Annotated in this window: 48 protein-coding genes (1 of these 48 running past the window's edge); 27 read left to right on the forward strand and 21 right to left on the reverse strand. The window is 62.1% G+C overall.

Features of this window, described 5'->3' with window-relative positions; genetic code table 11:
- Nucleotides 1–2,026, reverse strand: a 2,026-nt coding sequence (locus ACFVHU_RS15635) for a choice-of-anchor G family protein (RefSeq protein WP_388025245.1), incomplete at its 3' end; no start/stop codon positions are given.
- 493 nt (nucleotides 2,027–2,519) lie between these two features.
- Between ACFVHU_RS15635 and ACFVHU_RS15640 the strand changes: the two genes are divergently transcribed.
- Nucleotides 2,520–3,185: a LuxR C-terminal-related transcriptional regulator gene (locus ACFVHU_RS15640; protein WP_388025247.1), complete on the forward strand. Its 666-nt coding sequence runs from the start codon at nucleotides 2,520–2,522 to the stop codon at nucleotides 3,183–3,185.
- A 17-nt stretch (nucleotides 3,186–3,202) separates the two neighbouring features.
- Here ACFVHU_RS15640 and ACFVHU_RS15645 read toward each other — a convergent pair whose 3' ends face one another.
- The 3 genes from ACFVHU_RS15645 to ACFVHU_RS15655 all read right to left on the reverse strand — a co-directional run bounded on the left by ACFVHU_RS15645 (nucleotide 3,203) and on the right by ACFVHU_RS15655 (nucleotide 7,107).
- Nucleotides 3,203–3,916 carry an SH3 domain-containing protein gene (locus ACFVHU_RS15645; protein WP_133834867.1) on the reverse strand — a complete coding sequence of 238 codons (714 nt, stop codon included), beginning with the start codon at nucleotides 3,914–3,916 and terminating at the stop codon, nucleotides 3,203–3,205.
- Between the two features lie 100 nt (nucleotides 3,917–4,016).
- The gene (locus ACFVHU_RS15650; protein ID WP_133834868.1) at nucleotides 4,017–4,517 is read right to left on the reverse strand and encodes a ferritin; all 501 of its coding nucleotides are present in this window, start codon (nucleotides 4,515–4,517) and stop codon (nucleotides 4,017–4,019) included.
- 145 nt (nucleotides 4,518–4,662) lie between these two features.
- Complete coding sequence (locus ACFVHU_RS15655) at nucleotides 4,663–7,107, reverse strand: Tex family protein (protein ID WP_388025304.1); 2,445 nt, start codon at nucleotides 7,105–7,107, stop codon at nucleotides 4,663–4,665.
- Nucleotides 7,108–7,236: 129 nt separating this feature from the next.
- Here ACFVHU_RS15655 and ACFVHU_RS15660 point away from each other — a divergent pair, with 129 nt between their 5' ends.
- Together ACFVHU_RS15660 and ACFVHU_RS15665 are read left to right on the forward strand one after the other, a co-directional pair.
- A complete protein-coding gene (locus ACFVHU_RS15660) occupies nucleotides 7,237–7,533 on the forward strand; it encodes a hypothetical protein (protein ID WP_388025248.1) in 297 nt (98 codons plus the stop codon).
- Nucleotides 7,534–7,576: 43 nt separating this feature from the next.
- Entirely contained in the window at nucleotides 7,577–7,987 is a 411-nt protein-coding gene (locus tag ACFVHU_RS15665; RefSeq protein WP_133834871.1) for an RNA-binding S4 domain-containing protein, read from the forward strand.
- Here ACFVHU_RS15665 and ACFVHU_RS15670 read toward each other — a convergent pair.
- A complete protein-coding gene (locus ACFVHU_RS15670; protein WP_388025250.1) occupies nucleotides 7,984–9,933 on the reverse strand; it encodes a prolyl oligopeptidase family serine peptidase in 1,950 nt (649 codons plus the stop codon). The two genes, ACFVHU_RS15665 and ACFVHU_RS15670, sit on opposite strands and share 4 nt — an antisense overlap.
- A 75-nt stretch (nucleotides 9,934–10,008) precedes the next feature.
- Between ACFVHU_RS15670 and ACFVHU_RS15675 the strand changes: the two genes are divergently transcribed.
- The gene (locus tag ACFVHU_RS15675; RefSeq protein WP_332487973.1) at nucleotides 10,009–10,548 is read left to right on the forward strand and encodes a DUF1697 domain-containing protein; all 540 of its coding nucleotides are present in this window, start codon (nucleotides 10,009–10,011) and stop codon (nucleotides 10,546–10,548) included.
- Nucleotides 10,549–10,607: 59 nt separating this feature from the next.
- Nucleotides 10,608–11,264 carry a trimeric intracellular cation channel family protein gene (locus ACFVHU_RS15680; RefSeq protein WP_105658855.1) on the forward strand — a complete coding sequence of 219 codons (657 nt, stop codon included), beginning with the start codon at nucleotides 10,608–10,610 and terminating at the stop codon, nucleotides 11,262–11,264.
- Here the strand turns inward: ACFVHU_RS15680 and ACFVHU_RS15685 are convergent.
- Both ACFVHU_RS15685 and ACFVHU_RS15690 read right to left on the reverse strand, forming a co-directional pair.
- Nucleotides 11,261–12,517 carry an MFS transporter gene (locus ACFVHU_RS15685; protein WP_332594915.1) on the reverse strand — a complete coding sequence of 419 codons (1,257 nt, stop codon included), beginning with the start codon at nucleotides 12,515–12,517 and terminating at the stop codon, nucleotides 11,261–11,263. The genes ACFVHU_RS15680 and ACFVHU_RS15685 overlap by 4 nt on opposite strands.
- Nucleotides 12,518–12,534: 17 nt before the next feature.
- Nucleotides 12,535–13,089, reverse strand: a complete 555-nt coding sequence (locus ACFVHU_RS15690; protein ID WP_105658857.1) for a TetR/AcrR family transcriptional regulator — start codon at nucleotides 13,087–13,089, stop codon at nucleotides 12,535–12,537.
- A gap of 134 nt (nucleotides 13,090–13,223) precedes the next feature.
- Here ACFVHU_RS15690 and ACFVHU_RS15695 point away from each other — a divergent pair, with 134 nt between their 5' ends.
- The 3 genes from ACFVHU_RS15695 (at nucleotide 13,224) to ACFVHU_RS15705 (ending at nucleotide 16,358) form a co-directional block, all read left to right on the forward strand.
- Nucleotides 13,224–14,741, forward strand: a complete 1,518-nt coding sequence (locus tag ACFVHU_RS15695) for an MFS transporter (protein ID WP_388025252.1) — start codon at nucleotides 13,224–13,226, stop codon at nucleotides 14,739–14,741.
- A gap of 294 nt (nucleotides 14,742–15,035) precedes the next feature.
- Nucleotides 15,036–15,239 carry a cold-shock protein gene (locus ACFVHU_RS15700; protein WP_013349999.1) on the forward strand — a complete coding sequence of 68 codons (204 nt, stop codon included), beginning with the start codon at nucleotides 15,036–15,038 and terminating at the stop codon, nucleotides 15,237–15,239.
- Nucleotides 15,240–15,365: 126 nt separating this feature from the next.
- Nucleotides 15,366–16,358 (forward strand): LLM class flavin-dependent oxidoreductase, encoded by a 993-nt coding sequence (locus tag ACFVHU_RS15705; protein ID WP_388025253.1) that lies wholly within the window; start codon nucleotides 15,366–15,368, stop codon nucleotides 16,356–16,358.
- Here the strand turns inward: ACFVHU_RS15705 and ACFVHU_RS15710 are convergent.
- Both ACFVHU_RS15710 and ACFVHU_RS15715 read right to left on the reverse strand, forming a co-directional pair.
- A complete protein-coding gene (locus ACFVHU_RS15710) occupies nucleotides 16,345–16,827 on the reverse strand; it encodes a hypothetical protein (RefSeq protein WP_388025255.1) in 483 nt (160 codons plus the stop codon). The genes ACFVHU_RS15705 and ACFVHU_RS15710 overlap by 14 nt on opposite strands.
- A gap of 21 nt (nucleotides 16,828–16,848) precedes the next feature.
- A complete protein-coding gene (locus ACFVHU_RS15715) occupies nucleotides 16,849–18,054 on the reverse strand; it encodes an MFS transporter (RefSeq protein WP_388025256.1) in 1,206 nt (401 codons plus the stop codon).
- Nucleotides 18,055–18,330: 276 nt separating this feature from the next.
- On the opposite strand from ACFVHU_RS15715, the gene ACFVHU_RS15720 reads away from it, so the two are divergent.
- From ACFVHU_RS15720 to ACFVHU_RS15735, 4 genes are all read left to right on the forward strand, one after another.
- On the forward strand, nucleotides 18,331–18,807 hold the full coding sequence (locus tag ACFVHU_RS15720) for an Lrp/AsnC family transcriptional regulator (protein ID WP_133834920.1): 477 nt from the start codon (nucleotides 18,331–18,333) through the stop codon (nucleotides 18,805–18,807).
- A 135-nt stretch (nucleotides 18,808–18,942) separates the two neighbouring features.
- On the forward strand, nucleotides 18,943–19,206 hold the full coding sequence (locus tag ACFVHU_RS15725) for a hypothetical protein (RefSeq protein WP_105658861.1): 264 nt from the start codon (nucleotides 18,943–18,945) through the stop codon (nucleotides 19,204–19,206).
- Between the two features lie 46 nt (nucleotides 19,207–19,252).
- Nucleotides 19,253–20,158, forward strand: coding sequence for a LysR family transcriptional regulator (locus tag ACFVHU_RS15730; RefSeq protein ID WP_105658862.1), 906 nt, complete (start codon nucleotides 19,253–19,255; stop codon nucleotides 20,156–20,158).
- A gap of 59 nt (nucleotides 20,159–20,217) precedes the next feature.
- A complete protein-coding gene (locus ACFVHU_RS15735) occupies nucleotides 20,218–21,282 on the forward strand; it encodes an enoyl-CoA hydratase/isomerase family protein (protein WP_133834880.1) in 1,065 nt (354 codons plus the stop codon).
- Here the strand turns inward: ACFVHU_RS15735 and ACFVHU_RS15740 are convergent.
- Genes ACFVHU_RS15740 through ACFVHU_RS15750 form a run of 3 tightly spaced genes read right to left on the reverse strand, consistent with a single transcriptional unit; the run spans nucleotide 21,279 to nucleotide 26,605 of the window.
- Nucleotides 21,279–23,045, reverse strand: coding sequence for an FMN-binding glutamate synthase family protein (locus ACFVHU_RS15740; protein ID WP_105658864.1), 1,767 nt, complete (start codon nucleotides 23,043–23,045; stop codon nucleotides 21,279–21,281). The genes ACFVHU_RS15735 and ACFVHU_RS15740 overlap by 4 nt on opposite strands.
- Before the next feature lie 60 nt (nucleotides 23,046–23,105).
- Nucleotides 23,106–24,866, reverse strand: coding sequence for an amino acid ABC transporter ATP-binding/permease protein (locus ACFVHU_RS15745; protein ID WP_133834881.1), 1,761 nt, complete (start codon nucleotides 24,864–24,866; stop codon nucleotides 23,106–23,108).
- On the reverse strand, nucleotides 24,866–26,605 hold the full coding sequence (locus tag ACFVHU_RS15750; protein WP_133834882.1) for an ABC transporter ATP-binding protein/permease: 1,740 nt from the start codon (nucleotides 26,603–26,605) through the stop codon (nucleotides 24,866–24,868). The genes ACFVHU_RS15745 and ACFVHU_RS15750 overlap by 1 nt, the downstream gene beginning before the upstream one ends.
- A 118-nt stretch (nucleotides 26,606–26,723) precedes the next feature.
- Between ACFVHU_RS15750 and ACFVHU_RS15755 the strand changes: the two genes are divergently transcribed.
- Complete coding sequence (locus ACFVHU_RS15755) at nucleotides 26,724–27,710, forward strand: acyl-CoA thioesterase (RefSeq protein ID WP_133834883.1); 987 nt, start codon at nucleotides 26,724–26,726, stop codon at nucleotides 27,708–27,710.
- Nucleotides 27,707–28,333, forward strand: coding sequence for a phosphoribosylanthranilate isomerase (locus ACFVHU_RS15760; RefSeq protein WP_133834884.1), 627 nt, complete (start codon nucleotides 27,707–27,709; stop codon nucleotides 28,331–28,333). The genes ACFVHU_RS15755 and ACFVHU_RS15760 overlap by 4 nt, the downstream gene beginning before the upstream one ends.
- Nucleotides 28,334–28,387: 54 nt before the next feature.
- Here the strand turns inward: ACFVHU_RS15760 and ACFVHU_RS15765 are convergent, their stop codons facing one another.
- Entirely contained in the window at nucleotides 28,388–28,939 is a 552-nt protein-coding gene (locus tag ACFVHU_RS15765; RefSeq protein WP_105658869.1) for a thioesterase family protein, read from the reverse strand.
- Nucleotides 28,940–29,088: 149 nt separating this feature from the next.
- Between ACFVHU_RS15765 and ACFVHU_RS15770 the strand changes: the two genes are divergently transcribed.
- The 5 genes from ACFVHU_RS15770 (at nucleotide 29,089) to ACFVHU_RS15790 (ending at nucleotide 33,910) form a co-directional block, all read left to right on the forward strand.
- Nucleotides 29,089–30,459 (forward strand): sensor histidine kinase, encoded by a 1,371-nt coding sequence (locus ACFVHU_RS15770; protein WP_388025259.1) that lies wholly within the window; start codon nucleotides 29,089–29,091, stop codon nucleotides 30,457–30,459.
- On the forward strand, nucleotides 30,456–31,121 hold the full coding sequence (locus ACFVHU_RS15775) for a response regulator (protein ID WP_388025260.1): 666 nt from the start codon (nucleotides 30,456–30,458) through the stop codon (nucleotides 31,119–31,121). Before ACFVHU_RS15770 ends, ACFVHU_RS15775 begins: the two co-directional genes overlap by 4 nt.
- Before the next feature lie 79 nt (nucleotides 31,122–31,200).
- Nucleotides 31,201–32,082, forward strand: coding sequence for an ATP-binding cassette domain-containing protein (locus tag ACFVHU_RS15780; protein WP_332728267.1), 882 nt, complete (start codon nucleotides 31,201–31,203; stop codon nucleotides 32,080–32,082).
- Complete coding sequence (locus tag ACFVHU_RS15785) at nucleotides 32,079–33,251, forward strand: ABC transporter permease (RefSeq protein WP_105658873.1); 1,173 nt, start codon at nucleotides 32,079–32,081, stop codon at nucleotides 33,249–33,251. Before ACFVHU_RS15780 ends, ACFVHU_RS15785 begins: the two co-directional genes overlap by 4 nt.
- 59 nt (nucleotides 33,252–33,310) lie before the next feature.
- A complete protein-coding gene (locus ACFVHU_RS15790; protein ID WP_332727621.1) occupies nucleotides 33,311–33,910 on the forward strand; it encodes a hypothetical protein in 600 nt (199 codons plus the stop codon).
- 73 nt (nucleotides 33,911–33,983) lie between these two features.
- Here ACFVHU_RS15790 and ACFVHU_RS15795 read toward each other — a convergent pair whose 3' ends face one another.
- Entirely contained in the window at nucleotides 33,984–37,502 is a 3,519-nt protein-coding gene (locus ACFVHU_RS15795; RefSeq protein WP_388025263.1) for a proline dehydrogenase family protein, read from the reverse strand.
- Between the two features lie 233 nt (nucleotides 37,503–37,735).
- Between ACFVHU_RS15795 and ACFVHU_RS15800 the strand changes: the two genes are divergently transcribed.
- From ACFVHU_RS15800 to ACFVHU_RS15820, 5 genes are all read left to right on the forward strand, one after another.
- Nucleotides 37,736–38,698 carry a LysR substrate-binding domain-containing protein gene (locus ACFVHU_RS15800; protein WP_359192602.1) on the forward strand — a complete coding sequence of 321 codons (963 nt, stop codon included), beginning with the start codon at nucleotides 37,736–37,738 and terminating at the stop codon, nucleotides 38,696–38,698.
- A gap of 136 nt (nucleotides 38,699–38,834) precedes the next feature.
- Entirely contained in the window at nucleotides 38,835–40,340 is a 1,506-nt protein-coding gene (gene putP / locus ACFVHU_RS15805; protein ID WP_133834892.1) for a sodium/proline symporter PutP, read from the forward strand.
- Between the two features lie 174 nt (nucleotides 40,341–40,514).
- On the forward strand, nucleotides 40,515–41,918 hold the full coding sequence (locus ACFVHU_RS15810) for an NAD-dependent epimerase/dehydratase family protein (protein WP_388025265.1): 1,404 nt from the start codon (nucleotides 40,515–40,517) through the stop codon (nucleotides 41,916–41,918).
- Between the two features lie 226 nt (nucleotides 41,919–42,144).
- On the forward strand, nucleotides 42,145–43,770 hold the full coding sequence (locus ACFVHU_RS15815) for a biotin carboxylase (protein WP_105658878.1): 1,626 nt from the start codon (nucleotides 42,145–42,147) through the stop codon (nucleotides 43,768–43,770).
- Nucleotides 43,760–45,001, forward strand: coding sequence for a serine hydrolase (locus ACFVHU_RS15820; protein WP_105658879.1), 1,242 nt, complete (start codon nucleotides 43,760–43,762; stop codon nucleotides 44,999–45,001). The genes ACFVHU_RS15815 and ACFVHU_RS15820 overlap by 11 nt, the downstream gene beginning before the upstream one ends.
- 169 nt (nucleotides 45,002–45,170) lie before the next feature.
- Here ACFVHU_RS15820 and ACFVHU_RS15825 read toward each other — a convergent pair whose 3' ends face one another.
- The 5 genes from ACFVHU_RS15825 to ACFVHU_RS15845 all read right to left on the reverse strand — a co-directional run bounded on the left by ACFVHU_RS15825 (nucleotide 45,171) and on the right by ACFVHU_RS15845 (nucleotide 53,360).
- The gene (locus ACFVHU_RS15825; protein WP_388025268.1) at nucleotides 45,171–47,906 is read right to left on the reverse strand and encodes an aminotransferase class I/II-fold pyridoxal phosphate-dependent enzyme; all 2,736 of its coding nucleotides are present in this window, start codon (nucleotides 47,904–47,906) and stop codon (nucleotides 45,171–45,173) included.
- Between the two features lie 260 nt (nucleotides 47,907–48,166).
- The gene (locus ACFVHU_RS15830; protein ID WP_286134385.1) at nucleotides 48,167–49,129 is read right to left on the reverse strand and encodes an Lrp/AsnC family transcriptional regulator; all 963 of its coding nucleotides are present in this window, start codon (nucleotides 49,127–49,129) and stop codon (nucleotides 48,167–48,169) included.
- Entirely contained in the window at nucleotides 49,126–50,721 is a 1,596-nt protein-coding gene (locus ACFVHU_RS15835; RefSeq protein WP_388025270.1) for a carboxyl transferase domain-containing protein, read from the reverse strand. The genes ACFVHU_RS15830 and ACFVHU_RS15835 overlap by 4 nt, the downstream gene beginning before the upstream one ends.
- Complete coding sequence (locus ACFVHU_RS15840) at nucleotides 50,685–51,881, reverse strand: CaiB/BaiF CoA-transferase family protein (protein WP_133834897.1); 1,197 nt, start codon at nucleotides 51,879–51,881, stop codon at nucleotides 50,685–50,687. Before ACFVHU_RS15840 ends, ACFVHU_RS15835 begins: the two co-directional genes overlap by 37 nt.
- 24 nt (nucleotides 51,882–51,905) lie before the next feature.
- Nucleotides 51,906–53,360 carry an amidase family protein gene (locus tag ACFVHU_RS15845; RefSeq protein ID WP_332488025.1) on the reverse strand — a complete coding sequence of 485 codons (1,455 nt, stop codon included), beginning with the start codon at nucleotides 53,358–53,360 and terminating at the stop codon, nucleotides 51,906–51,908.
- Nucleotides 53,361–53,583: 223 nt separating this feature from the next.
- On the opposite strand from ACFVHU_RS15845, the gene ACFVHU_RS15850 reads away from it, so the two are divergent.
- The 3 genes from ACFVHU_RS15850 (at nucleotide 53,584) to ACFVHU_RS15860 (ending at nucleotide 56,303) form a co-directional block, all read left to right on the forward strand.
- Entirely contained in the window at nucleotides 53,584–54,324 is a 741-nt protein-coding gene (locus ACFVHU_RS15850) for a DUF5058 family protein (RefSeq protein ID WP_105658905.1), read from the forward strand.
- Nucleotides 54,325–54,346: 22 nt separating this feature from the next.
- Entirely contained in the window at nucleotides 54,347–55,066 is a 720-nt protein-coding gene (locus tag ACFVHU_RS15855; RefSeq protein ID WP_105658885.1) for a hypothetical protein, read from the forward strand.
- 70 nt (nucleotides 55,067–55,136) lie between these two features.
- Nucleotides 55,137–56,303 (forward strand): amidohydrolase, encoded by a 1,167-nt coding sequence (locus ACFVHU_RS15860; protein ID WP_105658906.1) that lies wholly within the window; start codon nucleotides 55,137–55,139, stop codon nucleotides 56,301–56,303.
- 104 nt (nucleotides 56,304–56,407) lie between these two features.
- Here ACFVHU_RS15860 and ACFVHU_RS15865 read toward each other — a convergent pair whose 3' ends face one another.
- Both ACFVHU_RS15865 and ppgK read right to left on the reverse strand, forming a co-directional pair.
- Entirely contained in the window at nucleotides 56,408–57,223 is an 816-nt protein-coding gene (locus ACFVHU_RS15865) for a Cof-type HAD-IIB family hydrolase (protein WP_388025273.1), read from the reverse strand.
- Between the two features lie 6 nt (nucleotides 57,224–57,229).
- Nucleotides 57,230–57,671, reverse strand: the 3' portion of a protein-coding gene (ppgK, locus tag ACFVHU_RS15870; protein ID WP_105658887.1) for a polyphosphate--glucose phosphotransferase. 368 nt of this gene lie beyond the right edge of the window; 442 of the gene's 810 nt are visible here — the last part of the coding sequence; its start codon lies off the right edge, out of view; the stop codon is at nucleotides 57,230–57,232.

Raw genomic sequence — 57,671 nt, forward strand, 5'->3', positions numbered from 1 at the left:
TAACATCCGTGTTCTCCGCAGTGTTCACATCCGTGTTCTCCGCAGTGTTCACATCCGTGTTCTCCGCAGTGTTCACATCCGTGTTCTCCGCAGTGTTCACATCCGTGTTCTCCGCAGTGTTATCCGCAGTATTCACGTCAGTGTTCTCAACAACCACGAAGTTCACGACATCGGTTGACGCGTTTTCGTCCGTTGCGGTAGCTGTGTGGTCACCGCCTGGGACGTTAGGGAACGTAACACTCCAAGTACCGTCCTCGAGAACAGTGGTCAGTTGATCAGGCTGCCCCGGAATGGCTACGGTTACATCAGCACCAGGTTCACCGGTACCGGTCACGACCACGTCACCAGCAGGAACTTCCTGGCCCTCAGCCGGCGTCAGGATATCGACCGCCGCGGCAACAGGAGCCTCGTCCAGTGCCTTAATGGTCGAAGAACCGAGGTCAACGCCGAGGTTTGCAGTACCAGGCAACACATCGAGCGCCAGTGCGCGAACAGTGAAGCTGTCTGCGCCCAGATCGCCCTCGGTTGGCTGTTCATTGATGGTAATACCTACTAGCTGAGACAGCACCGGAGCCAGTGCATCATCCAACAGTGGGCTAATTACCGAGCCAAGCGTGGTGGTAAGCGTCGGACCGACCTGAGCGATCACTTCGTCAGTTACCGGCTCCAGTGCGCCACCAATGCTGGTAACCAAACCGTTAAGACCGTCAAGGATTGGCTGTAGAGCAGCACCCAAGTTAAGTCCTGCTACGGTGAGGTTCGAAGCGTCCACAACAGGCTGTGTGTGACCTTCCTGGCCTAGGAACCCACCGAGAGTGCCATTAATGGTCACCGGTGCATTCACCAGTGGCGGTACCAGTGGAAGGCCCGAATCAACGGCTACTTGAATGTCAACATTGAGCTCTAGGCTGTAGAGTCCCTCAGTTACCAAAGCAACCGTCTTGCTGACGAGCGAGTTTGGTCCGGCACCAATCAATGCATCAGAAACGCCATCCACGATTGAAGTGACGACATCGCCGGACAACACTGAGGTGTTGGCAGGCAACGAGTTCAGATCCGTAGCACCAGTCGAATCCATAATCAGCTGAGCAAGATCAACATGAATGGTTCCATCGGTCAGGTTGACCGATACGCTGCCGTCGGAATTTTCCAGCGGGGTAGCCAAGAGCTCAGTGCGAACGCTCGTGAGCAGAGGCTCGGTGTCAAGCGAAAGGTCGTTCAGAGTACCGTTAACCAGGGGAATTGCATCGAGGGTATCAACCAGTCCGGAAACCAAAGTCTCGACCGCGCCGCCAGTTGCAAGCAAACCAGAAACAGGTTCGATCAACGTCTCAAGAGCAGTATTAACTTCCGTAGCCAGTCCGCCTACGAGAGGGCTGCTGATATCGGCTTGAAGATCGGCAACTGCGTATTCGGAAGTGACGACGCCAGCGTCTTCGGAAGCCGACGAGCCAAGTGCACCGATAGTGATCGATGCTTCATCCAACACCGTATTCACGAGTTCTGGCGTCAGAACCTGCGACAGCAGATCAGTCAAGTTGATCTTGGACGGGTCAGTACCGTTACCTGGATCGGCGTCAACGTTCAGTGCGCCATTCTCACCGAGGATGCCGGCCGAAGCGGTGGAAGTAGTTTCGGACTCCGAAATTGCGTAACTGGACAACGCCCCGAGGTTACCCAAGTGAAGTAATCCGGCTTCAGCTTCGGATCCCTTAATAAGGGGGAGGCTCAACGAACCCAAGTTGAGGTTGAGCGCATCGAGCACCGCAACATCAAGGTCGTTGCCGTTTGAGCCGACATTATCTGGGAATTCGGAGTCCGCCTTGGCGCTTCCGACTACATCGAGGCCCAAGCCTTCAACGAAGATGCCATGACCGTGCGCGGCAGAGACTGCGTCCGTCTCCACCGTGTCTGCAATTGCTGGAGGAGCGCAGAGCAGTGAGCCGAACACAACTGCTGCAGTAGTGCCCAGGGCGACAGTGCCCGCCCCCTTCTTTCGACTTAGTGCGGGGGTTTTTTGATTCATCACAGTAATCTGTCCCGTTACCTTCCGATGATTGTGACCTTCTCAAGTGCTTCAGCTAACGGCCACCGGATACTAAGACTGGTGACCACCGTTATCCGGTGCCGAGCGCGAAGAACGCACGGGTGCACGATCTCCATGTTTGACTCTACGGTTGATGAACCTCGGCTCACAGGTTTCTTTCAGTCATTTCTTTGCATACTCAGGTCAAATTTCTTAGCCACGCGGTCAGAATCGATGGCCAGCAGGTAATACTGAGCAGTAATTTAACTTCTTGCCATTAGAGAAAATAACGCACTTACAACAGTTGACCTGAAAATTTACCCAAACAGTGATGTAACAATATGACAACAACCCCGCAATGCTATCTGTCAAGCCAAGGGATTTGACTAGTTGGCCATAGACTGTGAATCACCTGCTAGCTATCCCCAACTCAGGATGCATTGAGAAGGATTGGCCAGGACAACACCAGTTCGTAGTGATGGAGGATTCTTGTATGTCGCATATCCGTATTCATCTGGCTGATAGTGACCATTTCTCACGGGCCGGGATTGCTGGCGTCTTAGCCGAGGCCAGCGACATGGTGATCGAGCATGTTTCGGATTGCATGTCCGAGGCCGTTCAAGCTGCAACCGAGTTGGAACCGGACCTCGTCATCCTGGAATCGTCGCTGAACGGGACGGATCTGTTCTCCTCGATCCGGGAAATCTCCGAGAGTGCACCGAATACCAAGATCGTGGTGTTGGCTACCCGATACCAGCGGGACGATATCGCCAAGGCCTACGATGCTGGCAGCTCGGGACTGATCTCGAAAAGCTCCATCAGCTCGGAACTGCCCAGCGCATTGCGCATGCTCGCTGCAGGCTACCAACTTTTTGCCCAGCCGTCGGACGGTTGGGAATCGACCGCGAAAATCGTGCGCCGCTCAGGCCAGCAATCCGTCGTGCGCAAGCTCAGCGAACGCGATCGCAGCCTGGTGCGCCTGGTAGCGGCCGGGCTCACCAATTCGCAGATCGCCCGCATCGCGCACATCTCCGAGGGCTCGGTGAAGCTCCACTTGGCGCGCATCATGGAGGAACTGAGCGTCACCAATCGTGTGCAGCTGGCAGTAGTGGTTACAGAATCCGGATTGGTTTCGTCTGCGGATCTGCAGATCGCCTGAAACAGAATCGAATCTGGTCAGTACACCGTACGAAGCTGGCTGGCAGGGATCCACATTTCTTCGCCGTCGCGGTCAATCTGCCGCCACGCGCCCTGGCGCGCGACGATGACCACTGCCGTATCGGCCGGAAGAATGCGCACTAGCGAGTAATGGTCGCCAGGACCGCGTCTCGCGTTCAGTCCGATGGTGGTCAGTGCCCGCTGGTTGGGAACGGCGATCAGCCCGCCCTTGGCTGGACGGGAGGGAATCTCCTGCAAGTACATGCTGGGAACCCAGCCCAGCAATTTGCCGCACTGCACCTGGGACCACAACCCCTGCTGGAGCATCGAGCGGACCTTGGACCCCTGGTCAATGACCTTGAGCACCGGATACCCAGTGCCGCTGCCCTTGCGCAGATTCAACGTTGCCGTCGTCGCATGGGTGGCTTCGATCAATGAATAGCGTGAAAGAACTGGCTCGGCCAGCTCGTCATCGTCTTCGGCAACTACCGGCTCGTCAAAGACCGCCGGGATCGCTTCAAGATAGATATTCGGCAGCCAACCGTAGATCTGGTGCACGAGAACATGCGCCCACGAGCCGTTGACCTCAATCAGGACCAGCTCTGTGCCGTGCTCCAAATGGCTCTGCACTACGTAGTGGCGGCCGGCGCCCTTGCGCAGCTTGAGCGAGGCAGTCGTCCGGTGGGTATTGGCAATGGACGACGTCCGAGCCGACTGATGTGGATAGCCCACCTGGTTCACAACCACCTCAAATGAAAAAACTTAGGGAAGCAACCACCGGTTGCTTCCCTAAGTTTATTCCATTTTTAGAAGATGCGTGCTTCGCCGCCTCCTAGGATGCGGAAGAACGCGAGCCGAGCTCTGCATCCAGTCGCAGCAGGCCGCTTCCATCGTTGCCGATCATTCTGACCCGATCCAGGATTTCACCAACGGTGGCTTCCTCTTCAACCTGCTCATCGATGAACCAGTGCAGCAGCGGCAGGGAGTCGATGTCGCCCTCGGTCTGTGCCAAACGGTACAGCTCGCGAATCGCTCCGGAGACCTTCTGCTCGTGAGCCAAGGAAGCCGCGAAGGCATCTGCAACGCTGTTCACATTCACAGTCGGGGCAGGCTGCTCGCCAATCTTCGGGTGGGCCGAGCGGTCGGTCATGTGGGTCATGAACTTTTCCGCGTGCACGATTTCCTCGCCGGCCTGGGCACGGAACCAGCCAGCAATGCCGGGAAGGCTCAATACGTCCATTTCAACTGCCAGCTGACGGTAAACCGTTGCTGCGGTTAGTTCGAGAGTTACCTGGGTGCTGAAGGCTTCTGCCAGTTTTCCTGTAAGTTCCATGTCATCAGACTAAACCTGTTTTGCCATCTTGTCACCGAAGTTCGGACTCACTTAGTCAAACCTGAATTAGGGAATCATCCCAAGTTGGGATCGAGTTAATGTAGCCGATACTAACCTAACTTTGGCATGCCGGTACGATGCTAACCTACTTGCCCAGTCCTGCTCTGCGCAGCGCCTCGGCCATCGCGGTGTTGCCCGGTGCAGCCGGTTTGCCCTGCGCGGGCTCGGCTTTGCGGTTCTGCCCAGTGCGGCTCTGCCCAGTGCGGTTCTGGCCCGGGCGCGCCGAACGGCCAGCTCCCGGTCCCTTGCGTTCGCCTGGCCCGGAGTTCCTGGCCTCCGCGCCAGCAGCAGGCAGTTCGTCATCCAGTCGCAGAGTCAGCGAAATGCGCTTGCGCACGGTATCCACTTCCAGCACCTTGACCTTGACAATCTGGCCGGAGCTGACGACTTCGCGAGGGTCCGAAATGAACTTGCTGCTCATGGCCGAGACGTGGATCAGGCCGTCCTGGTGGACGCCCAGGTCCACGAACGCACCGAAGGCGGCAACATTGGAGACGGTGCCTTCCATGATCATCCCCGGCTTGACGTCCTTGATGGTCTCAACGCCTTCCTTGAGCGTGGCCGTCACGAACTCGCCACGGGGGTCGCGGGCAGGACGGCGCAACTCGGCAATCACGTCACGAATGGTTGGCTCGCCAAACTGGTCCGTGGCGAAGTCCTGCGGGTTCAGCTCTTCAAGCCGGCGGCCCTGCGCCTCGGCGCTGCTCTGCAGGGTCTTGGCCAGGACATAAGCTTCGGGGTGCACCGAGGAAGCATCGAGTTTCTCCTTGCCACCGGTAATGCGCAAGAAGCCCGCGCACTGTTCAAAGGCCTTGGGTCCCAGACGCGGTACCTTCAGCAGATCCTTGCGGGTAGCGAAAGGGCCGTTGGCGTTACGGTGATCCACGATATTGCGGCTCAGCAGCGGCCCCACGCCGGCTACCCGGGCCAGCAAGGCAGGGGATGCGGTATTCACATCGACGCCTACGGCATTCACGCAGTCCTCGACCACCGCATCCAGCGCGCGGTCCAGCTTCGAGGCAGTGACATCGTGCTGGTATTGGCCCACGCCGATGGACTTCGGATCGATCTTCACCAGCTCGGCCAGCGGGTCCTGCAAGCGGCGGGCGATCGATACCGCGCCGCGCAGCGACACATCCATATCCGGCAATTCCTGGCTTGCCAGCTCGGAGGCCGAGTAGACCGAAGCGCCGGCTTCCGAGACGATGACCTTGCTGACGCCCTCGCCGCCAAGCACCTTGATGACCTCGGCAGCTAGTCGGTCTGTTTCGCGCCCCGCTGTGCCATTGCCTACCGCAATCAGCGTGGTGCCGTGCTTCTGGGCTAGCTTGGCCAGTACCGCGATGGATTCATTCCATTTATTGGCTGGCGCATGGGGATAGATCGTTGCCGTTTCCACCGATTGGCCGGTCAGGTCCACCACTGCAACCTTCACACCGGTGCGCAGGCCCGGGTCCAAGCCCAGCACGGCCTTGTTGCCGGCCGGCGCCGCCAGCAGCACATCGCGCAAGTTCGCCGCGAAAATCTTCACCGATTCATCTTCAGCGGCTTCGAACAGGCGTGAGCGCAGGTCGGATTCAAAGCGGGTCAGCAGGCGGGCTTTCCACGCCAAACGCACGGTCTGCGCAATCCATTTGGCAGCAGGCGCACCGGTGGGAACGTTCAGCCCCAGGGAGGAGGCGATAGCGTTCTCGTAGGCGCTGCGCGCTTCGTCCAAGGCACGCTCGTCGCGTGGATCAGCTTCAGCGAGCTGCAGATTCAGCACGCCTTCGCGTTCACCGCGCAACAGTGCCAGGACCCGGTGCGATGGCAAGCGATCAAGTGGTGCCACATAGTCCAGATAATCGGAGTACTTTCCCTGGCCCTCTGCGGTGGCGCCCGAGGCGACGCTGGCACCGATCTTGCCGGTGTTCCACAGGCGTTCGCGCAGTTCACCGGCGAGAACGACATCCTGGGATACGCGCTCGGTCAGGATGGAACGCGCGCCGGAAAGCGCATCTGCGTCGGTGGCAAATCCTGCATCCGGGTTCAGGTAGTCGGCAGCTGCCTGCACCGGATCCGTCATTGGGTCCGCGAGCAGCAGATCGGCCAAGGGTTCCAGGCCAGCCTCGCGGGCAATCTGGGCCTTGGTGCGGCGCTTGGATTTGAATGGCAAGTACAGGTCTTCGAGTTCCGCCTTGGTGCTAGCGGCGCGAATCGCTTCGGCAAGCTGGTCGGTCAGCTTGCCGGCTTCGGCGATGGCTTCCAGTACAGCTGCGCGGCGGTCTTCCAATTCACGCAGGTAGCGCAACCGTTCTTCGAGCAGGCGCAGCTGGCTGTCGCTGAGCATGCCGGTAACCTCTTTGCGGTAACGGGCAATAAAGGGAACGGTGGATCCGGAGTCCAGGAGCTCGATCGCTGCCTTGATCTGCCAGGGGGCTACCGCGGATTCCTCGGAGAGTTCCCGGGCCAGTTGGGCAATGATTTGCTGCCCCGTTGCGCTGTCATTTGCGGTGTTCTTCTGCTCGCTAGTCACCGATCCATTGTGCATCATGCCATCCGATCTTCAGATGATCGACTCGGTTGGCATTCAGCAGAAACTCAATCTCCATGGCTATGATTTATTGTTATGGGGATTGAGAAAGTTCGAAAGGCAACAGCACTCGTTGCGATTTCGTGTATGGCGCTATTGAGCACCGGATGCGCATTTGTTGAAGACACCGCGGCCGACGCGGCTGACCAGCTGACCGATGCAGCGTCCAAGGAAATCGTGCGCCAGGCCTGCGCACCGGTCCAGGACGGCACCATTGACGCTAGCGAACTTCGTGTCCTCTCGTCCATTGTGAAGTCGGTCCAGGGCGGTGGCCTGCCGCAAGACTTGGTCGATGTGCTCCAGGAGCTCGCAAATTCAGGAGACCAAGCACCCGAAGCGCTGCAGCAGCGCCTGATCGGGATTTGCGACGAGGCTACGGTTTAGCAGCTTCAGCGGCACTAGCCACCTGCTGATCTAGAATTTTCCCATGGTCGAAATTCCAAGAAGCGGCAAAGTACGTCTCGATGCGTGGCTGTGGTCAGTACGCATCTACAAGACCCGTTCGTCCGCGACCACTGCTTGCCGTGCCGGACATGTTCGCTTGAACGGCGATCCGGTGAAGGCTTCGCAAACCGTTGTCTCCGGTGATCGCATCCGTGTGCGCAAAGACGGTTTCGACCGCGAGCTGGAAGTCAGCGGGCTGATCTCCAAGCGCGTCGGCGCGCCAGTTGCCGCAAAATGCTACATCGACCACACCCCGCCGCGCGAACGCCTGGTCATTCCCCAGGTACCGATCCGCGAACGCGGCGCCGGCCGGCCCACCAAGAAGGACCGCCGCGAAATGGATCGCTTGCGGGATTCCTGGCAGGCCCCGGATCCAGGTCCTGATCTGTCCTAGGACAGCACGATCGCCGGAACGTCCGACTGGAATTCGAAGATCTGCGCGTAGAAGGCCAATGAGCTTTCCAACGCCTTGATGATGTTCTCCGACTTCCTGAACCCGTGCTGTTCTCCTTCGAAGAGAATGTAGGCATGGGCAATGCCGCGTTCGGCCAGCGCGTCCGCCACGATCTGGGACTGCGCCGGCGGCACCACCTTGTCTTCATCCCCCTGCAACAGCAATACGGGGCAGGAAATCTTCGCCACGTGATTGATTGGCGCGCGCTTCTCGTACAGATCGGCAGCTTCCGGGTACGGTCCGACCAACGTGAACATGTACTGCGATTCGAAGTCGTGGGTGTCCTGCACCAGGCCCACCAGATCCGAAACACCGTAGCGGCTGATGCCCGCGGTGAAGGCATTGGAGAAGGTCAGCGCGCACAGCACGGTCCACCCGCCGGCGCTGCCGCCTTCGATGCCGATGCGTGCGGGGTCGGCAATGCCCTGCGCTACCAGCGCGTTGACCACCGCGACGGTATCGGCAACATCGACTACGCCCCAGGCCCCGCGCAGGCGGTTGCGGTACTCGCGGCCATAGCCGGTGGAGCCGCCGTAGTTCACGTCGACTACCCCGATCCCGCGCGAGGTGTAATAGGCAACCGTGGCACTGAGCGTCGGGGAAGCCTGGCTGGTCGGGCCTCCGTGCACGAAGGTGACGAGGGGCGGCAGTTCGCCCTCCATCCCTGCGTAGCCTTCCTGGGAAGGCCGGTAGAGCAACGCGTGGACGGACTGGCCGGCGAGGTTCTTGCACTCGAACTCTTCAACCTCCGGAAGCACCGCTGGATCCGGCAGCTGCGCAATCCCACGGGTCACCGGGTGGTGTTCCAAGGTGCCGAGGTTGATCAAGGTAATTTCTTCGCCCTGGGTCATCGAGGACGTGCCGGCGAGCAGCCACCCGTCACGCAGCGCGAACGGGCGGATGCCGGTGAATGGCAGCGCGAGTTCTTCCAATCCCCCGGTGTCCGCGTGCAGGCGTGCCAGCTTGGTGGTGCCGGTGCCGTAGGAGCACAGCAGGGTGCGGGCGCTTTCTGCCAGGTACCATCGTGTGCCCACCTGCCAGAGCGGGCCGGCGAATTCTGCGGCACGGTCAACCAGCCGGGTGGTGCGTGCCGAGCTGTCCTGGTAGAGGTAGGGGTTCCACCAGCCGCTGGCATCGGAGATGAAAGCCAACTGGTCATCATCGAGCCATTCCGGTTGCATGACCGAGACTTCTGCTCCACCGGCGATGACGGTGTCCTCCAGTACGCCGTCTTCGGTGAAGTCAGCCAGGTGCAGCTCGGTGGAGTCCCACGGCATATTCGGATGTTCCCAGCTGATCCAGGACAGCCGGGTTCCCGCGGGGTTCTGCCGTGGCGCTGCAACGAATCGCGCTGGGGCGCTGAGGATGCGGATCTTGCCCGGGTCCTCGGCTGCGCTGCCGTCCAGGGGAATTTGCACGATGTGGCGTACTGGTTCTGCCCGCAGGTCTTCCATGATGGCCAGGATGCTGCCTTCTGGACCAGGGGTGAATTCGGCGAAGCGCAGCTGCGGGTCTGCGTCGATTCCGCTGGCGGGGGTCAGGGCCGCGGCATCGTGCTCCCCTACGGTTTGCCGGTAAACCCGCTGGTCAGCGAAGTTCGCAAAAACAATTGCCGAGGTGCCGCCCTCGATGAGCATCCAGCTGGAGCCACCGTATTCGTGGACCCGGGAGCGCACGTTGAATGGTGCCTGGATGAGCTCTGCACCGGCAGTGCCGTCGGTGCCGTACTCCATCAGCGTGATGCGCCCGCCTTCGGCAGGACGGCCTTCCTGGACAATGAGCTTGTCCGAGAAGAAGCAGGCTCCGCCCAGCGGCTTGGTTCCGGCAGCGACGTCATGCGCGGAAATCGATGATGGCCATGATCCAAAGGGTAAGTGCGTAGGCATATTCTTGATCCTAGCGATCTTTATGACTCATAACGACCCTCGACAAGCATCAATCCGATGCGCTTGGATTGATCCATGACTAGATACGCCGTATTCCTGCGTGGGGTGAATGTCGGTGGGGTCAAGGTCCTGATGAAGGACCTGGCCCAGCTGCTTCTCGCTGCAGGTTTCACCGACGTGAAAACCCTTTTGGCCAGCGGCAATGCGGTGCTCAGCGCATCCAGTTCTGATCCGTTGGAAGTCCAGGAGCACTGCAATGCAGTTCTGGCCGGGCACTACCAGCGGCCGATTCCCACGCTTGTCTGCACCGTCGCGGAAATCCAGCAGCTGTCCCAGCCCTTCCCGCTGCCCTTGCCTGATCCGGCCAGCGAACACCATCGCTACTTCACGCTCTGCGAATCGGCTGAGGATGCCCAAGCGGTGGGCGCCGCTATCCAGGGACTCGCTGAGCCAGGAGCCTACCTGGTCCAGGGCCGTGCCGTAGCGTGGATTGTCCGCAAGGGCGAAAGCACCGCGAATCCCATCGGGAAGCTCATGGCCGCACAGGCAAAGCAACGCATTGTGACGACCCGTAACCACAACACCTTGGTCAAGCTCGCCAAGATTCTTGGCTGAGATCGCCGGTGAGCAATAATTGAGCCTTGACCCACTGATTGACCTGCAAAAGGCCCGGAATGTACATCCTGATCGAGCTCATTGGCATTTTCTTCTTCGCCGTCGCGGGTTCATTGATGGCCGCGCGCCGTGGCTTCGATCTGCTCGGTTCGGCCTTCCTCGGCGGGGTCTGCGGTCTGGGCGGCGGAGTGGTGCGGGATTTGATTCTCAATCAGTCCCCGGCGACTTTCGCGCATCCGGTCTACTTTGTGCCTCCGGTGCTCGCGGCGCTGTGCGTCTACGCGTTTACCCCCGCGGTGCAGAAGCTGCACCGCCTGGTCCAGCTATTCGACGCGGCAGGCCTGGGCCTGTTCTGCGTCACCGGTACGCTCAAGGCCCTGGAACACGACTTCAATCCGGTCACCGCGGTCCTGCTTGGTGTCATCACCAGCGTAGGCGGCGGCTTGATGCGCGATGTCATTTCCAACGTCACCCCTGATTTGTTCAACCCGCGCGATATCTACGCGTTGGCCGCCATGGTGGGTGCCGCGCTCACCGCCGTGGCCTGGCATCTGGGGCTGATGAACGTTCCGGTGGGCGCCGGCATTGCCGCCTTGGCTTTTGCCATCCGCGTGGCTTCCATCCGCTTCGGCTGGTCGGTCCCGTTGGCCGCGGGCCATTGGCATCGCTCCCGCCCCACGCCACCGTCCAGCGAGGGTCCGCAGCGCCACTTCTAGTCGATGCGCTCGAGCTTGCCCAGGTCCTCGGTGCCTGGAGAATCATCTTCGATGGTGCGCGGCGGGTTGATGATGATCGCGCCGACCAGCATCACGATGACGCAGCCGCCGAGCATCGAAAAGGCCGCACCCCATGAATCGGTGGCTTTCTGCACCACGCCGAAGAGCATGGGAACCACCGCGGCACCGGCATAGCCAAGGCCCTGGGCGAAGCCCGAGAGCACGCCTGAACCGTAGGTTGTGCGCGAGCGCAGGTTCATCATCAGCAGCGCAATGGCGAAGGTGCCCTGCCCGAGTCCGGCCAGGCAGATCCACAACGCAGTGTTCTGCGTTGGCGACAGGTAGATGCCGAGGTGCCCGGCAATCCAGCACGAGGTGAAGACCAGGACTGCAATGATCGGGTGCTTCAGCCGAGGCACCCAGAGCGGAACCAGCAGGCTGACCGGCAGGCCGAGGATCGCGAAGAGCGCCAGCATGTTGCCAGCTGCCATTTCGTCGAGGCCGCGGTTCTGCAGGTAGGGCGGAAGCCAGGTGAAGTAGACGTAGGTCTGCGCCGAGTTGCCGGCCAGGAAAATTGCCAGGCCCCAAGCCACCTTGGACTTCCAGGGGTTGATCTTGGCGATAGGCTGCGGATGCCCACTGGCGTGGACGGGATTATCCGGGCGCTGTGTCCCGCGGTCGGCAACCAGCTGCACCAGCCATGGCACCAGCACGATGCCCGACAGGGCGGCCCAGGAACCAATGGAGATCTTCCAGTCGCTGAGATTGGCCAGTGGAACAGAGAACTGAGGGGCCATCCAGGTGCCGATGGCCAGCATCGTGACGTAGCCGCTGGTGACCATGCCGATACGGTCCGGGAAGTACTTCTTGACCAACGGCGGCAGCACCACATTGCCCATGCCGTAGCCAGCCAAGGTGATGATGGACAGGGCGAGGAAGGAATAGACCTCGGGCATGAAGATCCGCGCGACCTGGCCGATGACAGCTAGGCCCAGCGAGATCATCAGGGTTTTTTCCAGGCCGAAAGCCTTGATCAACCGCGGAGTGAGCAGGCCGAAGACTGCGAAAGCAATGGGCGCGAGCATCGCCAGCAGGCCGGTGGTGAACTCGGTGAACGCGATATCCGCTTCAATGCGGGAGAGCAACGGGGAAACTGACACCACTGCGGCGCGCAGGGACAGTGCCAGCAGCAGGATGCCAAGCAGCGCTCCAACTCGTCCTCTGATTGGAGAAGCAACGCTCTTGTTCTTCATTGATTTCTACCTGCTCGCTATTCGTTGAGGTTTCCCAACTTTTTTATTCTCGAGACCAACTCTAGTAAGCGATTGAGCTCGCCATCAAAATTGCGTTCGTACCAAGTCCCGGGCAGGGCCAGGTTCGCGTAGAGCCCCTCGCCGGCGAGCATCACCAGATGCGCGATGTCCTTGCTGCCGACTTCATCCAGAATGCACCGGTACCAGCGCTCATTGGTGCTCTCGATTTTTTCCGTCGCGGCTTTGACCCCGGCCTGGGCCAGGCGTTGCAGGGCCACCAGGTGCCGATCCAATTCGGTATCGACTTCCGCGCTGGTGCGCACGTAATAAACGGACGCCCCTTCCGCCGAGGTGCGCATCCCCTCGACATCACGGGCAACATGTTCCTCCGCGGCCTCGATGACCGCGTCCGCCAGCGCATCCTTGGAGGCGAAGTGGTAGAGCAGCCCGCCCTTGGAGACCCCGGCGCGTGCGGCCGTGGCATCCAGCGTGGCTGCCCGCTCCCCCTCTTCGCACAAGAGCGCGATATAGGCGTCAAGCACTTTGCCGCGGGCAGCAGGTGGGCGAGCCATAGTTCTCCGTTCCAAGGTGTAGTTCGTGATCGATCTGACTTTACCAACAATTGTAACTATACCGTCTAGACGGTACAGTTAACAATTGCGGGCAAATCTCCGCGCATTCCACTACCTATCCAAGGGCGAACGTCATGACCTCGAATATCTCCGAACGCGTTACAGTGCTCAGCAAGCCGCGCCGTTGGGCGGCACTGGTGGTCCTGCTGTTCCCTGTCCTGCTCATTTCCGTCGACAACACCGTGCTCTCCTTCGCGGTCCCGGCAATCACCGGAGCCCTGTCTCCCTCGGGGAACCAGCTGCTGTGGATTATCGATATCTACCCGCTGATCCTGGCCGGCCTGCTGGTCCCCATGGGATCACTGGGCGACCGCGTCGGCCGGCGCAAGCTGCTGCTGATCGGCGCGACCGGCTTCGCACTGGTTTCCGCCCTCGCCGCCTTCGCCACGGATGCCACCCAGCTGGTGGCAGCCCGTGCCCTGCTTGGCGTCTTCGGCGCAATGCTCATGCCGGCCACGTTGTCCTTGATCCGCAACATCTTCCCGGATGATACCGAACGCCGAACCGCCATTGCGGTGTGGGCGGCGGCCTTCTCCGGCGGTGCTGTGCTTGGCCCCGTTGTCGGCGGCGTGCTGCTCGAGCACTTCTGGTGGGGCTCGGTCTTCCTGATGGCCGTGCCAATGCTCCTGCCCCTGCTGATCGGCGGCATGATCCTTGTCCCCGAATCCAAGGACCCGAACCCGGGCCGCGTGGATCCGTTCTCGATCCTGCTGGTGGTCTTCACCCTCCTGCCTTTTGTCTACGCCATCAAGACTGCGGTAACTGCCCCGTGGTACTTCTCGGCCGCGGCCATCGTCCTGGCCATTGTCTGCGGTGCAGCTTTCGTACGCCGGCAGCTCAAGGCCGAACAGCCGATGCTCGATGTCCGCTTGTTCAGCAACGCACTGTTCTCTGGCGCGTTGATGGTCAACCTGATTGGCATCTTCTCGCTGGTGGGCTTCATCTACTTCGTCTCCCAGCATCTGCAGCTCATTGCAGGATTCTCCCCGCTGGTGGCGGGACTGTGGATGACCCCGGGCCTGGTGCTGACCATGGGCTTCGGATTGCTCTCGGTGGCGCTCTCGCGCCGTTTCGGCACGCCGAACATCATGGCCATCGGCCTGATCCTCTCCGCGGTCGCCTACCTGCTGGTGATCTTGGCCGGGGAGGGATCCAATTCCTTCCTGCTCATGACCGCGTTTGCTGTCTTGGGTACGGGAATCGGCATGACCGAGACCTTGTCCAATGACATGGTGCTCTCCGCAGTACCCGCTTCCAAGGCCGGCGCGGCATCGGCGATCTCGGAAACCGCCTACGAAGTGGGCTCGGTACTGGGCATTGCAGTGCTGGGTACCATCCTGAATACGGTCTACACCTCGCGGTTGCTCGCGCCCGGCTCGCTGACCGATGCCCAGCTGCAAACTGCCGGCGAGACTTTGGGCGGAGCGCACCAGGTCGCCGCCGATTTGAGCGCCGCCGATGCGCAAGCTCTGCTGGGCTCCGCAGCCATGGCCTTCGACCACGGAGTCCTGCTGACATCCGGCATCGCCGCGGGGTTGTCCCTGATCGCTGCCGTGGTCGTATTCCGCGTCATCAAACCGGCATTTCGGTGAACTCGGCTCACCGCTTAACCAAATTTCTGATTAATTGGTTCAAAGTTATTCATTTGTCGTCACCAAACACGTAGGCTAGGCAATGTAGTTCCAAAGTAATTCGCGAAGTACCCGTTAGAAGTTTGTGAATGTCGTACCACCTCGGTTGACGCGAGCCCCCTTCTAGACGTGAAGTGAATGACTTGGCTGCTTCGCATTATCCGTTCTCCATCCTGGAATTCGGAGGATGCGCAGATTACAACCAAGCTCGCCAACTAAACCGGCGAGAAACGTCTGAAAGGACCAAATAAGAAAATGGCAACCGGAATCGTCAAGTGGTTCAACGCTGAAAAGGGCTTCGGCTTCATCGCTCCAGACAGCGGCGATCCAGACGTCTTTGCACACTTCTCTGCAATCCAGACCCAGGGTTTCCGCACCCTGGACGAGGGCCAGAAGGTGGAGTTCGAAGTTGTTGAGGGTCCAAAGGGTCTGCAGGCTGCAGACATTCGCGCTCTCTAAAGAAGGTCTTTGGCGCTAACGCCAGACTTAGCCAAGGAACGGCTATCCGCACTGCGGATAGCCGTTCCTTGCGTTTGAGGCCGAAATTACTGGAATACTTCCCGTACGCCACCGGTTGTACCCAGTGTGAAGCTATCTATTCTGGATCTTGCTCCGGTTGAACCCGGAACAACTATTTCCGACTCTTTCAAGTCCTCCGTCCGCTTGGCGCAAACTGCAGAACGCCATGGGTATGAACGCGTCTGGTACGCGGAACACCACAATATGCCCACCATTGCTTCCAGCGCGACCTCGTTGCTGATCAGCCACATAGCCCACCACACCGAGAAGATTCGCCTCGGCTCAGGCGGCATCATGCTGCCGAACCACTCCCCCCTGGTGATCGCCGAGCAGTTCGGCACGCTGGCCGAAATCTACGGCGACCGCATCGATTTGGGCTTGGGCCGTGCACCGGGTACCGACATGACCACCCTGCGTGCCTTGCGCCGCGACCCGTCGGCCGCCGATTCCTTCCCGCACGATGTGCTGGAGCTGCAGGCCTATCTCGCCGGCGAATCCAGGGTTCCTACCGTTCAGGCGACCCCGGGAGCAGGAACCAACGTTCCGCTGTACATCCTGGGCTCATCGCTCTTCGGTGCCAAGCTCGCCGCCCAGCTGGGACTGCCGTATTCCTTCGCCTCGCATTTCGCACCGGCTGCGCTGCATGAAGCGATCCGCATCTACCGCGAGGAGTTCACCCCCTCAGAGCAACTGGCTGAGCCGTATGTCATTGCCGGCGTAGGCGTGCTGGCTGCGGAAACGACTGAACGAGCGCATGAACTGCTGGACGTTGCCAAGCGCCATCGCGTGGCAAGCTTCATCGGCCGTTCCGCGAAGAAGGAATTCACCGAAGCCGAGATCGATATGCTCATGGATACTCCGCAGGCGCAGCAGATTCTGGACATGATGCGCTACACCGCGGTGGGCACCGGAGAACAGGTTGCCGAATACCTGCGCCACTTCGCTTCGGCAGCGCAGGCAGATGAACTGATCACCATCCATTACCCCACCGAGGAGCACGCTCGACTCGAATCGGTGATGATTACCGCCGAGGCCTGCCAGCTGGCTAGCGCCCGGTAATTCTGATCCAGCGCGCGGTTGCCATCAGCAGCAGCGCAACCAGAGCGAGGGTCAAGCAGAATTCCACGCCAATATAGGCGTAATGCCATAGCGATCCGCCATCGGAGACTCCTGCAAGCACCGCATCGGTACGCGCAGAGAGGCCCGGGCGGATCGCTGCGGTTTTAATCAGCAGCAATAGGCCGACCAGCCCTACGCCCCAGCCCCAGGCCTTGCCGGCAGCGCGCTTGGCCGACCCGGCCACCAGGGCAATGAAGAAGATGATCTCGACCATGTTCATTGCGAAGAAGACGCGGCGTCCAATGCCCAGACCCAAGGGAATGGTGATTCCGGGTGCGGTGAATTTCAGTGGTGCCTCGATGAATGAAATGCCGATGATCAGGCCGAGCCACAGTGCAGGAATGTAGATGCGTGCAGCCACGGCCCACTGAGCGCCGCGGCTAGCAGGCGCTGGAAGGGGACTAGTCATGCCTCCACAGTTCGCCCGGTTCTAGCGTTCTTTGCGCAGTCCTGCCAGTGCCCAGACGGCTAGCACTGCCGCCACCACGGCGCAGCCGATGGAGAAGACCAGGATGCTTTGCTGCTGCCCGAAGACCCCGACGGCCCAGCCCAGCGCGATGACTGGAACAGCACTGCCCAGGTAGGTCACCAGGTATATGGTGGACACGGTTTGGGCGTGCTGCTTGTCGTTGACCGCGTCCACCGCTTGAGCGAAGGCAGTGCGGAAGGCCATGCCCTGGCCCAGGCCCACGAATACCAATGCCGCGATGGCCCATGGCAGCTGGCGATGCTCGGCAGCTACGGCCAGCACTACGGTGGAGGCCGCCATCAATCCCAGACCGATAGGCAGCAAGGCCTTGCCGCCGCGCACGACCAGCTGCGACAGGGCGGATATGCCCAATGGCAGGCCGGCAATCAGGCCAATGACCAGCACCGAATCCAGGCCAAAGGCCTGGGCGAAGTAGCCAGGTGCCAAGGACAGCACGAAGCCGAAGATGGCGAAGCTCAAGAAGCCAACGAGGGCAGCGAGCCAGAACGGTGCCCGGGCCGAGCTGGGGACGCCTAAGCGGCGTGGGGCCAGGGCCTTGCTTCGCTGTCCGCGCTCAGCCAGCGCAATGGCCGGACGGGCCTGCAGGGTGCTCAATGGGACCAGGACCAGCAGCAGCAAGAACGCCTGCACCATGAACACGGTAGTGCGCCCGCCGGGCAGATGAGCCAGCAGCCCGCCCAAGACCGGTCCGAAGGCGACACCGCCCGATGAGGCCAAGAGGGTGAAGCGCGAAGCCCACTCAGGCCGCGCAGGAAGAAGTTCACGCAGGGCCGCGGCGCTAGCACCGGTAGCCAGCGCGACACCGGCGCCCTGCAAACCACGGCCAAGGCACAGTTCCAGAAGGTTGCCGGCCGATCCGAAGACCAGGGTTCCAGCGAAGGAAACAACGACCGCGATCACCAGCGCCGCACGGCGTCCGATATGATCCGACCAATGCCCCACGGTGGAAAGGAAGAGCATCAGCGAACAGACGTAGCTGGCAAAGGCCACGGTGGTTCCCATGGCGCCAAGGTGCAATTCGGATTGGAGTGCCGGATACAGCGGGGTGGCCAGGTTGGCTCCGACCAGCAGCAGGAAGCTGACGGACACGGTGATCACCAGTCGAGCGGTCAGCCCGGGGTTCCAGGAGAGTACGCGATGGTTCATTGGCTGCATGCGCAGCTCGCTGATAACCGACAAATTCACTCCCGGGATCAAAGTGGTCCAGACCAGCTGGGCACGAAGAATGCCCAGAAAGAGTTTTTACCGGTGGGGCCACTCGCTGCCCCACCGGTTAGTTGAGCGTTCTGCTTGCGTTTGTCTACTACAACAGAGCATTCACTCACTAATATCCGCCTGCTGAAAGCAACGAGAGAGATTTCTTGCTAGCATTTGAGCAGATTGTTCAAAATTTTGTCCCCGCAGATAACCCGGAGTGAGCATATAGTGCGATTAGACGATGTAGACCTGAAAGTGCTGCTCGCACTGATCAAGGATCCCCGCATCCAAATCTCTGAACTCGCAGATGAGGTCGGTGTTGCGCGCAACACAGCGCAGTCGCGATTGCGCCGTTTGCAGCGCGCCGAAATCCTCCGCGACGGCGGCCGCGACATCGATCTGAGCAAGCTCGGCTACGACGTCCTGGCCTTCGTGACGTTGGAAGTGAACCACCGCGATCTGGATACCGTGGTCACCGCGCTGCGCCAGATCCCCAGCGTGCTGGAAATCCACGAGACCTCCGGACGTGGAGATCTCTGGGTGCGGCTCATCGCCACCGACACCCACCAGCTGCAATCAGCACTGCGCCAGATCCTGCGCGTCAAGGGCGTCACCCGTTCGGAAACAACCTTCGCGCTCCATACGCACCTGGCCTACCGTGCCGCTCCCCTGCTGGAGCACTATGCCGAACATGACCACTGAGAAGTCATTCACTGTCAGCTGCAGAAAACAAGTCTTTCGTTTCCCGAAGCAGCGTCCTACTCTGGTGATACGAGAAGTCACGAGGTAAATCCCCGGCTTCCGGCGGATCCCTCGTATTCGACGAAGGAGTACGCAATGACGAAGGATTTCGACACCACAGAATTTGCGCCGGAGTTCGGCAACGACATCTACGAACCGGATGACGGACGCGATTCCCAGGCTTATGAGGGCTCAAGCGACATGCCGGAAACCATGCGCAACCTCGACCCGCTGGCACAGCGCAATTACCTCTACGACGATGACCTGGAAACCGAAGACCAGCTCGACAACGAATTCGCCGCAGACGATGACGACGACGAGGAAAGCACAGAGCTTGTTGACCTTGAGGACGAACTCTAGGCCGTGGGCTAAGCAAATCTTTGGCTAAAGGCCATAGACTTTAGAAGTGATTAATCCAGTTCATCTGCGCACATTGCTCGAAGTGGTGGCGCATCGTTCCTTTGCCACGGCCGCAACCCGCTTGGGCTACACGGCCAGCGCTGTCTCCCAGCAGATGACAGCGTTGGAGCGAAGCACCGGTACCACGCTGTTCCTGCGCGGCGCACGCTCCATCACCCCGACGCCAGGCGCCCTGCGCATGGTGCGCCATGCCAAACGGGTGCTCACCGACCTCGACGCCCTCATGGCAGACGTCGCCACCATCTCCACCGAAGCTACCGACCTTGAGGAAATCAAGCTTGGCATCTTCCCCTCGCTGGCGACCTACGCGCTGCCGCAAATCCTCAAGGCACCGGATTGGTCCTCCTTGGGCATCAACCTGCGCCTGTGGATCGGCGAACCCCAGCAAACTGTCGCAGGCCTTGGCACCGGCGGCGACCTCGACCTCGCACTGATCTTCCAGGTGGGACCCGGCGGACTGTCGTGGCCAGCGTCCCTGGAGCGCACCTGGTTGGGCGATGACCAGTTCCGGGTAGTGATCCCGGCGTCCTGGCCCATCGCTGAAGACGCCCAGCTGACCGTGGACCAGTTGGCCGAATGGCCATGGATCTTCCACCACCCGGGCACCTCGGATGCCACCTTGATTTCGCGCTTGTTCTCGTCCTACAACATCCACCCGCAGGTGGCTGCCTACTGCGACGACTTCAATGCGTCGCTGAGCCTGGTTTCCTCGGGACTGGGCGCCGCCCTGGTTCCCGATCTGGCCATGGCCAACGCTCCGGAAGGCATCCGCATAGTTGATGCCCCCGAGATTCGCCTGGCCCGCTCCATCTTCGCGTTGAAACCGGAGAATTCCAAGAAGCCGAAGGCCGCGCTGGTATTGGACCGGCTCGCCCAGGTGCTCTCCCGCTGATTCGTTGCGCCGCGGCGCCACTGGTGCCTGCATCCGTCCCAAGAAAGAGGAATGTCCCGGTGGAGAACCAGACCCCTGCATCTTCCAGCGATGGCGTAGTCATCTCGGCCGTGCATGGACCAATCGGCCACATCGAGCTGAACCGTGCCAGCAAGCTCAATGCGTTGACCCTGGAAATGCTCATTGAGCTGGGCCGGGTGCTGCGTGCGTGGGCCGTGGACCCGTCGATTTCGCTGGTGCTGCTCACCGGCCGCGGCGAACGCGCCTTCTGTGCCGGAGGAGATATCGCCGATTTCCACGCAGCAGTCACCACCGGACGCCATCAGGATTTCATCGATCTGCTCGCGAGAGAATTCGAACTGGATTACCTGATCTCCACCTATCCCAAGCCCCTGATCAGCTTGGCCCATGGCATCACCATGGGTGGGGGCATCGGCCTGGCCTCGCACGCACCGGTGCGCCTGGTGACCCCGAACGCCACCATGGGAATGCCCGAAGCGAAGATCGGCTACACCCCGGATGTGGGAGGCAGCCACCTGCTGGCCAGCGCGCCGGGCCACTTCGGCGAGTTCTTTGCAATGAGTGCGCAGTCCTTCACCGGTGCCGATGCCGTACTTCTCGGTTTTGCCGATGCCGTTGTCACCGAGGACTTCGCCCAGAACATCCTCGATGAGCTCGATGAGTTCGCGGGGCTGAATGCCGGAGAGATCGCGGCTGCTATCGAGGTCATGCACGGTGCGCCCGAGTCCTTCGCCTTGGAACTGGACCGCGGCTGGATCGATCATGCTTTCAGTGCCGCCACCCCGCAGGAAGTCTTGGCACGCTTGGAGCAGATGGTCCATCCTTCGGCGCAGCGTGCCGCGCAGATGCTGGCAGCGAATTCCCCGACCAGCGTGGCCAGCGCGTTCTACAACGTGCGGGCTGCACGTGAGGAGCAGGACCTGCGTTCGGCCTTGGACCGCGAACTGCGCCTGGCTCGCTACCTGATGCACCGTGCCGATCTTGCCGAGGGCATCCGTGCCCAGGTCATCGACAAAGACCGCAACCCCACGTGGATTCCGGCTTCGCTGGAGGAAGTGGACCACGAGGCGTTGCGGTCTCTGGCTGCTGATTCGGAAGGCTAGCTGTCAGCTCCCGGCTTGCCTTCTGGCCGGGTGACATCTGCATGCACCGGGCGCACCTTGGCTGAATCCCTGGGCTCGATGCGCGGTGCGTTCACTGCATCGGCTGGTTCGCGAACCACCGATGGGGTGATATCCACGCTCTTGGGCGCGGTGTAGGCCAGCGGTGCATGCTCGCCGAAGTGGTCCGCGTCTGCTTCATCCCAGTCTTCCATCCAGGAACCTGGAATATCCTCGAGCAGTTCGCCGGGACGCAACCACTGGAACAGCGAAGCGTAGGAGCGAGTGGACTGCAGGTTCACCCGGCGGCGCAGCATCCGGGTGTTCAGCTGCTCCGGGCTGGTCAGTCCCATCGATGCCATGATCTGCGCGCATTCGGTGACGGTCAAGCGATGGTAGTTGTAGACGCGGTGGCCCTTGTCCTCCACATCCAGGGCACGCATCAGGCGCTTGTTCTGCGTGGCTACGCCTACGGGGCAGTGGTTGGTGTGGCACTGCTGGGCCTGGATGCAGCCGGTGGCCATCATCATGGAACGCGCCGAGAAGGTGAAATCCGCTCCCTGGATCAGCCGCTTGATGATGTCGGAGCCGTTGGCGACCTTGCCTGCCGCGGCGAGGCGGATTTCGTCGCGCAGTCCCGCACCCACCAAGGTGTTGTGCACCAGCATCAAGCCTTCGGTCAGCGGGGCGCCAACATGGTCCTCGTATTCCAGCGGCGCAGCTCCGGTGCCGCCTTCAGCGCCATCAATGGTGATGAAGTCCACCAGGATGCCGGTTTCCAGCATGCCCTTGCACAGGGCCATGACGTCGGTGCGGGAACCAACGCAGAACTTGATGCCCACTGGCTTGCCACCGGAGAGGTCGCGAAGCTTCGCTACGAAGTGCATCAATTCGCGCGGGGTGGAGAATTCTGCGTGGCTGGCCGGTGAAATGCAGTCCACGCCCATCGGGACATCGCGGGCCTCGGAGATTTCCGCGGTGACCTTGGCAGCCGGCAGCACGCCGCCGAGCCCGGGCTTGGCGCCCTGGGAGAGCTTGATGGTGATGCCCTTGACTCTTTCATGGTTCGCCTTGGCAGCGAAGGTTTCGGGGTTGAAGCGGCCCTGCTCGGTACGGCAGCCGAAGTAGCCTGAACCGATTTCCCAGAACAAGTCGGCCCCGTATTCCAGGTGGTACTTGGTCAGCCCGCCCTCACCGGTTTCATGGACGAATTCTCCCATCGCGGCGCCCTTGTTCATCGCCAGCACGGCGTTGGCAGAAAGCGAGCCGAAGCTCATCGAGGAGATATTCATCAGCGAAATCTCATAGGGCTGCGAGCACTGGCTGGACCCCACCCGTACGCGGTGCTGCGATGCTACCGGGGCCACCGGAGCTGCCGAATGCAGCAGGTATTCGTGGCCGACTTCATTGACATTCAGCTCCGTGCCGAAAGCCTTATGGCTATCGGCGCCCTTGGCCCGCGCGTAGATCAGCGAGCGGGTGTCGCGGTTGAAAGGACGGCCATCGGTATTGCGCTCAATGAAATACTGCTGGATCTCGGGGCGGATGAATTCGAAGAGGTAGCGGGCGTGCCCGACAATCGGGAAATTGCGCAGGATCGCATGCTTCTTTTGCAGCAGGTCCCTGATGCCCAGAAGCACCAGCAAACCGGTGAGCACGACGAGGATCCACCACACCCATTCCCCGGAGGTGCCGGCAAGGATTGCGGTCACCACGAAGCCAGTGAATAGGACAGCCAGGAACAGGAGAACCACTATTCGCATCATGATGCGAGCCTAGTACCTCCCCGCTGCCTTGTCAGTTCCATCCATTGAGCGGGGCGTGGATCAGCTTGGCAAAATCCGGTCCGCTTCGCGCACGGCCATGCGGGAGAACAAGGATTGCCCATCGGCCAATAGCGCTGGCGCCGCACCGCGTTCCAGCACCACTCCTTCATGGAGCACCAGCACGTTCTGCGCCCGGGCCAGGATCGATAGCCGGTGGCTGATCATCAGCACCGCCATCCCTTCACCGCGGCGGCGTTCCACTGCTTCCAGGACCAGCTGTTCGCTGCGTGCATCCAGGGCGCTAGTGGATTCATCGAGGATCAATACCGCGGGGTTGCGCAGCAGCGCCCGGGCCAGGGCCACGCGCTGGCGCTGGCCACCGGAAAGCCGGGCAAAGCGATCCCCCAACCGGGTCTGCAATCCGGCCTTCTGCTGGCGCAGCCAGGGGCCCATGCCCAGCTCGTCGAGGACCTGCTCCATCTCGGCGTCGCTGATCCCGTCTGCACCCAGCAAGAGATTCTCACGCAGCGTTCCACGGATCATCACCGCCTCTTGGGAGACCAGGATGATCCGGGTGCGCAGCTGCGCCAAGCTGGCGGCCTCCAGCGGCACATCGCCGAAGCTGGCGGTGCCGGCAGCTTCCACCGAGCGCACCAGGGCTGCTGCGACCGACGATTTGCCGGAGCCGCTTTCGCCCACCAATGCGAGCAGGGAGCCTGGTTCCAGCTCGAAATCCACGCCGCGAACTACCCGATGGCGCTCGAAGGCAACCGACAGATCCGCCACGCGCAAGGTGCCGGAAGCAGGAAGGGGAACCGGGTTGGCGGGTTCGGAAACCGGATGGCTGGTTATCGCCGTGGCGTACAGCCGGCGAGCGCTGGCCAGCGAATCCTGCAGGCCCAGGATGAACCCGTCTACCGCGCGCACCGCTTCATAGGAAGGGACCAGGGCACAGCACAGCACGATCAGCATGCCGAACTGCCCGGCGGTTCCCAGCAGGACAAAGAGCGCGAGCAGGCTGCCCCAGACCACCAGCTGGGTCAGCGTGGCCCGTACCGCGCCCAGGGTTCCGGCCGATCGCGCCGCTTGCCGGCTTTCGTGCAGGCTTTCGCGCATCCGCGCCATGACGGGTTTGCCGGCATTGAATCCGTGAATCACGTCGATGCCGGCAAGCGTGTCGGCCAGCAGCTGGTTCTGGGTGCCGCGAGCACTGGCGGTGGCCCGCGCGGTACGGCGCAGGGCGCCGACCCCAATGGCCGGGATGGCCAGCCCGATCAGCACATAGCCGGCGAGCAGCACGAGGGCCGGTTGCATGCCGAATACCGCCCAGGTTCCCCAGGTTGCCAGGCCGCTGACTGCCACTGCCGCCACGGCCGGGGGCAGGGTGTGGGCGAAGAACACTTCGACCTTGTCGATGTCGCTGGTGGCCTTGGCGAGCATGCCGCCGGAATTCTTGCTGTCCGCGGCGAAGGGCGCTTGGCGTTCAAATGCCTGGTACATGCGGTTGCGCAGCCGCGCCAGGGACAGGAAGGCCACCCGGTGCCCTACATACTGCTCCAGGTAGCGCACCGCGCCCTTGACCAGCCCCAGCAGGATGACCACAGCGATCAGCGGTCCCCAGCCAAGGTCCATAGGCAGCTGCGCACCGCCCAGGTGCAGGGCCTTGGCCAGGCCGAACCCGGCCACGGCGTAGATCCCCAGCGAAGCCAGGCGAGTGGCGCAGGCCAGCACGCAGGCCAGCAGCAGCGGCGGGAGCAGGTCCTTGGTGCTGCCAATCAGCCAGGCGACGGTTTTGATAGTGGAGATTTTCTGCGTGCGCATTAGTTCCCCTCCCCCAGCTGGCTCCGGCCACTGGCATGCAGCGCATCAGCGCGTTGGCGGAATCCGTCCATGGCTTCCTTGAGATAGCCGTCGGCGGCCAGCAGCTCGTCACGGCGTCCGGCCTGGATGAGCTGTCCGTGGTCCATGACCAGAACATAGTCGTAGTCGGCCAGCAACCCCAGCCGGTGGGTGACGGTGATGACCGTGGTGCTGCGGTCCAAGGAGCGCAGGGTCCCCAGCACGTCCGCTTCGGTCTGGACGTCCAAGGCGCTGGTGGGCTCATCGAGCAGCAGCACGGGACGCTGCGCCAGCAGGGCGCGGGCCAGCGACAGGCGCTGGGCCTGGCCGCCAGAAAGCCGTGCCCCGCCCTCGCCCAGGCGTTGGGCCAATCCCCCGGGTTGCGCCTCGAACCACGCTCCCATGCCGACCTGGCGCAGCGCCACGAGCAGTTCGCCGTCGGCAGCCCGGGGCGCACCGAGCAGGAGGTTCTCGCGCAGGCTCATGCCGAAGAGCGTGGCGTGCTGTTCCACTACGGCGGTATTGGCCTTCAAGGTTGCCGGGCCCATGGCTTGGCGGGCATCGCGGATGGTGCCGGAGGACGCTTCGAGCTGGCCCTGGAGCACGCGCAGCAGCGTCGTCTTGCCGCTGCCCGAGGGGCCGATGATGGCAGTACGCGAACCGGCCGGGAAATGCCAGGAAATTTTGTCCAGCGCGTGGTGCCCGCTGTCGTAGCTGGCGCTGACTTCTTCCAGGATCAGATCGCGGTGGCGCAGGTCCACGTGCAGCGGATTGGCCATGGAGCGGTGCATGGGGATGTCGGCGACTTCGGCCAGTTTCTTCTCGGCAGCCTTGCCGGTCATCCCGATGTAGAAGAAGCTGCCGACGTAGTTGACCGGGGCGAGCATCAGGAAGCTCAGGATCACCAGGGACAGGGCAGAACCCGGGGTGATGGCCCCGGAGCTGGCGCGCCACCAGGCCAGCAGGGCGGCACTGGCGAGCAGCAGCACGGCGAAGCTGGAATCGATGACCAGCAAGATCAACTGGTTGCGGGCCAGCAGTTTCATCACTTGCTGGCGTACGCGTTCGGTGGCCTGCTCGATGCGCGATCCCATCCACCGGCTGCCGCCGTTGAGCTTGAGCATGCCCAGCGAGCGCAGTGCGTCCAGGAAGGTCGCCGAGAGGATGCCCTGGGCTCGGCGGTACTCGCCGTTCGAGGAGCCGAAGCGCCGCTGGAAGCCCAGGACGATGACCGGGACCAGCGCGGTGGGAACCAGCAGTACCAGTGCGCTGAGCGGGTCGATGGCAAAGGCGATGAAGCACAGGATCAATACCGGGGTGGCTACCGCGGAGATGGCCGGGCCGATGAAGCTGGAACGGTATTTCACGGACCGTTCCACCGAGTCCATCGCCGCATGCAGCAGCTCCCCATCGCCGGAGGCGCGCACCGCCAGCGGGCCGATGGACAGATAGTGCTTGAGCAGCTTCATGCGGTGGTACTCGGTCAGGTCGAGGCTGTTGCGCGAGATCACGACCGGGATCAAGAAGGTGGCAACCGCCATGATCAGCAGTTCGCCGAAGGCGCTGGCATACCATTGGGTGCCCAGCGGCCGATGGGCCATGAGTTCATCCAGGCCTTGGCCCACGACGATCACCAAGCCGGCGGTTCCGGCCGCGGCACTGAGGCTCAGTGCCACCACGATGGCTGTTGCAGCCGAAAATATTCCAAAGACCCTACGCACCCTCCTATCCTAGGGCAGAGCACACCGGCAGTTCCGCGCCGTGGGGCTTGCCGTCAAGGCTGGGCCGTGAAGCGTCATACATTGCCCGTGATGCGCGTTGTGCGCGAAACTGGAGTGCATGAGCACCCCGGAGCTGAAACAACGTCCGCATTCTGTCACCTTGCGATTCCTCGCGGCACCGACCGACGTCGATGTCACCGGGATTGTTCCTGCGGGCACCGTTCTGGAGTGGGTCGACAAGGCCGCCTACGCTGCGGCGGTGGGATGGTCCTCCAGCTATTGCGTTACCGCCTATGTAGGCAATATCCACTTCGCCGACCCGATCCACTCCGGGGATCTGGTGGAAGTGACCGCTTCGGTGGTGTACACGGGAACCAGCTCCATGCACATCCATACCGAGGTGTCTTTCAGCGATCCGCGCGAATTGCGTCCGGTGAAGTCCAGCAGCTGCCTGGTGATCTTCGTAGCCGTCGGCGAGAATGGCAAGCCGACCCCGGTTCCGGCGTTCACCCCGGGTACGGCCAGGGAAATCGCCATGCGCGAGAATGCGTTGGCGCGCATTGAGATCCGCGAGCAGATCGTCGCGTCCATGAACGAACAGGTATACACCGATGAGGGAACCGCCGAACGCGTGACGCTGCGCTTCCTGGCGGCGCCCACCGATGTGAACTGGGGCGGCAAGGTCCACGGCGGCATCGTGATGAAGTGGATTGATGATGCCGCTGAGCTGTGCGCGGCCCGCTACTGCCAGCAGGAAACCGTTGCAGTGTTCTCCGGCGGCGTGCGTTTCTACCGCCCGCTGCTGATCGGCCACCTGGTGGAGGTCGAGGCGCGCCTGGTCTACACCGGGAACAAGGGAATGCACATTGCGGTGCATGTGCGCTCTGGCGACCCGAAGACCCGGGAAATGCAGCTGACGACCTACTGCCTGACCGTGATGGTGACCCGCGATGAAACCGGCACCGCTGTTCCGGTCAAGCCCTGGGTGCCCGTCACCGGGGAGGACAAGCGGCTGTGGAATCACGCCCGCGACTTGCTGGCCATCCGCGCCAACGCGCCTGGCGGTTACACCCCAATCCATATGGCCAAGGAGAACGCCAAGTGAGTGCAGCAAAGCCCTTCGTCAAAGTGTGCGGCTTGTCCACTGCCCAGGACGTGCAAGCCGCAGCGGCCCATGGCGCTGACGCCATCGGGTTCGTGCTCACGCCCAGTGCCCGGGAAATCTCTGCGCAGCGCGCCGCCGCATTGGTGAAGGCTGTTCCTGCAGGCATTGCCACCGTGGCGGTATTCCGCGGCGAAGAGATCCAGACGGTGCTTCAGCTTGCGGCGGACGCCGGCGTGAGTTGGGTGCAGCTGCACGGGCAGCGCACGGCAAAGGATGTGAGCTCCGCCCATGAGGCCGGGTTCAAGGTCATCCGCGCGGTGCGGCGCGATGACCCGGAGGAGCAGTTTGCCGATTGGGGCGAAGATCTGCTGCTCATTGACGCTTCGGTCCCCGGCAGCGGCGAAAGCTGGGATTATGCGGCAGTGAAGGATCTGGCCGCTGGTCGGCGCTGGCTGGTGGCCGGCGGACTGTCCCCGCAGAATGTTGCTGATGCCCTAGCTGCGTCCAGCGCTTTCGGCGCCGATGTCTCCTCGGGCGTCGAATCATCGCGCGGAGTCAAGGATCCCGAGCTGATCGCCATGTTCATTGATGCGGCCAAGGCTTCGCCGAATCCCGCACGTTGAGTCCCCCGGCACGGCATTCGCGCCGTTCAGCAGGAATTGCGCGAGTGAATTGATTCAGCGGATCCAATTGTGCGGGGCCGGCTTGCGGGTGCTGGGCAGCGCTCCGTCCTGGCGCCACTGGTGCAGCCACTCGGGCAGCACCATGTCTGCTGGCAGTTCCAAGCCGACTGCTGCCAGGATTTCCTCGTTGGAAACCGCACCCTTTTTCGAGGTCATCCGGGTGGCGACATAGGCGCGAGCGTAGATTTCGCCCTTCACGACGATGCGCTGCTCGAAGAAGATGCATTTGTCGTCCATGCCGATCAGCCGGGTTTCCTGGGAGAACTTGGTTCCCAGGCGCACCGACTTGCGGAAGGTGATGGTCTCGGTCTGCACGACCGGAACCCATTTATTCCTGGACATGATGTCCCAGACACCGGAACGGAACATCAAGTCGAAGCGTCCGAGATCGAAGATCGAGAAGTACATGCCGTTGTTGATGTGGCCGGCAAAGTCGATATCGGTCAGCGTGGCACGCATGCCCACTGAGCTGGTGTCGAACATCGACAGCTTGGAAGCCTTCTTGCTGTTCAGGTAAACCATGAGGATTCGGAAAATCATGTGCATACCATCACATTACTGCCTAGTAACCTTTCTGCCTAGCGCATTTCCTCCCGGGTCAACGCCAGGGGTAAGCCTCCAGGCTCATGCCCGGAGAACCGCAGACCGGTAAAGTCGTTTCCAATGCCTGGCCAACGAGATGATCAAGGAACACCATGTACCGACTCCCCGAGCTAGTACACCGGAGGCTCCCGACGCTGCCTCCGGTGGATTGGGAACGTCCGTCTCCGGATAAGAAGAGCTTGCGCCGCGATATTATCGTCGCTTCGGGCTTCCTCCTGCTGGCGCTGGCCATGCACGAACTGCTGCTCTCCCTGACCGAGCAAGAGAACGCGCCCGATCCTCTTCTCGCCTATCTCGTGCTTGTGTCCCTGATCGTGCCGCTGATGTTCCGCCGGCGCTGGCCCATAACCATGATGCTCATCGGTTCGGCTGCGTTCGTGGGCGCCGGAAGCGAAAATACCTACCAAGTCGGCATGGAGCTCTGCGCGCAGCTGGCCTATTTCATCGGCATCTACACCGCGGTCACGTGGTCGAAGAACCGCCGGGGACTGTGGATAGCGATGAGCGTGGTGCTGCTGTTCATGGCTACCTGGGTGATCGTCACCTTCTTCACCTCCGATTTGCTCACGGCCACCGGAACTTCCATGGTCGAGGATCCAGCAGGCGTGCTGCCGACGTCAACGGCCTTCATCTTCTACAACCTGCTGATGAACCTGCTGTACTTCGGCGGCGCGATCTTCCTGGGCATGGTCAGCTGGACCAATGCCTACGCCAGCCAAATAGTGGAAACCCAGGCCCAGCGCATTGCCGACCAGTCCCAGCAGCTGGCAGACCGTGCGGTCAACGAGGAACGGCTGCGCATCGCCCGCGAGCTGCACGATGTCATTGCCCACCACATTGCCTCGGTGGGAATCCAGGCGTCGGCCGCCCGCATGGTGCATGAGCGCGATCCCCAGCAGTCCATCGAACTGATGCGCGGCATCGAGTCCTCGGCACGCAGTGCAGTCAGCGAAACGCGGGCACTGCTGGGCGTATTGCGCGAACATGGCGGACCGGAGGATTCGCCGAACTGCGCTGAGGGGGCACGGAACCCCGAACCATCCATGGCGCAGCTCGATGAGCTGATCGCAGCCAATGAACGCCAGGGACTGAGCATCCAGATCTCCCGCGATGAACACCAGCCCGGCTTCATTTCCACCCTGCCGGCAGGCCTGTCGCTCGCGCTCTACCGCATCAGCGGAGAAGCCTTGGCCAATGTCCGTGCGCATTCCACGGCCCGCACAGCTACCTTGTCGCTGCGTTCGGGAACCGATGCCGATGGCGCATGGATAGAAGTCGAGGTCACCGACAGCGGCCGTCCCCGGCCGGATTCCGCCGGTGGCGGCTACGGCCTGCGTGGCATTCGCGAACGCGCCAAGCTGCATCACGGGCTAGTGGAAATCGGCCCGCGCATTCCGCACGGCTGGCGTACCCGGGCCCGGTTGCGCGTGGTTTCCGACGCGGCAACTAGACTGGCAACATGAGCAAAATTACCGTGGTGATCTGCGATGACCAGTCGCTGATCCTCTCGTCGCTGAAACTGATCTTGCAAACCGATCCGCAGATCCAGGTCATCGGCACGGCAGGCAACGGCCAAGCGGGCCTGGAAATGGTTCGCGAGCTGAACCCCACGGTGGCGCTGATGGATATCCAAATGCCGCAGATGGACGGCATCGAAGCCACGAAGCTCATCGCCAGCACCACCCAGACCAAGGTCATTGTGCTGACCACCTTCAACCGCGACGACTACCTCTTCGAGGCCATGGATGCCGGGGCCAGCGGGTTCCTGCTGAAGAATGCAGAGCCTGAAATGCTGGTGGCCGCCGTGCACCAGGTGGCCGCCGGCCACGGGCTGCTCTCCCCGGAAGTCACGCTCAAGCTCATCCAGCGTGGCACCGGCGCCGCCCCTGCCGCGGATTCGGCAACGGCAACTACCGAGGCCCAGCAGCTGGAAAAACTCACCGAACGCGAACGCCAGGTACTCTGCGAACTGGCCCAGGGCAAGAACAACCAGGAAATCGCCGCAGTGCTCTCCCTGTCGGAAGCCACGGTGAAAACCCACCTGTCGAACCTGTTGGCGAAGCTGCACCTGCGCGACCGGGTGCAGGGCGTGCTATTCGCCCACCGCGCCGGACTCATCCAATAGTTTCATTCTCCAGACGGAGCGCAAATGCTGCTTCGTTTCCTAAGCTGATGAGTAGAAACAATACTTGGCAGAGGAAAACATGCTTGAGCTAAACCATGTGTCACGGTCATTTGCACAGAATTTGGTGCTCGATGACATCAGCTTCACCGTACCTGGCGGCGCGCTCACCGGATTCGTCGGTGCCAACGGTGCCGGCAAAACCACCACCATGCGCATCATCATGGGATTGCTCAGCGCCGATTCCGGTTCTGTTTCGCTCAACGGCCAACCGCTCAATGGAGCCACCCGCCCCAACTTCGGCTACATGCCCGAGGAACGCGGTCTGTATCCCAAGCAGCCGGTCATTGACCAGCTGGTCTACCTCGGACAGCTCCATGGCCTGTCCCGCTCCGGAGCACGCAAACGGGCCATGGAACTGCTGGCCCGTTTCGGATTGGCTGACCGCGCCAAGTCGAAACTCGAATCCCTGTCCCTGGGCAACCAGCAACGCGTTCAAGTCACCGCAGCACTGCTGCACGAACCCGACGTGCTCATCCTCGACGAACCTTTCAGCGGACTTGACCCGATCGCGGTAGATGCAATGAGCTCCATCCTGCGCGACTATGCAGCGCGCGGCGTACCGGTGCTCTTCTCTTCGCATCAGCTGGATCTGCTCGATGTGCTGGTGGACCATCTGGTGATCATCCAGGACGGCAGGATCCTGGCCAATTCATCGGCAGCCGGGCTCCGTGCGACGCAGGCATCCCGGCACCGGTTGTCCCTGGGCTCCGACACGGGCTGGCTGCGCAATGAACCGGGGGTCACCGTTATCGATATTTCAGGCCATGACGCATTGGTGAATTTCGATTCCGAAGCCGATGCCCAACGCGTGCTCGCCACCGCCATGAGCCGCGGGCCCGTCGCAGAGTTCGCAATCCATCGCCCTTCGCTGGCCGACATCTACCGGGAGATCATCAAGTGAACACCACCACGGCTCCATGGCTCATTGTCGCCTTGCGCGAAGTCGAAACCAAGCTGCGCGACAAAGCTTTCATCATCAGCACCATCGTGACCTTGCTATTCATCATCGGATCGGTCGCCCTTACCGGTTTCCTCGCCAATCGCACGTCGAATTTCGCCGTGGCTGCCACCGACGATGCCAGTTTCCGGGTGCTGGAGCAAGTGATCCAGGATCGCCCCGAAGACGTGGAATTGAGCATTTCCAGGCTCGCTCCTGAACAGGCGGAGCAGCAGCTATCCGCTGAGCGGCTGAACGCAACCTTGTCCGGTTCGGCCGATGCGCAGGAATTCACGCTGACCGGTTTCAACGCGGTCGACCAAGAGCTCAGTTCCCTGGTCCGCGAGGCAATGAAAACCGTGAAGACCGATCAGCTGCTGGCCGAGGCCGGACTGGAATCAGCTGGCCTGCCCGATAACGAGGACCTCATTCTCGATCAGCTCCATGGCGATTCCGAACGGGCCGCGATGGCCAGTGCCATGGCGCTGGTCTTCTCATTCCTCTTCTACATGGCCGCATTCCTCTTCGGCATGCCCATCGCCAACTCGGTCATCGAGGAGAAGCAGAACCGCGTGGTCGAGATCCTGGCCAGCACCATCCGGCTGCGCCAGCTGCTGGCAGGAAAAATCATCGGGAATGTCGTTCTCGCAATGATCCAGCTCCTGGCCTTCCTCAGCATTGGCTTGCTGGCTGCCTACATTTCCCCGATCCAGATCCCGTTCCTCGGAGTTGTCACCCAGGTGGCCGGGTGGTTCGTGGTGTTCTTCTTCGGCGGTTTCCTGCTTCTGGCCGGGATCTGGGCAGCGTTGGGCTCCTTGGCTACCCGTACCGAGGATCTGCAGCAATCCAGCGGGCCCGTGGTGGGCCTCCTGATGGCGGTGCTGTTCATCGGGTTGTATGCCAAGGGCAGCTTCCTGGTGGTCGCTTCGTACATTCCCATCGTCTCCTCGGCGGCGATGCCTAGCCGCCTGCTCTCCGGCGAGGTAGCTTTCTGGGAGCCGATTCTTTCGCTGGCCATTCTCCTGGCTGCCTGCTGGCTTGTGCTGCTGTTTGCCGAGAAGATCTACGGCAGGGCAGTGATGCACACCGGTGGCGCGCTGACCTTGCGCAAGGCACTGAAACTCGAGGTCTGAGCCCGCCTGCCAAGAACAGGAAAAGGGATTGCACAGCCAGTTTCATTAGACTTGGCTAAGTGAGCGAAGAAAAACCACTGTTGCATCTGCCGGCCCGCCTGATCATTGTTTGGCTGGTGCTGATCGCCGGCATCACCGGATCCACGCTGCTGTCCACCGCCGACTATGTCACCGGCGGCAGCCTGCTCTCCCTGATCGCGTTATGGGTGATCAGGCTCGTGGCCATCGGCAGCTTCTGGCTGCTCGAAGCACGCAAGGACACCAAGGTCTTCGCGATGCTGCTGGTCCTGCTGTCGCTGGTCCTGGACATCTTGCTGAAGCTGCCGGTACTGGACACCGTGGAATATGGCGATTGGTTCCTGGTCTCCGCGCTGGATCTGCAAGGAATGTACACCGGGTACTTCACCGTCTGGGGCCTGCTCCTGCCGGTGCTTTCGCTGGTTGGCTGGTTCGTCCTGCGTCCCCGCAAGCTCGCTGGCTGGATCGTCGGCCTGCTCTCCGCGGTGGGCCTGGGATTTGCGGCCCTGTCCGTGGCTGGTTCGGCCAGCGGATCCGTACTCGCCTTTACCCTGGTGACCTTGGCGCGCTACATTCTTCCGGCGATCCTCTCCGCCACCGCGGATCTTCTGGTCGCCAAGTACAAGGTACGCAAGAAGTAAAGAGCATCCGGCATAAAGCAGTGGCCAGCATCCAAATAAATGGATGCTGGCCACTGCTTTATGCGCTTGCCTGCTAGATCAGCGAATCACTGAGGTGATTCGGGGTGCCGAAGCGGTGAGCGGTGATGGATACGGCCTGCTCATGCAGGAACGGAAGCATCTCCACCCGTCCGGCAGCGGTCACCGGCGATGCGTAGATGGCCACATCCGGCTTGCCGTTGGCTGCCTCGGCGACAGCCTTCATCGAGCCGCCGATCAGGCGGATGCGGGCAGCGGACTCCGGACCGGTCTTCGCAGCCAGCTTCGCAGCACGGGCGGCGAATGCCGCAGCGTCTTCGCGCACCACGGTGACCGAGTTCTCGGCCAACAGGTTGCGCACGCCCAAGGGCAGCTGCACGTCAGCGGAGAAGATCACGCGGGAACCTGCGGTGACACCGGCGGCAATGACGCGCAGCGCCTCGGCCAGTCCGTGGCCGCTGGTGGCTTCTTCGAAGCGCACGGTCACGTCAACCGCGCGGTAGCGGAAGATGTTGCGCTCGGCGACCAGCCCCGAGCGGTCCTTGGCCTGGTTGAACTCGTTGTTCCACCACAGCTTGTCGCTGGCCAGTGCCGAGCCCAGCCACTGCGCCTGCTCCGAATCCAGTTCTGCGGTGTTCAGCAGGCGCTGGTCGAATGCCGAGAGCGCTGCGCCCTGCGTGGCGGGGGCGTCCACCCAGGAGCCCATGCCGACCAGGTAGTTCGGGCCGCCGGCCTTGGTGCCTGCGCCGATGGCCGACTTCTTCCAGCCGCCAAACGGCTGGCGCTGCACGATGGCACCGGTGATGCCGCGGTTGGCGTAGATGTTGCCCGCCTGGATGTTCTCCAGCCAGTAGCCCATCTCCGCCGAATCCAGCGAATGCAGGCCCGAGGTCAGGCCGTAGTCCACCTCGTTGACGATCTCCACCGCTTCTTCCAGGGTCTTGGCGGTCATCACGCCGAGAATCGGGCCGAAGTATTCGGTCTTGTGGTACTCGCTGCCGCGGGCCACATCGTAGCGCACGCCCGGCGAGTAGAGCTTGCCCGAGTCATCGAGCTGCTTCGGCTCAATGGCCCAACGCTCGCCGGCGCCCAGGGTGGTCAGGCCCCGCTTGAGCTTTTCGCCCGGCTCGCCGATCAATGGACCCATCTGGGATTCGGGGTTCCACGGGTAGCCGACCTTCAGCGACTTCACCGCATCGATCAGCTGGTTGTTGAAACGGCGGGATTCAGCCACCGAGCCCACCAGCACCACCAGCGAGGCTGCCGAGCACTTCTGTCCGGCGTGGCCGAAGGCCGACTGCACGACGTCGCGCGCAGCCAGATCCAGGTCGGCGTTCGGGGTGACGATGATGGCATTCTTGCCGGAGGTCTCAGCCAGCAGCGGCAGGTCCTTGCGGAAGGAGCGGAACAGTTCCGCGGTTTCGTAGCCGCCGGTGAGGATCAGGCGGTCCACGCGCTCATCGGAGACCAGCTGCTGGCCCAGGGAGCGATCGCCCACGAAGACCAGCTGCAGCACGTCCTTGGGCACGCCGGCATCCCACAGGCACTGCACCATGACGGCGCCCACGCGGGCGGCCTGGCTGGCAGGCTTGATGATCACCGAGGAACCGGCGGCCAGCGCCGAGAGGGTGGAACCGGCTGGGATCGCCATCGGGAAGTTCCATGGCGGGGTGACCACGGTCAGCTTCGACGGGACGAACTTCGCGCCATCCACGGCATCCAGTTCGCGGCCCAGTTCCGCGTAGTAGTGCGCGAAGTCGATGGCCTCGGAAATTTCCACATCGCCCTGGTCAATGGTCTTGCCGCATTCGGAGCCCAGGACCTCGAGCAAGGTGGCGCGGCGCTCCTCGAAGAGCAGGCCGGCACGGTGCAGGATCTGCGCGCGCTGGGCCGAGCCCAGCTGCTGCCAGCCGGCGGCGGCATCCACGCCCATGGCGATGGACTCGTCGAGTTCGCCGGCGCTGTTCAGGGTGTTGTTCTTGACCAGTTCCTTGCCCAGCGGCGATTCCTGCATCTTGGCCAGGATCTCGCGTCCCCAGGCACGGTTCTGGTTCAGGTCCGGGTCGGTATCGGGGGTGTTGAAGAATTCGGTGGAGCCGTCGGCGAAACCCGCCACGCGGGTGCTCAGCGACGGATCCTGGACCTGGCGGTTCTGCACGCGATGCGGGGCAGGGACCACATTGGACATGGCTTCCAGGGATGCGAGGAAGCGGTTCTTCTCGCGTTCGAACAAGGCCTCGTTCTTGGCCAGCTCGAAGACTGCGGACATGAAGTTTTCCTGGCTGGCGCCCTCTTCGAGGCGGCGGATCAGGTAGGCGATGGCCACGTCGAATTCCTGCGGGTGCACCACCGGGGTGTAGAGCAGCAGCGAGCCGACGTCCTTTCGCACCGCTTCGGCCTGGCCGGTGGCCATGCCCAGCAGCATTTCGAATTCGATGCCGTCGGTGGCGTTGCGCGACTTGGCCAGCAGCCAAGCCAGCGCGACATCAAAGAGGTTATGCCCGGCGATGCCGATGCGGATGTTCTTCACGTGTTCCGGACGCAGCGCGTATTCCAGCACGGACTTGTAGCTGGTGTCGGAGTCCTGCTTGGTGTGCCAGGTGGCCAGCGGCCAGCCGTGGATGTCAGCTTCCATGGTTTCCATTGGCAAGTTGGCGCCCTTGACCACGCGGACCTTGATCGGTGCGCCGCATTCGGCCACGCGGGCCGCGGAGAATTCCTGGAGCTGGATCATCGCGCCCAGGGCATCTGGCAGGTAGGCCTGCAGCACGATGCCGGCGGGCAGGTCCTTGAATTCGGGCTTGGACAGGATCTTGGTGAAGACCGCGATGGTCAGCTCCAGGTCCTTGTACTCTTCCATGTCCAGGTTGATGAATTTCTTATTCGGGCTGTTGGCAGCCAGCTCATACAGCGGCTGCAGCTTGTCCACGATGTGCTCCACGGCTTCATCGAACGCCCAGTGGTTGTGCGGGGCGACGGTGGAGGAGACCTTGATCGACACGTAGTCCACGTCATCGCGTTCCAGCAGCTTGGTGGTGCCATCCAGGCGGCGGGCCGCTTCGCCTTCGCCGAGGATCGCTTCGCCGAGCAGGTTGACGTTCAGATCCACGCCCTCGCGCTTGATCTTGGAGATCGCGCCGCCCAGCTTGGCATCCGAGGCGTCAATGATCAGGTGGCCGACCATCTCGCGCAAGACCTTGCGGGCGATGGGGACAACTACCTGCGGCACGATTGGGGCCATGGCGCCGCCAACTGCGACGGCCTTGCGCATGTACCAGGGAAGGAAGCCTGGAACCATTGGGGCCAGCGCCTTGAGGTTGGCTGCCGCGACGTTCAGGTCTTCGGGGCGGATCACGCCATCGACGAAGCCTACGGTGAAGTCCAGGCCCTTGGGGTCCTTGAGCACTCCGGCCAGGCGGGCGGCGGCGGCATCTACGGGATATTCGGAAGCTTCGGTGAGCCAGCGGCGCACCAGCTTGATGACGTCGTCAGCGAGTTCGGCCGGCGAGGTGAGCGGGTTGCCGTCGGCATCTAGTGCGGCTGGCACTACGTGCTGGGTGGAGGTGAAAGACACTGGTGGTCCCTTCGATGCAATTCGTACTTGTGGTTCGGCACCGAACGCTGATGTCGTTATGGCTAATCCGGCGGCCTGCTGCTGCCAGTGGGCCGATAAGAAAAGCTGTGTGCAAGATCGAGTATGAACCTATATTGTCTTAAGCAAAAGTGAACAAAACCGAAGATGTTCGTTCGGTTTTGCCGAAGTGTCTGGACTCCGTGAGTCCCCATTAACTGAATGGCGGGAAATCCGTGCTTGAACTGAGAAGATTGCGCTTGCTTCGCGAATTGCATATCCGCGGAACCATTGCCGAGGTGGCCGATGCGCTGAGCTACTCCCCCTCCTCCGTGTCGCAGCAGCTGAGCCAGCTGGAAACCGAAACCGGAGTGGAGCTGCTGCGGCGCACCGGACGCACCCTCAAGCTCACCCCGCAGGCCCAGATCCTGGTGGCCCACACCGAAGAGCTGCTCGATTCCATGGAACGCGCCGAAGCGGATCTGTCCGCGGCCATGTCCACGGTGTCCGGAACCGTCCGGCTAGCGGTTTTCCAGACGGCCATGCTCCGGCTCATGCCGCCGGTACTGCGCGAACTGCGCACCAGGCACCCCAATCTGCGGGTGGAAATGAGCCAGCAGGAGCCAGCCGACGCGCTGAATGAAACCAGCAGCCGAAGTTTCGATTTGGTGGTCGCGGAGCAGTACTCGGGGCATTCCGCACCGCACTATGACAACCTCGATCGGCGTGTTCTGACTCACGATCCGATCCGACTGGCCTTGCCGGCACGGGGCGCGGCCGGAAACGCGGAATTCGACCGGGTGCACACCTTGGAGCATGCCAATTCCCTGCCCTGGGTGGTGGAGCCAGCGGGCGCCGCCAGCCGGCACTGGGCCCTGCAGGCTTGCCGGCTTGCGGGGTTCGAGCCGGACCTGCGCTACGAAACCGCTGATTTGCAGGCTCACGTGCAGTTAGTCGCTTCAGGCAACGCCGTGGCGATGCTCCCGGAGCTGGTTTTGCGCGACCAGCGCAGCAGCCTGCGCACGGTGGATCTGCCCGGCTCTCCGGAGCGCACCATCTTCACCGCCATGCGGCATTCCTCCACCCAGTCCCCGGCCATCCGCGCGGTGCGCAAATCGCTGCACGCGCAGCCCGGAATGAGTGATGCAAGCAACTCCGCGATTTTGGCTACCCCTGCAGACTTCGATACGGTCGAGTAGATAACAGAATGATCACAGACCTGATGGCACCCGGCGACAAACCGGAGAATTAGTGCCATAGTGGTGACTCGCACCACAGAAATCCGCGCCTATGGCGGCTGAGAAAAGCCCCAGGCACAAACGGTAATGAGGAAAAATGTCCGACCAGACTTTCCAGATGATTGCGATCGCAATTTACATGGCCGCCATGCTTGGCATCGGCTATATTGCATATCGCCGCACCAACAACATTGACGATTACATGCTGGCCGACCGCGGCCTGAAGCCGTGGGTCGCAGCCCTTTCCGCAGGCGCATCCGACATGTCCGGCTGGCTGCTCATGGGCCTGCCCGGCGCCATCTACCTCGGTGGCTTGCACGAAGCATGGATCGGCATCGGCCTGCTCATCGGCGCGTGGCTGAACTGGAAGTTCGTCGCCCCGCGGCTGCGTTCCTACACCGCGATCTCGCAGAACGCCATCACCATCCCGAGCTTCTTCGAAAAGCGCCTGAAGGACAACAGCCACCTGCTGCGCATCGGCGCATCGGTGATCATCCTGGTGTTCTTCACCTTCTACGTATCCTCGGGAATGGTGGCTGCAGGCAAGTTCTTCGAGGCTTCCTTCGGCTGGCAGTACCTTGCGGGCATGTTCTTCGTGGCCGGAATCACCTTGCTCTACACCCTGTTCGGCGGCTTCCTCGGAGCATCCTTGACCGATATGGTCCAGGGCGTGCTGATGTTCGCCGCGCTGATTGCCGTGCCAATTGTGGCAGTCATCCAGATCGGCAGCATCGGGGACATCACCTCGAAGGTCACCGAAGTCAATCCCGAAGCGTTCAACCTGTTTTCCTCCTTCAGCGACAACAGCGCGATCCTGGCCGCCGTGGCCATCTTCTCCACCGCAGCGTGGGGCCTGGGCTACTTCGGCCAGCCGCACATCATCGTGCGCTTCATGGCGCTGCGTACCCCGGGCGAAGCGAAGACCGCACGGCGCATCGGCATTGGCTGGATGTTCCTGACCACCCTGGGCGCCATCGCCACCGCGTTCATCGGCGTCGCGTACTTCGCCGATCAGCCGCTGGACAAGGCCAGCAGCGAAACTGTCTTCCTGCTGCTGAGCCAGATCTTCTTCCACCCGCTGATCGCCGGCCTGGTGCTCGCCGCTGTGCTGGCGGCCATCATGTCCACCATGTCCTCGCAGCTGATCGTCTGCTCCTCGGCATTGGTGGAGGACCTGTACAACATCACCGGCCGCAAGGCTTCGCCCAAGGCCCTGGTCATGCTGGGCCGCTCGGGCGTGCTGCTGGTGGCCGTCATCGCCGCCCTGCTGGCGCTGAACCCGAACTCCTCCATCCTTGAGCTGGTTTCCTTCGCGTGGGCGGGCTTCGGCGCCGCCTTCGGCCCGGTTGTCCTGCTGGCCCTGTACTGGCGCAAGCTGACCGCCGTGGGCGGTTTCGCCGGCATGGTCACCGGCGCCGTCGTGGTGTTCATCTGGGGCAACGTGGACGTGCTGGCCTCGGCCATGTACGAGATCGTCCCGGGCTTCCTCGCCGCACTGGTTGTCGCATGGCTGGTTTCCCGGGCAACCTACCGCCCGAACCCGACCATCGATGCCGAGTTCACCGAAATGGAACAGGAAGTCGGCGCGAAGGTTACCGCCTAGCCAACGCCCCGATGCAAAGCTCCCTTGGTCCGCATGGACCAAGGGAGCTTTTCCTGTTCTGGGACCCTGGTGTAACAGTTCAGGCAGGCTTCGATGTCTATCCTGCCGAAGTGCACCGGGCACAGTAGCCTAGAGCTATGCCCGATAAACCGAGCTGGAAGGAACTATTCCAAGATGAGCACCACGAGTAAATTCACGCACTGGCAGCGCACCGAGTCACAGTTCCTGGCCGCTGACCCGCAGGCCGTCTACTCGATCGTGGGCAACCTGTCGCAGACCGGCCAGTGGATGAAGAGCTTCGACGGCTTCGTCGTGCATGACGACCAGCGCGGCGTGGGCACCAAGGTGGACCTGCTGCCGCCGGGCAAATTCTTCGGCCCGCTGCACCGCAGCACCGCGCCTTCGGGTTCCATCACCCGGCGCAACCAGGACACCCTCATGGTGGAGTTCACCCAGCCGCAGCCGGCCGGTGAAATGGTCTTGCGCTGGCAGGTAGAGCCCCATGAGCACGGATCCGTGCTGCACTTCACCGCTGAGCTCAACGGCCCGGGCACCACCGCTTTCAAATTCACCGTGGCCAACGCCCTGTGCAAGGACTTCGCCATCGCGGCGGCCCGCCTGTACCGGATCATCGCCCCGGGTGCGCACCGCAAGCGCGATGCCCATGTGGTGATCTCCGGCGGTCGCGGATTCCTTGGCCGCAACCTCGTCGCCGATCTGGTCTGCCGCGGCATTTCCGTATCGGTGCTGACCCGCAACCCGGAAAATGATTTCCCTGCCGAGCAGTACAGCTGGGATGGCGTGCACCAGGGGCCCTGGGCCCGCGCGCTGTCCAGCAAGAATACGGTGCACCTGGTCAATCTGGCTGGCGAGCGCGTCGATAAGCGCAACACCCCGGAGAACATCGCAGCGCTCACCGACTCGCGCGTGGGCTCCACCAAGACCTTGGCCGAAGCCGCAGCCTCGGTGCCCCAGCTGGCCACCTGGATCCAGGCCAGCACCACCGCCATCTTCGGTGACGCCGGCGAGGAAGAGCTGACCGAGTCCAGCCCCGTGCCCAGCGACCAGCGCGCCCTGCCGGAAATGACCGGGGTCGCTTCGGCATGGGAGCAGGCCTTCGCCGAAGCTGCGGTCAACGCCGAGCAGCGCTATCTCTTGCGCACCTCGCTGGTGATGCACCCCGATGCTCCCCTGCTTGGCCCGCTGAACCTGCTGGTGAATACCGGCATGGGCGGTCCGCTGGGGGACGGCAAGCAGTGGTTCAGCTGGATTGGGCTGGAAGACTGGCTGCGCTTGATCCGTTGCCTGCTCGGCTTCGAAGAGCCCTCCATCCCTGCCGGCCTGGTTCATGCCGCCAGCCCGAAGCCGCTGCGCAATGCCGAGGTCATGGACGCCTTGCGATCCATCGCGGGGTTGCCTGGCCTGCCCACCGGCTCGGTGCTGCCCAAGATCGGCGCCGCGGTCATGGGATCCAATGCCCGGGTCGCGTTGACCGGCCGCAAGGTCACCAGCGAAGTCTTGCAGCAGGCCGGATTCGAATTCCAGCAGCTGGATTTCGCATCGACGGTGTCTGGCTAGCAGCCGCCAGTTACCGCAATAAGGAGTAACCTTTACCTAGCTTTGAGCCCGAACCTGCCGTTGCATGCCAAGTCACAGGCCGGAGCGGCGGGGGCGGGCTCAATGTTCACCACGCGTTAAGCAGAACGTGTGCCGGTGCTTACGATGAGCGCTGAGCATGAAACTGTCACGCATTGTGCCGTGCAACCGCCCTTCTTCGGACAGTTTCAAAGGACATCTCCACATCATGGCCAACATTCTTGAAGCCCACGCCCCGGCTTCTCGCCACCGCATGCCCAAACCCAGCGATCTGGACAAGCTGCGCCACAAGGCGCGCGTTGTTACCGATCAGCTCAGCGCAAACGTCGCCGTCGACGCGGCCTACAACGAGTCCGAACCCGCGAATCTCCCGGCCAAGGTCCTGCGCATGGACCGCAAGCTGAAGAACATGAGCGAAGTTCGCCATTTCTTCCGCACCAATACCACTCCGATCTTCTTCCTCGGCGCCACCCCGGTCAATCTGCTGGGCCTTGACCGATGGGTCCGCAAATTCAGCTACATCACCTACTACGACGGCTGGGACGGCCACCACCCGCGGGTCTTCACCCCCGCCGAGAAGCCCTATGTCGATTTCCAGAGCGCCGAAGAGATCAACAACTGGCTGCTGGAGAACTCCGAGGTCCGCGAATACATCGATTCCCAGTGCACCCCGGGCGGTCCCCGGCCGAAGATCGCGATGGTCTTCTTCGACGAGGAAACCGAATCAATCTGCGAGGAACTGGGCTACGACCTGATCCTGCCCTCGGCCGCCTTGCGCACCGAACTGGACTCGAAGATCGTTACCACCAAGCTGGGCAATGCCGCCGGCGCACCATCGGTGCCCAACGTGCTGGGCACCGCCGATAACTACGACGAGCTCATGGAACTGGCCGGGGAAGCCGGCCTGGGCAAGGACCTGGTGGTCCAGACCCCCTACGGGGATTCGGGCAAGACGACCTTCTTCATCGACTCGAAGGCGCAGTTCAAGGCGCATGCCAAGAACATCATCGGCGAACAGCTCAAGATCATGAAGCGCATCAACAACCAGCCGGTGGCCGTTGAGGCAGTGCTGACCGAATGCGGCACGGTGGTGGGGCCGATCCTGACCGAACTGGCCGGCTACAAGGAACTGACTCCGTACAAGGGCGGCTGGTGCGGCAATGAGATGCACCCGGATGTGGTCACCGACTCGCAGCGTTCGCGCGCCATCGATCTGGTCCGCAAGGTGGGCAACGGTCTGAAGGACACCGGCTACCGCGGCTTCTTCGAGGTGGACGTGCTGGTGGACACCGACACCGACGAGGTGTACCTGGGCGAACTGAACCCGCGCATCTCCGGGGCCAGCGCCATCACCAACGTCACCGCCGGAGCCTATGCCGACGTGCCGCTGTTCCTCTTCCACCTGCTTGAATTCCTTGATGTGGAATTCGAGCTGGACGTTGACGAGATCAATGCTCGCTGGGAAGAGATGAGCGGGGCTGATGTCTGGAGCCACATGATCATCAAGGAAACCGATGACATCCTGCAGTACATCACCCATGCCCCACGCACCGGAAACTATTACCTCGACTCGCGCGGCAAGCTGCAATTTTCCCGTTCCGCATTGGACTGGCACCAGCTGCAGACCCACAAGGAAGCATTCTTCCTGCGCATCTACGGCGTAGAGGATTACCGATGGAAGGGAGCCGATCTTGGGGTCCTGGTCACCAAGGCCAAGCTGCAGTACGAAGGCAAGAAGAAAACCAAGCTCAGCATCGATGCCAAGCACTTCATCTCCTGCATCCGATCCCAATACAAGGGAATTGACGTTCCGCCATCAGAGCATGGCAACTGAAGCGACTGATGCCGCCGGGCACATGGCGGCCAACTTGGCAGGTCCTCCCAGCAAGGCGCTGAACATCGCCACCTGGCAGTACCCGCAGAATATCAAGCGCTCATTCCAGAACATCGCCAGGATCCATCCCACCGTGAAGGTTTCGCGCGGCGATGGCCCGATCGTCAGGCTGCACCTGGCCGAGGAGAAGCTGGGCAAACTGGAAGTGGCCAAGGCGAGCATTACCGACCCGGCGCTGACCGTGCGTGGGGTAATGCACGCGACCAATACCGACGCCGTGCTGGTTATGCACAATGGACGGATCCTCTGGGAGAAGTACTACAACACCATGACGTCGCTGACCGATCATCTGCTGATGTCGGTCAGCAAGACCCTGGTGGGTTCCCTGGCCGGGGCGCTGGTGGACGCCGGAATGCTTGATACCGAGCAGGCGGTAGCCACCTACGTGCCGGCATTGGAACGCAGCGGCTATGCCGGCGCCCGGGTGCGCGACCTGCTGGATATGCGCTCCGGGATCAAATTCTCCGAAGAGTATCTGGATCCCAATGCCGAGGTGCGCCAGCTGGAGGAGGCCATCGGCTGGGCCCCGTCGCGTGGCGGCATCGGGCCTATCGGGATGTACGAGTTCTTGCTGACCCTGCAGGCCAAGGGACCGCACGGCGGGGTCTTCGAATACCGTTCCTGCGAGACCGACGCCCTGGGCTGGGTGCTGGAAGCCGCCGGCGGCGCCCCGCTGCAGGAACTACTTTCGGATTATGTCTGGTCCAAGCTCGGTGCCCAGCAGGATCTGGTGATGGGCGTTGACCAATTCGGCACCGGAATGTTCGACGGCGGATTCAACGCCTGCCTGCGCGATTTGGCGCGTTTCGGCCATCTCTATGTCAATGGCGGGCGTGCGCTGACCGGCAAACAGGTTCTCTCCGAGGCATGGATCGCCGACACCTTCGCCACCGATCCCGCCCTGGTCCAGGCGTTCGCCCAGTCCCCGGGCGACAACATGATGCCCGGCGGGCACTACCGGAACCAGATCTGGTTCCCGAACCCTGCCACCGGGGCCGCGGTGGCCCTGGGCATCCATGGCCAGATGATCTATATGGATCCGGCGACCAAGCTGGTCGCGGTCAAGCTTTCCAGCTGGCCGCTGCCGCAGGATGCTTCCAAGCTGTTCCCGACCATTCGTGCGTTCGAGGCGATCTCGGCGCATCTGGCCGGACGGAAAATACAGCCTTAGGGCTGCTTACGATTCAGGCCCTGATTTGCGCATTCGGTGCGCGAATCAGGGCCTTTGCCGTGCTGGCAGCTATTCTTGCGTGCAGCGTTCTTCGCCGCGGAAGCCGGAACCCACCCGGGGATGCCGGGTGGGTCCGCAAGCTGCGTTCAAGGCAAGCCGCTCTTCGCGATCAGGGCTGCTGCGCCGCGATCTGTTCCAGGGCTTCGCAGGTGAACACCTGGTAGCCCAGGTCCTGGTGGTAGCCGTGGATCTCTCTGGTATCGAGCCGGTCCATGTAATCCAGAATGCACAGGGTAATGACCTGGCCGGGGACCAGCACCGGGAATCCCGGCGGGTACGGGGTGACGAATACCGCCGACACGACGCGTTCTCCGTTCACCAGCTGGGTGCGGATCTGCGCGGAGGACAGGAAATGCGTCGCCGGGTCCTGGTAGGTCAGGTAGTAGGCCGAGCGCATGTCCCCGCTTCCGCCGCCTCCTGCGAATTCAGGAGCGAAGGCGCTGAAATCCGGCAAGGGAATCTGTTCGGCCGCAGGCTTCTTGCCCAGTGCCAGCACTCTCCCATCCAGGCGACGTTTGCGGTCCAGTTCCTCGGAGATCTTCACCAGCACCTCGATCAGGTGCGCCACGGCCGAACGGGTGGTGCCGATATTGGTCATCAGCAGCACCGAGGTGCGGCTGGTCTTGTTGACCTGGATCGAATGCCCATCCATCAGGTACTCGTGCTTGAAGGTGTCCCCGTCTACGCCGGTGCGGCTGATGTCCAGGGTCAGGCGCGAGGGGTCGACCACGAACTCGTCTTCCGCCCAGGCTTCGTCCCAGGCTGCCAGCCCGTCGCGCACCGGGTTCTGCGTGGTGGACTGGCGGTACTTCTGCGGGATCAGGTCCGTCGAATGCAGGATCTTGAAATACTTGCCCAGCAGCTCGTTGCGCGCCATGGCCCGCGAAATCGACTGCGCCAAATCGACCTGGCGCTGCACCAGCGCATAGCCTTCCAGCTCGGCCTGGCGCCGGCCGATATCCAGCGAGGCGAGGATCTGGTAGTTCGGCGAGGTGGAGGTGTGGGTCATGTAGGCCTCGCGGAAGGCGTTGAGGTTGCGCACCGCGAAGTCCTGGTCGTAGATGTGGATCATCGAGCCCTGGCGCAAGGAGGTCAGGGTCTTATGCGTGGACTGGGTGGAGTACACCCGCAAGCGGACCTGCTCCGGATCCGGAATCAACCGGGTCTCCAGCCAGGCCTGGTCATTCTCCGGGTGCTCCATGGTGCCCGGTGCTGGAAGGGCCGCACGCTGCGCGGCGTAGCGCTGGTGGTAATCCGCGGTTTCCAGCTGCTTTTCCAGCACGGCCGCCACGGTCATGGCGGTGCGCTGGCGGTACACCGGGTGGAATCCTGCGAAGGCGAACCAGGCCTCGTCCCAGAGGAACACCAGATCCGGCTTGATGGCCAGGCATTCTTCCATCACCCGGCGCGGGTCGTAGATGATCCCGTCGAAGGTGCAGTTGGTCAAGGTGAGCATCTTGACCTTGTGCAGCAGGCCCTCGCGGCGCAGCTGCAACAGCCGTCCCTTGATCTCCTCCAGCGGCACCGCCCCGTACATCGAATGCTCGTTGAGCGGGTAGGCCTCCAGGTAGCTCACGTTCGCCCCGGCGAGCACCAGCGAGTAGTGGTGGGACTTGTGGCAATTGCGGTCCACCAGCACGATGTCCCCCGGGGCGAGAATCGACTGGTGCACGATCTTGTTGGCGGTCGAAGTGCCATTGGTGACGAAGTAGGTGCGGTGGCTGCCAAAAGCCCGGGCCGCCAGCTCGTGGGCCTTCTTGATGGAGCTTTGCGGGTCCAAGAGGGAATCGAGCCCGCCGGAGGTGGCCGAGGTTTCGGCCAGCAGCAGGTTCTTGCCATAGAAGTCCACCAGGTCCCTGGCCCAGGGAGAGTTCTGCACCGAACCTGCGCGGGAAATCGGCATGGCGTGGAAGACCCCGCCAGGCCGCTTGGCGTACTTCTGCAGGGCGTTGAAGAACGGGGTCTGGTAGCGTTCGAGCACTTCCGAGACAATCGACAGGTGCAGGTCCATCCGGTCATTGCGCGAGAAGATCCGGCGGAAACGCCCGGTGATCTCGTGGGCAATGGATTCCAGGGCGACCCCGGCGATCAGGTACACCGGAACTTCGGGGCGCAGTTCATCGAGGATATTTTCCAGGTCCAGCAGGCCCTGGATCTGCCTGGTGGATTGGAAGTAGCCTTCCATCCGCCGGGCTATGAAATTCTTGAGCGTCGAGGAGAGCCGGCGACGCGTGCGCACATCAAAGCGGGCGGTCAGCACGACGGACTGGATGCCAGGATTGATCAGGATCGCGGCCAGGGCGTCTTCCACGCTGGGCACCACCACGAAGTTGTAGTGGAACGGATCGGTGCGCTGGCGCTGTTCGGCGATTTCTTCCTTGAAAAGCTCGATCTCCTCCGCCGGGCCATTATCCACCAACAGGATTTCCACCATCGGGGCCTGCACCCTGGCGTTGCCAGGTGCACCGTTGCCCAGCTGGGATGGATCCTGTTCCGCCTCGTCATGGCCTTCAAGGTCAATGTACTGGGTCAGCGTCCTGAAGGTCTGGTTCGCCTGGTAGACCAGCTTCATCGCATCTTCGTACTGCCCGCCGGACATGAGCCGGGAAACCTCGTTGAAGTATTCGATGCCGGGATTCGCCCAGTACGGTTCTATGGCTGCCAGCAGCCCCAGCAACCGGCCGGCTTCCAGCTCATGCTCCGTGCGGCGGTCTTCCTCCTGGTATTCAGAAGAGATCTCGCTGAGCACATAGCCCAAGTGCTCCCACGCGTCCTTGCGTTTGCGCCACGCGCTTTCAGGCGTAGCCGTTCCCTGGTTCGTCCCGTAGGTCAACCTCTTGCTCACGGTTGCCGGTATTCCTTTCACCCCTGCAGCGTTAACTGGTTGTTAACAGCGCGAGCGAAGCCATGCCGCTCGGTATCGTGAGACTATGCCACTTCCGAAGCGGTTCCGAACCCTTGAGGCGATATTACGCATTATTATCGCCTTACGGCGAAGTGTTCACCTGCCGTTCACCTTCCTGGGCCCAGCGGCGAACAGCGGCCAAAGACGAGTTGGACTCCAGTTGAATTCTGGTGCTGCACGACGCGGTTTCCTGGTCTGGTTCAGCTACTGATCAGCCGCCCACCGCGTTTGCGGGCGCTAACCACCAGAGAGGCCTTAACTTGCAGCATCGAGTTCCCCCAGGCGCTGTGGGAAATGAAGTCATAGAGCTCGGCCTGGTTGGCCACCGTCACGTCGACCACCAACTGGCAATCCCCGGCCACGGCCGCTGCATAGCGAACTTCCGGTCGGGTGGCGAGTCGCTGGCCCAATTTTTCGACTTGGGATGGCGTCGTCGAAACCCAGAGCAATGCCTCGACCGGCAACCCCACGGCCAGGGGCTCAACCAGGGCGCGAATGGCGATCTGCCCGGTGGATAGGAGCCAATCGATCCGCCGCGCAACAGAGGTCTCGCTCATCGCCACCCGGCGGGCAATCGACTCGAAGCTGGCTCTGCCGTCATCGTGCAAAGCATCGATGATCTGCTCGTCCTTGGAGTTGAGGTTCGGCTGGATGCGCCAGCTCGTGACATCCGGGTCCTTTTGCAAGGCAAGCTCTTCTGCGGGCTTCAAGGATCCCAGGCGCCACCCGCGGATCGTCTTGAAGTACTTCAACACCGGATACACGACAATCGACGAGACCCCCGGCGTAGCAGGCAGTTCCAGCGAGAGCACTTCGGTCACATCTCCGTTGTAGTGCATTTCCACGACGAGATCCTCCCGGCCAGTGACCTGGTAGGAAAAGCTGGTATCCGGCCGGGAAGACAAGGATTCACTGGCAATCCGCCCGGTGCCCGGGGCGCAAGTGCACGCGATCAGCAGCGAATGCTCGCGGTGGCGGATCGCCGCAACCGTAACCAGCCCATTCTCCAGCAGCCACGCGCCATGGCGGGCGACCGAGCGTTCAGGCAGGTCAAGCACGGCAGCTATCTTCCGCCAGGTGGCTCGCCCGTCCACTTGGAGGGCGGCAATGATGCGGCGTTGCACCGTGCTCAGCTCGATCATCCGTTCCTCTGTTCTAGTCATCCAGCGGCGTCCCGCACCTCCTGGTTGGCCGTTTTCGGCCGGCCAATCGATGCATACTTCAGCGCGCGCCGGCCAGGCAGCTGCGCGGCATCTGTCGCCGCAAGCTGCGCAAGCGCCGTGGACACTGCCGCTCCGACTTCCAGCGAGAAGCGCTTCGGAGCGGTGGTCACATCATACTCCTCGGGGACGATCACCTGTACTATCCCCGCACGTCGCAGCGAGTATGCATCGGTTTTCTGGGCATAAGCCAACGGTGCGGCGTGCTCCGTGTCCCGGTACATGATCGCGCTGGCTCCCTCCGGCGGCAACGGGGAGAGCCAGGAGTTTGCTGCGGCTATGGAGATATCAGCCGGCAGCAAGGCCAGTGCGCCGCCTCCGGTGCCCTGGCCCAGCAGCAGCGAAACGCTCGGAACGCCAATGCCCACCAAGGTGCTCAGCGAGCGGGCAATCTGCCCGGCCATGCCGCCTTCCTCGGCCTCACGGCTCAGCGCCGCTCCTTCGGTGTCGATCACGGTGAGCATCGCTATGCCCAGATTCTGTGCCAGCAGCGCCCCCCTCCGGGCTTCGCGCAGGAAGGCAGGCCCCAGCGGATCGAGGTTTTCGGAGTGGTCTATCCGCGACCGGTCCTGGCCGATGACCACCGCCGGCTGGCCCCCGAAGCGCGCGAGCGCCAGGTACATACGCGGATCACTTTCCCCTTCGGCGCTCCCGGAAAGCTGCAACGCATCGCTGGCGGCGTACTTGATGACGTGGCGCACCGAGGGGCGTCGGGATTTGCGCGTGGCGAGTATGGCATCCCACACCTGGGATTCGGTGAGTCTCCGGTCATCTGCCAAGGGGTAGCCGGCAATCGAGTCGATCGGATCTCCCGGGGCGATGATTGCCAGCACCCGGTTGACCAGCCCGCCCAGCTCATGGACCGGGACCACGGCGTCGATCAGGCCGTGCTTCTGGAGATTCTCGGAGACTTGCACTCCCTGCGGGAAGGGTTTGCCGTAGATGGTCTCGTACACGCGCGGACCAAGGAATCCCAGCAGGGCACCGGGCTGGGCGATGGTGATGTGCCCGGTGGATCCCCACGACGCCATGACCCCTCCGGTGGTGGGATGCCGCAGGTACACCAGGTATGGCAACCCGGCAGCAGAATGCGCCCTAACCGCGGCCGTGATGTGCACCATCGACACGAACGCAGGGGTTCCCTCCTGCATCCGGGTTCCGCCCGAGGCCGGGGAAGCCAGTACCGGCAGTCCTAATGCGGCGGCTTTTTCGAATGCCGAAGCAATCCTGCGGGAGGTGCCCTGGCCTATTGATCCGGCCAGGAATCCGAATTCGGAGAGGACGACGGCCACTTCCCGGCCATTGATTGTGCCGGAGCCGGTTAGCACAGCTTCGTCGGCCCCCGAACGACGCGCCGCTTCTTCCAGCTGGGTCCGGTAGGCGTCATCGGCAAATGAATAATCCGCCGGCTCATCCCAGCTCTCGTAGCTGCCCGCATCGAGCACCTGGTCGATCATGTGCTGTGCACTGATGTGCTCGATTTTCTCCTGCACCATACTCAACGCACCGCCTGCTGCGCGCGGGTCTTGAGCCATTCCCGGATCCGCTGCTCGTCTTGGTTAAGCAGTGGCGGAGCGGAGTGCCCGGTCCGGGTGACTTCCTTGCCGCCCTCGAAGAACCGCAGCGGCGCGCCTGGGAGGGTCAGCTCCCCTAGCAACGGGTGCTGGACATTCAATGCCAGGCCTTGCGAGCGCACCTGGTCCCATTCGTACACCTCATCCAGGGTTCTGACGATGCCGGCAGGGACGCCGGCTTCACCGAGCATTTCCAGCAGCTGGCTGGTACCGTGGCGCATGAACTTTTCTTCGATGGCTTCGATGAGCTCGTCACGCCGTTCGACGCGATGCTCATTGGTTTCGAACCCCTCGGTTGGCAGCTGGAATGCCGCCACCAGTGAATCCCAGAGCTTCGGGCTGCCCACGCTAATTTGCACAAAGCCATCGGCGCTGCGGAACAGTCCATAGGGCGCGATGGATGGATGGTGGTTGCCCTGGGCGCGCGGAACCTGTCCTGCAACCGTGCTGCGGGTGCCCTGAAAGGCATGCACTCCGATGATCGATGCGAGCAGCGAGGTGCGCACATGCTGGCCTCTGCCCGTGCGCTCGCGTTCCAGCAGGGCCGCCAGCACGCCGTAGGATCCGTACATCCCGGCCAGCAGGTCTCCGATGGGAACGCCGACTTTCTGCGGGTCCTCCGGTCCGGAACCGGTCAGCGACATCAGCCCGGCCTCGCCCTGCAGAATCTGGTCGTATCCGCTGCGCCAGGCTTCAGGGCCGTCATGGCCGAAGCCGGAAATCGAGAGGGTCACGAGCTTTCCGTTAATCATCTGCAGGGCTGCATCGTCGAAGCCGAGCCGGTCCAACACTCCGGGGCGGAAATTCTCTACCAGGACATCGGCCTGCGTCAGCAGGCTGCGCAGGGTCTGGATTCCGTCGGGGCTCTTCAGATCCAGGGCAATGGATTCCTTGTTGCGGTTGCACGAGAGGAAATAGGTCGATTGGCGGTCCTCCTCCGGCCCGACGAAGGGCGGACCCCAGCCTCGGGTGTCATCGCCGCCCTGGATATTTTCCACCTTGATTACTCGGGCTCCCAGATCGCCAAGCATCATCGTGGCATGCGGTCCAGCCAAGGCCCGCGACAAGTCGATGACGGTGTACCCGGACAGCGGTCCGGTGCTGTGCTGTTCCTTGTTCATATTTGCCTCTCTAGAATTCCGGTATCAGGCGCTGGCGGTCTTGACTGCATTGACGGCCACCGACTGCGGATCAGTGGCCAGAACCGGCATCACGTCCGCGAAGCGGTTCTGCTCCTCGTAGCCGGCAGCCCAATTGAGCAGCTGGGCGTCCTTGTAGTGATTCGCCGCCAGCTGCCATCCCACCGGAAGCCCGGACTCGGTGAAGCCTCCTGGCATGGCGATGACCGGCAGGCTCGTGGCCGAGAGCAGGCAGGCAGATCGCATCCAGTCCAGATAGGTCTCGGCGCGGGTTCCAGCGATTTGCTCAGGCCAGCGCTGCGCTGCGTCGAAGGGCAAGACCTGGGTTGCCGGGGAGAGGAACAGATCGTAGCGCGAGAAGTAGCGCTGAACTGCTCGTTCCAGCCGGGTTCGGGCCGCCATCGTCGAAATCATGGCTTCTCCGTCGAGGTCCGTCCCCTTCTTGACATTCCAGAGGACCTCGGGCTTGATCAGCGAGCCGTGGCTCCGCACTAGTCCGCCAAGATTAGTGGCGAAATCGAAGGCCCTGGTGTTGCCGAAGACTTCGTCGGCATCGGTAAAGTCAATGCACGCCTCTTCGACAATTGCGCCAGCGGCCTCGAAAACCGAGAGTTGGCGATGCAATACCTCTACGACCTCGCGCTCGATCGGAACACCGATCCCGAAATCGAAGCTATAGCCGATGCGGACTCCGCGCAATTCTGGTTCGGGAGTGCCGAAATCGCTGGCTGAGAGCTTGTTCGGGGTCGGAAGCCTGTCGTCACCTGCGCTGGCTCGCATGAACAGCGCGATATCCTCCACCGTGCGTGCGATCGGTCCCGAACGGGCCAGCCAGGAGTAGGCATTGGATTCCGCCTCCAGCGGGATGACCCCGTAGGAGGGCCGGAAACCAATGACATTGCAGAAACTGGCCGGAATGCGCAGCGAACCGCCCATGTCTGAGCCGTCACCGAGCGGCTGGATCCTAGCGGCGACCGCGGCGGCTACGCCGCCTGAGGAGCCTCCGGCCGATCGATCCACCGCATAGGGATTCGTCGTGGTGCCGAACAATTCATTGAAGGTATGCGATCCGGCTCCGAATTCCGGGACATTGGTCTTCCCCGTCCTGATCGCGCCTGCTGCTGCCAGTCGGGCGATCTGCAAGTCGTCCTGCTCTGGGACGTTGTCCTTTAATGCCAGCGACCCCTGGGTGGACAGCAAGCCGGCGGTGTTGAACGTGTCCTTGTGCGTCATCGGCAGACCGTGGAGCACTCCAGTCGGCTCGTTTCCCGCCGTGGCTTCATCGGCCTTAGCAGCGAGGATTCGCGCGCGTTCGAAATCCGTGATGACCACGGCGTTGATTTGGGCGTTAACTTCATCGATTGCCTGGATATGGCTCTCCAAGGCCTCACGCGCCGACAACTCGCGCTTGCGGATCTTTGCCGTGAGCTCCGTGGCGCTCAATTGCTGGATCTCGTTCATGGCCGTGCCTTTCTAAAGGATGACTGCATTGCGATATGTGTCACAATCTTCCGCCTACGTTGACCGCAAATGGAATACTCCTCAAGAAAACTCGCCATTTTGGGGGATCTCGCCATAAATATGGCTAATTCCGGCATTCCTTGCCGAAGGCCTCCAATAGGAGGAACCTTGAATTCAATGAGACCGGCATCACATCATGCTGGTGAATATCGAAGGAGTTCCGATGCATTTCCCCCTTGCAGCCGGCGATCCAGTTTCAACTGACATCTGGGCCGTCGCCAACAGCCCTTTCCTGTGGTTCTGCGCTCTGGGCGTCTTCGCCGTGATCTTCGTCCAGACCATTCTCTATGTCCGTGCTGCCAAGGCCGCAGCACCCCATGTCGATATGCCCGTCCGCGAAGTCAAGGAAGCCTTCCGTGCCGGTGCCGTCGCCTCGATCGGGCCATCCCTCTCGGTGGTGCTGGTCGCCATCGCATTACTGGCTCTGTTCGGAACGCCAGCCGTTCTTGTCCGCATCGGGCTGATCGGCTCGGCCTCCACGGAAACGGCCAGCGCCAACTTGGCAGCCCAATCCATGGGCTCGATGCTCGGCGGGGATACCTACACCCAACAAGTTTTCGCCGTGGCCTTCATGGCCATGAGCCTATCGGGAGGCATGTGGATGCTCTGCACCTTGCTGCTGACCCCGGTCCTGAAACGCGGCGGCAAGTCCTTGGCCAAGCGCAACCCAGCGGCCATGGCCCTGATCCCCACCGCAGCCCTGCTCGGAGCGTTCAGCATGCTGACCATCGCCGAAATTCCCAAGTCCAGCATCCACATGACGCTGGTGCTGATCTCGGCAGCCTCCATGGCTTTGTTCCTCTTCTTGGCCAAAGTGCTCCAAGCCAAATGGCTCAAGGAATGGGCCTTGGGATTCGCGATCCTGATCTCGATCACCGCCGGCTACCTGATGCACACCGCATAGCGAATTAGAAAGGACAGAACCCATGAGCTCACCAGCAATGACCACTGCGGACGCCTCGATGGCCCGCTTCGAGCAGCAGACCACACGCTACGGTTCACTGACCATGACAGCCGGCTTGATCCTCTCGCTGCTCGGCCCGATCTACCTCGTATTCTTCACGGACCTCGACATCAGCCCTTCGATGATCTGGGTCGCCTTCGCCGCCGTTGCGGCCACCTTCGGAATTTTCTGGTTTGTCGAACCACTGACTTATTTCCCGATCCTGGGTTCGGCAGCTATGTACCAGGCCTTCATGATCGGCAATATCTCCAACAAGCTGCTGCCTGCCGCCATCGTGGCCCAGTCCGCGATCAATGCCAAGCCCGGCACCAGGCGCGGCGATCTGGCCTCGGTGATGGCCATCGGCGGCGCGGCCACCGTCCACCTGACCAGCCTGCTGGTCTTCGTGGGGATCTTCGGGTCCTGGCTGGTCTCGATCATTCCAAACGACATGATCGAGGTAGCCCGAATCTACATCTTGCCCTCCCTGATGGGAGCGGTACTTGTCCAGGCCATCGTCGCCATGAAGCAGGTTCGCCCGACCATAGTTGCCATCGTGCTGTCGCTGACCATGTATTTCGTGGTCATCCCGCTGGTTCCATCCTTGGCCCTGTTCGGCACAGCCCTGGTTGTGCTCTTCTCCATCATCGTTTCGTGGATCGTGCGCGATCGCAAAGCAGTCCACACGCCCGTTGCTGACTAAAGGAGTCACTTTGAATACCCAACCCTCTGGCGCATTGCAAACCGTCCTGACTGGCGAGCAAGCCGAGCTCATGCACGAAATGTATCGCCACCTGCATGCCAATCCCGAACTGTCCATGCAGGAACGCGCGACCGCCGCTTATATCGGCAAGCAACTCGACACCATGGGAATTGAGAACTTCGTCTGCGGCGGTACCGGCGTCGTCGGCATCCAACGCAATGGCGAGGGGCCTGTGGTAGGCTTCCGCGCCGATACCGATGGCCTGCCCATCGCGGAAGATACCGGAGCCAGTTATGCTTCGGAAGCTCGCGGCCAGCTGGCCGATGGCACTGACGTCCCGGTCATGCACGGATGCGGTCACGACACCCATGTCACCGCGGCGCTGACCGCCGCTGCCCGGCTCGCCGAGCAGACGGGGGCGTGGAACGGAACCATCGTGTGGATTTTCCAGCCCGGCGAGGAAACCAGCGCTGGTGCCAGGGCCATGCTCGAAGACGGACTGTGGGACAAGGCCCCGGTACCCTCGGTCATCCTCGGCCAGCATGTCTTTCCTTTCGCCGCGGGCTCGGTGGGCCTGACCAGCGGCCCCGCCATGGCAATGGCTGATTCGCTGAAGGTGACGCTGCACGGCAAGCAGTCCCACGGCTCACAGCCGCAGGACTCCATCGACCCGATCGTCCAGGGCGCGCACACGATCACGCGCCTGCAGAGCCTGGTTTCGCGGGAATTGCACCCTCAGACTCCTGCGGTGCTCACCTGCGGCTCGTTCCACGCCGGGTTGAAGGAGAACATCATCCCGGATCGCGCCGAATTCACCTTGAACATCAGGACCTTCGATGAGCAGACCCGCACCCAAATCCTGGATGGGGTCTCACGCATAGTGAGCGCCGAAGCCGCCGCGTCGAATGCTCCGGCACCTGAGATCGAAACGCTGAATTCCTTCCCCAAGCTGCACAATGATCCGGGCCACACCGAGCAGGTCAAGGAGGCTTTGAGCCGGGAACTCGGGGAAGGCAAAGTTGTCGACCTGCCCGCTGCCATGGGATCCGAGGATTTCGGGGCTCTGGGAGATGAGATTTCGGTGCCGTACGTCTACTGGTTCTTCGGCGGGTTCCTGCCCCGTGACGAGGCGCCACCGGTGAACCACTCGCCGTATTTCCTGCCTGATTACGAGCTTTCCCTGGCAACAGGGGTTCGCGCCGCGCTGGCGGGCCTGGGGCATTACCTGGCCAGGTAGCGGACTCCGGTTCCCAAGTCGATCACGCCGCCGGCGGCATGCCAAGGCCCGGGTGGAGGAACACTCGTTCCGCCCGGGCCTTCGGAATGTTCTTGCCGGTTTGGCTAGAGCCGGGTACGCCCATCGAGGTAGGCGCCGAGCACCTGGAGCACCCCGTGCTCGAGGTTGGAAGGCGCGGTGAAGTTCGCAGCTTCTGCCACCACCGGATGCGCATTGGCCATGGCGAAGGAGTAGGTGGCGGCCTTGATCATTTCCAGGTCATTGGGGTAGTCGCCGAAAACTGCCGTTTCATCCGCGCTGATTCCCAGCTTGTCCTGCAATGCTGCCAGAGCCAGTCCCTTGTGCACGCCGTGGTTCATGGCATCCACCCAGTGGCTGCCGGAGATCACCACCTGCAGCGGCACCTGCAGCGCTGCCGCCACTTCCTGCACGGCGCCGGTGCCGACGTTGACGGCCATCTTGATGATCTCGTCCTCGACCTGGGCCAGGTCGTCAACCACCTGCACGGCGCGGTAGTACGGGGCCACGGCGTTGGCAAACCGTTCATCGGCGCGCTCCACATAGGCGGTGCGGCGTCCGCACAGCACCAATCCGGCATCCAGCGCGGCTTGCCCGCGCACGGCCTGGATCACGGCGGCTACCGATGGCGGATCGATGATGTTGGAGTAGATCTCATTCTCGCCGTGCATCACGACGGTCCCGTTCTCGGCAATGATCGCGATCTCCCCCAAGGGGGCGAACTGCTCGCGCAGGGTCGCGAACTGGCGCCCGGAAGCTGGCACGAACTTGATGCCGCGGGCCTGGAGCTTGTCGATCACAGCCCACGATGCCTCGGGGATCTTGCCTTCGCCGTCCAGGAAAGTGCCGTCCATGTCGACGGCGACGAGCTTGATCTGGGCCTTCGGGTCAATCGTATGCATAGGTTCCTAGTTGCCGGGTTTCAGCGCGCGATGCGCAGCGCCCAGTACCCCGGCGGCGTTGTTGAATTGGGCAGGCACGATCCTGGCTCGCAGTTCCAGCTGCGGCAGGAACTTTTCGTGGTCTTCGGAGATCGCTCCGCCGATGATGATCAAATCCGGGCTGCACAGGAATTCCACGTGGGACAGGTAGCGTTGCAGGCGGGCGATGTACTGCTCCCAGCTGAGGTTTTCCTCGTGCATGACTCGCGCGGCGGCCTTGCTCTCGGCATTGAATCCGTCGATTTCGAGGTGGCCGAATTCGACATTCGGGAAGAGCACGCCGTCGCGGAAGAAGGCCGAGCCGATGCCCGTGCCCAGGGTCAGCAGCAAGGTGCTGCCCTTGACCGGCTTGCCATGTTCGGCTCCGGCACCCGCGTAGACCTCGGCCACGCCGGCGGCATCCGCGTCG

The sequence above is a fragment of the Glutamicibacter sp. NPDC127525 genome (assembly GCF_042672105.1).
In the GTDB taxonomy this organism is placed as follows: Bacteria; Actinomycetota; Actinomycetes; order Actinomycetales; family Micrococcaceae; genus Glutamicibacter.

Bases quoted from the DNA above. Each gene is read 5' to 3' on its own strand.
- ACFVHU_RS15640 (WP_388025247.1), top strand. From the start codon at position 2,520: ATGTCGCATATCCGTATTCATCTGGCTGATAGTGACCATTTCTCACGG.
- ACFVHU_RS15650 (WP_133834868.1), bottom strand. From the start codon at position 4,517: ATGGAACTTACAGGAAAACTGGCAGAAGCCTTCAGCACCCAGGTAACT.
- ACFVHU_RS15655 (WP_388025304.1), bottom strand. From the start codon at position 7,107: ATGCACAATGGATCGGTGACTAGCGAGCAGAAGAACACCGCAAATGAC.
- ACFVHU_RS15660 (WP_388025248.1), top strand. From the start codon at position 7,237: ATGGCGCTATTGAGCACCGGATGCGCATTTGTTGAAGACACCGCGGCC.
- ACFVHU_RS15665 (WP_133834871.1), top strand. From the start codon at position 7,577: ATGGTCGAAATTCCAAGAAGCGGCAAAGTACGTCTCGATGCGTGGCTG.
- ACFVHU_RS15670 (WP_388025250.1), bottom strand. From the start codon at position 9,933: ATGCCTACGCACTTACCCTTTGGATCATGGCCATCATCGATTTCCGCG.
- ACFVHU_RS15675 (WP_332487973.1), top strand. From the start codon at position 10,009: ATGACTAGATACGCCGTATTCCTGCGTGGGGTGAATGTCGGTGGGGTC.
- ACFVHU_RS15680 (WP_105658855.1), top strand. From the start codon at position 10,608: ATGTACATCCTGATCGAGCTCATTGGCATTTTCTTCTTCGCCGTCGCG.
- ACFVHU_RS15685 (WP_332594915.1), bottom strand. From the start codon at position 12,517: ATGAAGAACAAGAGCGTTGCTTCTCCAATCAGAGGACGAGTTGGAGCG.
- ACFVHU_RS15690 (WP_105658857.1), bottom strand. From the start codon at position 13,089: ATGGCTCGCCCACCTGCTGCCCGCGGCAAAGTGCTTGACGCCTATATC.
- ACFVHU_RS15695 (WP_388025252.1), top strand. From the start codon at position 13,224: ATGACCTCGAATATCTCCGAACGCGTTACAGTGCTCAGCAAGCCGCGC.
- ACFVHU_RS15700 (WP_013349999.1), top strand. From the start codon at position 15,036: ATGGCAACCGGAATCGTCAAGTGGTTCAACGCTGAAAAGGGCTTCGGC.
- ACFVHU_RS15710 (WP_388025255.1), bottom strand. From the start codon at position 16,827: ATGACTAGTCCCCTTCCAGCGCCTGCTAGCCGCGGCGCTCAGTGGGCC.
- ACFVHU_RS15715 (WP_388025256.1), bottom strand. From the start codon at position 18,054: ATGAACCATCGCGTACTCTCCTGGAACCCCGGGCTGACCGCTCGACTG.
- ACFVHU_RS15725 (WP_105658861.1), top strand. From the start codon at position 18,943: ATGACGAAGGATTTCGACACCACAGAATTTGCGCCGGAGTTCGGCAAC.
- ACFVHU_RS15740 (WP_105658864.1), bottom strand. From the start codon at position 23,045: ATGATGCGAATAGTGGTTCTCCTGTTCCTGGCTGTCCTATTCACTGGC.
- ACFVHU_RS15745 (WP_133834881.1), bottom strand. From the start codon at position 24,866: ATGCGCACGCAGAAAATCTCCACTATCAAAACCGTCGCCTGGCTGATT.
- ACFVHU_RS15755 (WP_133834883.1), top strand. From the start codon at position 26,724: ATGAGCACCCCGGAGCTGAAACAACGTCCGCATTCTGTCACCTTGCGA.
- ACFVHU_RS15765 (WP_105658869.1), bottom strand. From the start codon at position 28,939: ATGCACATGATTTTCCGAATCCTCATGGTTTACCTGAACAGCAAGAAG.
- ACFVHU_RS15770 (WP_388025259.1), top strand. From the start codon at position 29,089: ATGTACCGACTCCCCGAGCTAGTACACCGGAGGCTCCCGACGCTGCCT.
- ACFVHU_RS15775 (WP_388025260.1), top strand. From the start codon at position 30,456: ATGAGCAAAATTACCGTGGTGATCTGCGATGACCAGTCGCTGATCCTC.
- ACFVHU_RS15780 (WP_332728267.1), top strand. From the start codon at position 31,201: ATGCTTGAGCTAAACCATGTGTCACGGTCATTTGCACAGAATTTGGTG.
- putP (WP_133834892.1), top strand. From the start codon at position 38,835: ATGTCCGACCAGACTTTCCAGATGATTGCGATCGCAATTTACATGGCC.
- ACFVHU_RS15810 (WP_388025265.1), top strand. From the start codon at position 40,515: ATGAGCACCACGAGTAAATTCACGCACTGGCAGCGCACCGAGTCACAG.
- ACFVHU_RS15815 (WP_105658878.1), top strand. From the start codon at position 42,145: ATGGCCAACATTCTTGAAGCCCACGCCCCGGCTTCTCGCCACCGCATG.
- ACFVHU_RS15820 (WP_105658879.1), top strand. From the start codon at position 43,760: ATGGCAACTGAAGCGACTGATGCCGCCGGGCACATGGCGGCCAACTTG.
- ACFVHU_RS15830 (WP_286134385.1), bottom strand. From the start codon at position 49,129: ATGACTAGAACAGAGGAACGGATGATCGAGCTGAGCACGGTGCAACGC.
- ACFVHU_RS15835 (WP_388025270.1), bottom strand. From the start codon at position 50,721: ATGGCTCAAGACCCGCGCGCAGCAGGCGGTGCGTTGAGTATGGTGCAG.
- ACFVHU_RS15840 (WP_133834897.1), bottom strand. From the start codon at position 51,881: ATGAACAAGGAACAGCACAGCACCGGACCGCTGTCCGGGTACACCGTC.
- ACFVHU_RS15845 (WP_332488025.1), bottom strand. From the start codon at position 53,360: ATGAACGAGATCCAGCAATTGAGCGCCACGGAGCTCACGGCAAAGATC.
- ACFVHU_RS15850 (WP_105658905.1), top strand. From the start codon at position 53,584: ATGCATTTCCCCCTTGCAGCCGGCGATCCAGTTTCAACTGACATCTGG.
- ACFVHU_RS15855 (WP_105658885.1), top strand. From the start codon at position 54,347: ATGAGCTCACCAGCAATGACCACTGCGGACGCCTCGATGGCCCGCTTC.
- ACFVHU_RS15860 (WP_105658906.1), top strand. From the start codon at position 55,137: ATGCACGAAATGTATCGCCACCTGCATGCCAATCCCGAACTGTCCATG.
- ACFVHU_RS15865 (WP_388025273.1), bottom strand. From the start codon at position 57,223: ATGCATACGATTGACCCGAAGGCCCAGATCAAGCTCGTCGCCGTCGAC.